This window comes from Blastococcus sp. SYSU D00813, assembly GCF_054050735.1.
Genome location: NZ_JBJGZX010000028.1, coordinates 1 through 56882 on the forward strand (window position 1 = coordinate 1; position 56882 = coordinate 56882).

Sequence of the window (56882 nt, forward strand, 5' to 3'; positions counted from 1 at the left end):
TCCGCGACGGGTGGAAGGCGACCGGCTGGGAACGCGGCGTCCTCGGGTACCCGAGCGCCGACCGCGTGTGCGGCCTGCCCGGCGGCGGCTGCCGTCAGCAGTTCGCCGGCGGAGTGGTCTCCACCTCCCCGGCGACCGGGACCCAGGTCGTCCGCGGCGCGCTGCTGTCGGCCTGGAACGCCACCGGCGGCGAGGCCGGCACGCTGGGCTACGCGACGGCGGCCGAGCGGTGCGGGCTGGTGCGCAGCGGCTGCTTCCAGGTGTTCCAGAACGGCTCGGTGTACTGGTCGCCCACCACCGGCGCGCACCCGGTCAGCGGCCCCATCCGCGACGCCTGGAAGGCCCTGCAGTGGGAGCGCGGCCCGCTGGGCTACCCGACCGGCGACCCGGTCGTCTCCCCGACCGAGATCACCCAGCGCTTCGAGGGTGGCACCCTCGTGCAGAACCGGAGCACCGGGCAGGTCACCCGCCGCTGACGGCCCGTCCGTCACTGCCCTCCCGGGCGTCCCACCCGCCGTCTCCGGTCCCTCACGCCCGCGGTCGGGGCCGGGCGGGCTGGGATGCTCGGGTCCGCGGACCCGCGGGCGGAGCCCGCGACGGGACGGGACGGGCGCCGGCGACGGGGGAGGATGACGGTGGCGATGGCGATGGCGACCAGGTCGGCTGACGACGCGGACCGGCCGGTACCCCGGGCCCCCCGGCCGCCGGCGACGCGATCGGCCGTGCCCGCGCCCCTGCTGCCGGTGCTCGCCCTCGTCGCGATCGCCGTCTGCCTCGCCGTGCAGTGGGCCGTGGCCGCGGTCGACCTGCCGGTCGACAGCAACGTCCCCGAGGCCGTGACCACCTGGTCGCTCGTCGCCGGAGTCGCCGCACTGGGCGCCCTCGTGCTCGCGCCGCGGATGGAGCCGCGGCTGCGCGCCGTCCTGGTCGTGGCGGTCCTGACGGCGGTGGCGACCGCGGTGCTCGCGTGGCCGCTGCACGGGACCCGCTACTACTTCGGCGGGCTGTGGAGCGACCAGCAGTTCCGCACCCAGTACCTGACCCGCCTGGCGTCGGACGCTTCGTTGGCGGACGTCAACTACGCGGACGTCCCGCCGTTCTACCCGGCCGGCTGGTTCTGGCCCGCCGGGCGGCTGGCAGCCCTGACCGGCACGGAGCCGTGGGCGGCGTACAAGCCGGTGGCGCTGGCCACCATGGGCGTGACCCCGGCGCTGGTCTGGGCCGTGTGGAGCCGGCTCGTGGGATGGCGCAGCGCCGTCGGGGTCGCGGTGGTCACGCTGGTGGCCGGCGTGTCCCTCGCCGCGACCGAGCCCTACTCGTGGCCGGTGGTGGCGCTGGTCCCGGCGATGGCCGTGGCGTTCTGGCGCGAGGTCACCGCGGCCCGGCCGCACCGAGGCAGGCTGCTGCTCGTCGGGGCGTTCCTCGGCGTGGCGGCGGCCACCTACTCGCTCTACGCCGCGGCCGGGGCGCTGCTGGTGGTGGTGCTCTCGGCCCTGGCCGTCGTGCTCGCCGGCGAGGAGCGGACGGCAGTGCTGCGGCGGGCGGCCGGCTGCCTCGCGACCGCGGCGGTGCCTGCGGTCCTGCTCGCCCTGGTGGTGTGGACCCCCTACCTCCTCGAGGCGCTGTCCTCGGGCACGGGGGACAACGTCGCTGCGCGTTTCCTGCCCCAGGTGTCCGCGGAACTCCCCGAGGTGCTCACGGGGGACCCCTGGGGCCTGCTGATGGCGGCCGGGCTCCTGGCGGTGCTGGCCCGGCTCGGCGCAGCCTGGGGCCGACGGCCGGACGTCTTCCTCGCCCTGCTGGTCACCGCGGGCCTGGCCTACGCCTGGTACGGGGCCAGCACGCTGGCGCTCGCGGCGGGGACGACGCTGCTGGGCTTCCGCTTCGAGAGCCTCGTCGTCCTGACGTCGGCGACCGCCGGCGTCCTCCTGCTCGCCGACGTGGCGCCGCGGGCCCGGGAGGTCCAAGTGGCGCGCGGCTGGCGACCCGCGGGCGTGGGGGTGGCCGTGGTGGCCCTCACCGTGCTGGCCGCCACGCAGGTGGTCACGACGCGGCTCGACGTCCTGGACGACCGAGTCGTGGAGGCCTACGAGACGCCCTACCCCGACGGTCCCGACGCGCGCGGCGAAGTCGACGAGTCGCGCGAGGAGGGGTGGAGCGCCGCGCTGGCCGGCGCTCTCGAGCGGGTGACCGGGACCCCGGCGGCCGCGGGGACCGTGGTGCTCAGCACCAACTACTCGCTGATGTCCCTGTACCCCTACTCGGGGTTCCAGGCACTGACCCCGCACTACGCCAACCCCCTGTCGGACTACGCGGAGCGCGCCGAGTACATCGGACGGCTGGCCGGCAGCCGGACTCCCGCCGAGCTGACCCGCCTGCTCGACGAGTGCCCGTGGAGCGCCCCGACCGCCTTCGTGCTCCGCCGGGCCGAGGACGGCCTGCACCTGCGGCTGGGCTCGGACACCTTCCCGGCCAGCCCCAACGTCTCCTTCTCCGACGTCGTCTTCGACCCGGCGGTGTTCGCGGGACCCGGCTTCGTCACCGAGGACATCGGGCCCTATTCGGTGGTGGCACGCCGGAGCTGACCGCGGGACCACGGGGGGACCGGGAGAAGGGTCCGCAGCCGCATGTCCGCAGCCGGCCACGACTCCCCGGGGCGCACGCACCCGGGGCAGGGGCGAGACGGTCCACGGTGGCCCATCGGCGTCGCGAGCCGGTCCTCCCGCTGGTCCGGACCCTCCTCCGTGTCAGTCCTCGAGAGCGGAGACCTCACGGGTCCGGACGCTGACCCGGGGCTCGTCCAGCTCCAGCCGCGGCTCCCACCGGAACAGCCGGACGGGGCGCTCCATCGGCCGAGCGTCCAGGTAGACGGGGACCTGCACCTGCGTGACCAGGGACCGCGCCGGTGCGTAGGGCCCGCCCACCGCCTGGCTCACGACGATGTCACCGGCGTTGTCCAGCGAGGCGATCCGCCAGCCGGGCACATCCGTCGTCCCGCCGACCTGAGTGGCCTGTCGCTGGCACGGGAAGACGAAGGCCACCGGCCAGTCGACGATCGACGGGACGTCGGCCGGGAGTACCTGGTCGAACGGCTGCGTGCTGGGCACACGCGGCTGGGCGACGGCCAGGGGCAGCGCGGTGGCCGCCCCCCCGTCGCGGGCGACGAGGCGGACGAGGGCGGCGCCGGCCGGCACGACGACCGGGTCGAGCCGGGCATCACGCGGGCCCACGCCCTCGCCGGGCCCCTCCAGGTCCCGTTCCCCGAGCAGCTCGACGCCGTCGTCCGTGACACGGCCGAACTCTGCCTGCAGCCCGGTCCCCACACCCCGACTGCCACTGGTGGTCACGACCAGCGGCAGGTCGCCCGTCGGGAACCCGTCGGGCAGCTCGTACCAGCCGGTGACGAGTGTGGCGGGGCCCGTTCCGTCGGACGAGGTGTGCCCCTCGGCGGCCCAGCCGGGGAGCGCGACGCCCGCGGCGGTCAGGTCCTGGCCGACGACCGGCGTCCGGTCTCCTTCGACCGGGACGAAGCCGTCGCGTTCGGCGGCGTCACCACCGTCGTCGGGCTCCTCGTCCGGGGTGGCGGGTGGCAGGAGACCCGTCAGGGGATCGGTCTCGACGGAGAGGTCCTCCGCGAGTCCACACGGATGCCCGGAGACGGTCGCGGCGAGATCGCCCGCGAGCGTGTACGTGTCGCGCTGTCCGTAGGAGGCCTTGACGAAGCTGCCCACCTCCAGCAGCACCGTGGCCGCGACGAGCGCTGCCGCCACGACGCCCGGGGTGGGCACCCACCGAGCGGCGGGCAGTCGGACGTCGTCGGCCGCGCGGACCCGGGCCGAGACGACGATCACGGCGCCGACCGTCGCCACGACACCCGCAGCGGCCAGGAGCACGCTGGAGAACTTGACGTCGAAGAGCTCCGGCGAGATGTCCCGCCAGGGGATCCCGCGGTCGGACACGAAGGCCCACTGGTTCCAGCCCGAGTACGCCCAGGCGCCGAGGAGCAACAGCACGGTCAGGGCGACGGTGGTCCGGGTCACCGCACCCACCGGGACCCTGTCGGCCCGCGGAGCGACCTCTGCCGCATGGTCGGCCGCGGGTCCGGCGGCCTCCTCGGCACCGCCTGTCCGCCCTCCGCGACGGTCGAACGCCGTGCAGGCCAGGACGACCAGCGCCGTCCCCAACGGCGCCAGCGCGCCGAAGTGCAGCGTCCACTTGGTCGGCGTGAAGAGCAGCACCACGAGGGACAGCCCGAAGGTGGTGGTCAGCCGGTCGGCCAGGCCTCGCGTGCCGTCGTCGTCCCAGGCGCCGGACAACCGGTGCCACACGATGCCGACGACGGCAGCCAGGGTCAGGAGGACCGGCACGCGACGGGCCAGAGCCCCCTGGGCGTCCCCGGCGGTGAGCAGGGCCGCCCACCGCTGGGCCTCGGAGTCCCACGGCACCGATCCGGGCAGGACGGTCCGGATCTCGTTGGCGCGCAACACCGCGCCCAGGCTCTGGTCGGCGAACATGAGCAGCAGGGCCGACGCGGCCGCCGCGGCGGTGACGAGCCAGATCACGGGCAGACCCACCGTGCGTCGGGCCAGCTTGAGGACGGGCACCGCGGCTGCGAGGAGCGGGAGGAAGGCGACCGCACCGGTGGGGGTGACGGCCAGCGTCGCTCCGGCGATCGCCGCAGCGACGGCGAGCGGGAGCACGCGCTGCCGCCGCAGCGCGCGCTCGACGAGCACGAGCACGGCGGCGAGGCCCGCGGCGACCCACGGCTCGGGTCGCAGGCCGAGGTTCGTCGGCAGCCACCAGACCAGGAACACGAGCGCCGCCACGGCGGTGTACCACGGGCGGCCGGAGCGCTCGCCCAACCGGGGGAGCAGGCCTCGGGAGAGGAGGAGCCAGGTCGCCACGCCGAGCAGCGAGGAGGGCACCCGCATCCACGTGGTCGAGGCGCTGATCCGCGACCAGGCGTTCAGCACCTCGTAGAACCAGCCGAACGGCGCCTCGGGCGCGTTGAACCACCGGTGGACGTTGCCGATGTAGCCGTTGGCGTCCCGGCTGTGGACGATCCCGGCGATGTAGCCGTCGTCCACCGTGAGCGGGCCGATGACGGTCCAGAGCGTGAGGACGCCGAGCACGAACCCGTCGGCCAGCCAGCGAATGCCCCGCCGTCCAGAGGCCCGGTCCCCGGTCACCGGGGCAGTGGCCGGGGACACGGATGGGCCACGGCCGCGGTCACCGCGCGCGACGAGGACGAGGGTCGCGATCAGGGCCAGGACTGCGACCACGCCCAGTCCCCGCTTGAGCGCCGAGGGGCTCGTCTGGAAGACGGTGTCGGCCGTGACGTCGACGGCGAGGTCCCCGACGTCGTCGAGCTCGCTGAAGACACCGGCGACGGACGGCCGCAGGTCGCCGACACGGTCCTCGACGACCTCCCCGTCGATGGTGAGAGTCGTCCCCGACGGCGTGGACCTCAGCTGCCAGGTGCACGAGTCCGGCAGCTCCTGCTCGTCGAACTCGGTGTCCGCCGTCCGGACCACCAGCCCGGCCTCGTCGCCCACCGCGATGCGCAGACCCGGGAGCGGCGCGACACCCGGCAGGTCGTCGATCGGCGTCGAGGACACCAGCACCGTGCCCGGCTCGGCGCCGCGGACGTCGGCGCAGCTGCCGGAGGCCGTCAGCTCGGTCGGGCGCTCGGTCATCAGCGGGATCGCGACGGCCGTGGCGTCCCCGGCCTGCCCCGGCCAGCTGTACACCGCCTCGGGTCGCTCGACGGGGGCCAGGACGAAGCCGAGCGAGGCGGTCAGCGACAGCAGCGCCGTCCCGAGCAGCAGCCGCCGGTGGCGGGCACGCGCGTCCTGGGACGGGTGGAGCGAGGACATGGTCGGGAGGTTAGACGCGCGCCGCGGCGGCCCCTGCCTGCTGCGTGGGGGGACGGGTCCGTCCCGCCCCCGCCGCACCGTGGGTCCCGCGAGCCCCGTGGGCACCCGCGCCGCGCGGGCCGACCACCATCCGTGGGTAGCCTCATGCGACGTGGCTGTGACCGGATCGCCCGCCTCGGCGTGGACCCTCGCCCGACGTGACCTGACCGAGGGGTGGAGGCAGCGGGAGCTGTGGGCGCATCTGGGCTGGCAGGACATCCGGCAGCGCTACAAGCGCTCGGTCCTCGGGCCCATCTGGATCACCATCAGCATGGCGGTCATCGCCGTCGCCCTCGGCATCCTCTACGCCGGCCTGTTCGGCAACCCGCTGGAGCGGCAGCTGCCGTACATCCTCGTCGGGTTCATCGTCTGGGCCTTCATCTCCGGCTGCATACTCGAGGGCGCCGACGTCTTCATCGCCAACGAGGGGCTGATCAAGCACCTGCCGGCGCCGAAGTCCGTGCACGTCTACCGGCTGATCTGGCGGCAGACGCTGCTGTTCGCGCACAACCTGATCGTCTATGTCGTGATGCTGGTCATCTTCCCGCAGGACCTGCACTGGTCGAGCCTGCTGGCGTTCCCGGCCTTCTTGCTGCTCGCCCTGAACGGCGCCTGGGTGGCGCTGTTCGCGGGGATGGCCGCCAGCCGGTTCCGCGACCTCAACCCGATCATCGGGAGCCTGGTGCAGCTGCTCTTCTACCTGACACCGGTCGTCTGGATCTACGACGACCTCCTCAACAGCCCGAACCCGACGGTCGCCGAGCGCGCCCACATCGCCGAGTTCAACCCGTTCCTGCACTTCGTCGAGATCATCCGCCGGCCGATGCTGGGTGACCCCGCGATCTGGCGCCACTGGCTCGTCGTCGCCGTCATCGCCGCCATCGGCTGGGCGATCACCCTGGTGGCACTGCGCCGGTACCGGTCGCGTGTGTCCTACTGGGTCTGATCGCCGCGAGAGGGGAAACAGCACGTGGTCCGCATCGAGACCCATGAGGCGAGCGTCGAGTTCCCGATCTTCGACGCCAAGACCCGCTCGCTGAAGAAGGCGGTGCTCGGCATGGTCGGCGGGAACATCTCGTCCGACCAGCGGAAGGTGCCGGTCATCCAGGCACTGCGGGACATCTCGGTCACCATCAACGAGGGTGACCGCGTCGCCCTCGTCGGGCACAACGGTGCCGGCAAGTCGACGCTGCTGCGCCTGCTGTCGGGCATCTACGAGCCCACCCGCGGCACGGCGCTCATCGAGGGCCGGGTGGCCCCGGTGTTCGACCTCGGCGTCGGCATGGACCCCGAGATCACCGGCTACGAGAACATCCTGATCCGCGGGCTGTTCCTCGGCATGAGCCGCAAGCAGATGGAGTCCCGGGTCGACCAGATCGCCGACTTCACCGAGCTCGGCGACTTCCTGTCGATGCCCCTGCGCACCTACTCCACCGGCATGCGCGTGCGGCTGGCGCTGGGCGTCGTCACCAGCATCGACCCCGAGATCCTGCTGTTCGACGAGGGCATCGGCGCCGTCGACGCCGCGTTCCTGGAGAAGGCCAAGAACCGGCTGGAGGAGCTCGTCTCGCGCGCCGGCCTGCTGGTGTTCGCCTCGCACTCGGACGAGTTCCTGCGCCGGCTGTGCACGTCGGCCATCTGGATGGAGCACGGCCAGGTGAAGCAGCAGGGCGAGCTGCGCGAGGTCCTCACCGCCTACAAGGGCCGGGACCCCTTCCTCGACGAGGCCGGGGACCGCGTGTGACCGCCGGCCTGCCCGCCCGCCCCGCGCCCGGGGCACCCGCGCGGCCCGACACGGTCGTGGCCGTCGTGGTGACCCGGGCGAGGCCGCAGCTGCTGGCCCTCAGCCTCGCCGCGCTGGCGGGGCAGACCCGCCGTCCTGACGCCGTGGTCGTGGTCGACAACGGGCCCGACGAGGAGACGGCCGCCGTGGTGGCCGCCGCCGACATCCCGTCCACCTACCTGCCGTCGCACCACAACCTCGGCGGGGCCGGCGGCTTCGCGCTCGGCATGCTCACCGCCCTGGCGCAGGGCGCGGACTGGGTGTGGTGTGCGGACGACGACGGCCGGCCGGCCGACAGCGACGTGCTGGCCACGCTGCTCGAGTGCGCGACCACCCGCGGTCTGGCCGAGGTGTCACCCGCGGTCACGGACGAGGACGACCCCGGCCGCCTGGCGTTCCCGCTGCGCCGCGGGCTGCGCTGGCGCCGGACGCTCGCGGAGTTCGACGACGTGACCTTCCTGCCCGGGTACGCCTCGCTCTTCAACGGCGCCCTCTTCCGGGCCTCGGCGATCGACGTCGTCGGCGTGCCCGACTACCGCCTCTTCCTCCGCGGCGACGAGACGGAGGTCCACCGCAGGCTCGTGCGGTCCGGGCTGCCGTTCGGCACCTGCCTCACGGCGGCCTACGTGCACCCGCAGGGAACCGACGAGTTCGTGCCGATCGCCGGAGGCCGCCTCTCGGCGCAGTACCCGGCCGACGAGGTCAAGCGCTTCTTCACCTACCGCAACCGCGGCTACCTGATGGCGCAGCCGGGGATGCGGTGGCTGTTCCCGCTGGAGCTGGTCCGCTTCTCCTGGTTCTTCGCCAGCCGCCGTGACCTGCGTGGCCTGCGCACCTGGCTGTCCCTCGTCCGGCAGGGGCGGCGGGAGCGGTTCACCCGCCCCTGACGCCGGAGCCCGACCTCGGACGTACGCGTGCCCGGTGCCCCTCGCGGGGTACCGGGCACGCGTACGTCGTCCGGGCTCAGCCGGCGAAGACCCTCTGCCAGCTCTCGGCGGAGGTCAGCTCCCCGTAGGCCGCCCGGTACTGCTCCACGAGCTGCGGGAAACGGCGCCGGATCTCCAGGTTGAGCCGGACGCTCTCCCGCGCCAGCTCCTTGAACGCCGCTGGGTCCCGCCGGCGGACGGTCACCCCGCGGCCGTCCGCCGTGCCGACGCTGACCGCGTCGAGCTGGGAGAGCAGGAACCACTGGGCGTCGGAGGCGGCCACCTGCAGCTGCGGCGGGGCGTCCGCCGGCCGGGCCGGGCGCAGGTTGTTGCGCAGCGCCTTGAGCGCGGTGCGCGCGATCGCCAGCTTGCGAACCGGCGGCCGGGCCATCCCCTCCGCCACGACCGCTCCCATCTCCGGCTTCGGGATGGCGGACCGGTCGGTGATGACCTGGCTGTCGCTGTAGCTCTTCTGGAGGCCGCGGACGTCCGCCAGCGCCGTCGGCAGCGCCGGGAACACCGCCGAAGGGCCGGCCAGGAAGTCCCGGTAGGCCTTGAGGTGCAGGGCGACCGCCGAGTACTCGAGCTTCAGCAGGTGCTTGAGGTCGGCGCGGATGCTGCTGGCAGGGATCCCGCCACCGTCCGGGTGCGGGCTGTGCAACGCCGCGACGATCAGCCGGTTGCGGGCGAAGAAGTACGCCTGCCAGTCGCTGACGTCGTCCTTGTCGGTCCAGGCCAGGTGCCAGATCGCCGCGCCGGGCAGCGTGACCGTGGGGTAGCCGGCCGCCCCGGCCCGCAGGCCGTACTCGGCGTCGTCCCACTTGATGAACAGCGGGAGGGGGAGGCCCAGGGCCTCGGGGACCTCGCGCGGGATCAGGCACATCCACCACGCGTTGTAGTCCACGTCGACCCGGCGGTGCAGCTCGCGGGTGCTGCGCAGCGAGTTCTCGGCGAAGTCGTGCTGCATGACACCGAAGGCCGCAGGCCGGTAGAGGAAGCTGTGCCGGTCGACGACCTCGCCCATGGTGTGCAGCACCGACCGGTCCTGCAGGGCCAGCATCTGGCCGCCGACGAGGACCGGGTCGTCGGTGAACCGGCTGAAGGTCAGCGCGCGGTGCAGGCTGTCGGCCTCGAGCTGGACGTCGTCGTCGAGGAACAGCAGGTGCGTGGCGTCGGTGGCCTCGAGCGTCTCGTGCATGGCGCGGGCGAAGCCGCCGCTGCCGCCGAGGTTGCCCTGCTCGACCAGGTGCAGGCGGTCGCCGAGCTGCGCGGCGACCTCCGGGAAGCGCGCGTCGTCGCGCACCTTCTTGTTGCCCTGGTCCGCGACGACGACGGCGGAGAGCTCGTCGGAGACCACGGGGTCCGACGCGATCGTCGCGATGGCGTCGACGCAGTCGACCGGCCGGTTGAAGGTGCAGATGCCGACGGCCAGGCGACCCGGCCGCAGCGGCTCGCGGTCGGCGTACCAGCCGGCCTCGACCACCGTGACGGCCTCGTCGGCGGTGAGGTCGAACCAGTACCAGCCGCCGTCGACGAACGGGGTCAGGTCCAGGTCGAGCTCGACGTCGCGCTCGCTGCCGGTGACCTGCGCGCCGGTCACGTGGACGATGCTGCCGTCGGCCTTGGACCGGTAGACGTCGATGCGGCCGCTGCCGGTCAGTCTCAACCGCAGCGTCACGCTGGTCAGCGACGTCCAGTGGCGCCAGTAGGCGGCCGGGAACGCGTTGAAGTAGGTGGCGAAGGAGACCTCGTCGCCGGCGGCCAGGTGGCCGGTCGACCTGCCGACGACGCGGACGCCGCCCGAGCGCTCCTCGTCCAGGTACAGCGTGCGGACCTTGCGCGGGTCGCCCGGCCGCGGCATGAGCACGCGCTGCAGCAGCGTCACGGCGCGCCCCGGCGCGAGGTCCGCGGCGTCCAGGTCCGCGGCGAGCTCGGGGGAGGCAGGTGCGGTCGTCGTCATGGGTGTCAGTCCTCCAGACGGCCGTCGAGCGACGCGCCCTGGTCGAAGAACGGCCGGATGCGGTTGTCGAACATGCTCAGCGCGGACCCGATCGCCATGTGCATGTCGAGGTACTTGTAGGTGCCCAGCCGGCCGCCGAAGAGAACGCGCTTCTCCGCGGCCTCCTTCTTCGCCAGCTCCCGGTAGCGCTCCAGCTTCGCGCGGTCCTCGGGGGTGTTGATCGGGTAGTACGGCTCGTCGCCGGACTCGGCGAACCGCGAGTACTCGCGGACGACGACCGTCTTGTCCTCGGGGTACTTGCGCTCGGGGTGGAAGTGCCGGAACTCGTGGATCCGGGTGTAGGGCACGTCCTCGTCGGCGTAGTTCATGACCGGCGTCCCCTGGAAGTCGCCGATCGGCAGCACCTCGGTCTCGAAGTCCAGGGTGCGCCAGCCGAGCTCGCCGGCCTCGTAGCCGAAGTACTTGTCGATCGGGCCGGTGAAGACGGTGGGGACGTCGGCCGGCAGCTGGTCGCGGACCTCGAAGAAGTCCGTCGACAGCCGCACCTCGATGTTCGGGTGGTCGGCCATCCGCTCCAGCCAGGCGGTGTACCCGTCGACCGGCAGGCCCTCGTAGGTGTCGTTGAAGTACCGGTTCTCGAAGGTGTAGCGGACCGGCAGCCGGGCGATGACCGCGGCCGGCAGCTCGGTGGGCTCGGTCTGCCACTGCTTCTTCGTGTAGCCGCGCACGAACGCCTCGTAGAGGGGGCGGCCGATCAGCGAGATCGCCTTCTCCTCGAGGTTGCTCGCGCTGGCGGTGTCGATCTCGCTGGCCTGCTCGGCGACCAGCGCCCGCGCCTCGTCGGGGGTGAAGCTCTTCCCGAAGTACTGGCACAGGGTCAGCAGGTTCATCGGGAACGAGTAGGTCTGCCCGGCGTAGGTCGTGAAGACCCGGTGCTGGTAACCGGTGAACGAGGTGAACTGGTTGACGTACTGCCAGACCCGCTCGTTGGAGGTGTGGAACAGGTGCGCGCCGTAGACGTGCACCTCGATCCCCGTCTCCGGCTCCGGCGCCGAGTAGGCGTTGCCGCCGATGTGGTCCCGTCGGTCGATGACCAGGACGCGCTTGTCGAGTTGGGTGGCGACCCGCTCGGCGACGGTCAGACCGAAGAACCCGGAGCCGACGACGACGAGGTCGGGCGGAGCTGGAGTCACGCCTGGCGACTGTACCGGCGCGGCCCGTGGTCCGAGGGAGCCCGCGGGCGTGTGCGCGGACTTTGAGACGGGACCGTCCCTCTCGTCCCAGCAGCCTCAGCCCGGGGGCCGTGGGCCGCTCAGGAGGTGGTGCGCAGGGACGCCACGACGTAGTCGCCGACCGTGGTGCTCACGAAGTCGGGGCCCTGCAGGACCTCCTTGGGCAGGCGCAGTGGCCACGGGCTCGACCCGCCGGCCGAGACGTCGTAGTCCGTGGACCGGTACTCCACGCTGGCCGCGTCGTCGGCGGTCGTGCGGAGCACGAAGACGGTGGGGGCCCCGGGTTCCGCTCTCAGGCGGGCGGCGAACTCCGCCGACGACAGGCCCCGCAGGCCCTCCAGGAACTCGCGGCGCCGCGGGTAGTCGCCCAGCGGGTTGGCGTAGAGAGCCCACCACTGCTGGTACACGTGCACCGGGGTCGTGGCGACCAGGCCGAGGTTGTCGGTGAGCACCTGACCGGGCTCGTCCTGCCCCGCGGCCTGCGACGTCTGCTCGATCGCGGCCAGGAGGTCGTCGACCGGCGCGAAGCCCGCCTCGTCGTCGATGACGACCTGCGGTGTGGTCTCCGGGTAGGTGCCGTCCGGGTACGCGGTGTCGAGCGCGATCCGGCGCAGGTCGGTCTCGCGCAGGGTCCACTCCCGTGCGTGCCCGGTCAGTCCGACGAAGAGGAGCACGGTCAGGACGGCGGCGAGCAGCCGCCGCGGGCGCAGCCATGCCGGCGCCGGCCGAGCACGCAGTCGCGGGTACAGGGCGGCCAGGGTGAGCGTCCCGGCCGCCAGCAGGCCGATGCCCAGGACGAGGAGCAGCCGGTGGAACAGCACGCCGCCACCGGCCTGACCGAGCACCAGCTGGGCGACGCCCAGGACGAGCACGGCTCCGACGAGGGCCTGCACGCCGCGCAGCCGCCGGTGCACCGACGTGTCCAGGACCATCAGGCCGACGGCGCCGGCCAGGGCCAGCACCAGCCACGGTGACGACGTCGGGCTGACCAGGCGCACGTAGGAGGCGTCCTCCTCCAGCCAGGTCGTCGCCAGCGCCTCCGGCCGCCCTGCGGCCAGCCACTCGACGAGGAAGGGACCGAGCCACGGCGAGACGGACACGGCGGAGGTGACGCCGGCCAGGGCCACCTCGAGCCACCTGCCCAGGTCCCGGCGGTGCAGCACCGCCACCACCAGGACGGCGAGCACCAGGACGAGGGCGTACAGGTTGTACAGCCAGGCGGCGCCCCCGAGGGCGAGGCCGAGGGCGATGCCGCGGCGCCAGTCGAACCGGCCCCCGACCGCCCCGAACCAGGCGAGCAGGGCGGGGGCCGGGAGTGCGACCAGCCAGGCGTAGGGCTCGTAGGCGCCGGAGAACATCAGCGTCTGGTTCCACAGCCAGCCGTAGTCGGCCGACGGCAGCCCGATGACGGTCGCCGCCAGCAGCGCGGCCGACAGCCGTGTGCCGCAGGTCCGCCGCCAGAGTGCGAAGGCGAGCACCGCCGCGAGGTAGAGAGTCGCGACCGCCGCCCACTTGTACACCTGCCAGGCCGGTGCCCCGCTGACCTTCGACACCAGCCCGACCACCCAGAACCAGCCGGGGGAGTAGAAGGCGGGGACGTCCCGGTAGCTGTAGTCGGCCAGGCTGAGGTCGTCGGCGAACCGGGTGGCGTACTCCATCCGGAACGACTGGTCACCGTACGGGCCGGAGAAGTACCAGTCGGTGCCGTGCAGCGAGACGAGCGTCAGGAGGGGCAGCAGTCCGGCGACGACAGCGGCCGCCGCGTGGTGGGCGCCGCTGCTGCGCCGGGTGAGGAGCCACCCCAGCAGCGGCGCGACGACCAGGGCCACGGCTGCGCCCTGGTACTGCGAGCGCAGGTCTCCAGCCGCCGGCAGCGCGAGCTGGACCAGCGCGAGGACGGCCGGCACCAGCACCCACGGGGCGAGGGTCACGGCCCGTGCCGGTGGCCGGCGGGAGCGGGGGGCCGGGCCGTCGGTACCGCCGTCGGTCCCGCCGTCGGTCGCGGTCTCGGCCGGGGCGCCGTCGACGGGGACCCCCGGCCGGGGTCCCCCGGGCGGTGGTGTGTGGTCCGGCGTCCGTGTCGACATATCCACCCTCGGCCTGGGGGCCACGGCGCCGATCGGGCCCGCGGCTGCGGCTGACGAGGCCCTGTCTAACACGCTCGCCCGGGCCCGACCCGCGGCGGCCCGGGCCCGCCGCCGACCGGCCGCTGACCGCCGCCGGCACCGGGCGCCGGGGGCGGTACCGCTACGTTCGTGTCCGTGCACAAGGCTCCGAGCGGCCCCCCGCTGCGCGTCGTCGCGGTGACCTACTCCCCGGGGGACTCGCTCGAGGGCTTCGTGCGGTCCCTGGCCACGGCCACCTCCCGGCCGACCGAGGTCGTGCTGGCCGACAACGGGTCCACCGACGGCGCGCCCGAGGCCGCCGCGGCCGCCCACCCGCACGTCCGGCTCCTGCGCACCGGCGGCAACGTCGGCTACGGCGCGGCGGTCAACGCCGGCCTGGCCGGGCAGACCGACGGGTACGCGCTGGTCGCCAACCCCGACGTCCGGTTCGAACCCGGCTCGGTCGACGAGCTGCTCGCCGCTGCGGAGCGCTGGCCGCGTGCGGCCACCCTGGGCCCGGCCATCCGCACGCCGGAGGGCCAGCTCTACCCGTCGGCCCGCGACCTGCCCCGGCTGTCGACCGGCATCGGGCACGCCGCGCTCGGCTGGGCCTGGCCGGGCAACCCGTGGACCGCCCGCTACCGGCGCGAGCGCGAGGCGCCGCGGGAGCGGCCGGCCGGCTGGCTGTCGGGCTCCTGCCTGCTGGTCGACCTGGCCGCGTTCTGGTCGGTCGGCGGGTTCGACCCCGGCTACTTCATGTACTTCGAGGACGTCGACCTCGCCGAGCGGCTGGGCCGCCGCGGCTGGCTGCACGTCTACGTGCCCTCGGCCGTCGTCGTCCACGAGGGCGGGCACGCCACCGGCCGCGAGCCGCACCGCATGGCGCGGGTGCACCACACCAGCGCCCTGCGCTACCTCTCCCACCAGCACCCCGGCCGGCGCAACGCCCCGTTGCGGGCGGCGCTGCGGGCCGGGCTCGGTGCCCGGATGCTCGTCTCCTACGTCAGCGGCAGGGTCGCCGCCGGAGCGCCGTTCCAGCGCCGCGCGGAGGGCGTGGGCCGCGCGGCGCGCGTGCCGGGTGCGGCGAAGCTGGCCCGTCCGGGCCGCGGCGCGCGCGGGGGAGCCGCCCGGTGAGGCACGCGGTCGTCATGGCCGGCGGCTCGGGCACCCGGCTGTGGCCGTTGTCGCGCGCCGAGCGGCCCAAGCAGCTGCTCGACGTCGTCGGCGAGCCCGGCGGCGGGGCGCACAGCCTGCTGGCCGAGGCGTTCACCCGGCTCGAGGCGGTGCTGCCCGCCGAGCGGATCTGGGTCTGCACCGCCGCGCGCTACGGCGGGCAGGTGCGCGCCGCGCTGCCGCGGCTGCGGGCCGACCGGCTGGTGCTCGAGCCCGTGGCCCGCGACACCGCCAACGCCGTCGGGCTCACCGCGGCGCTGGTCGCCGACGCCGACCCCGACGCCGAGCTCGCGGTGGTCAGCGCCGACCACGTGATCCGCCCGGTCGAGCGGTTCGCCGAGGTCCTGCGCACCGCGTACGACGCGCTCGCCGCCCGGCCCCGCTCGCTGGTCACCCTCGGCATCCGGCCCACCTCGCCGGCCACCGGCTTCGGGTACGTGCGCCGCGGCGGGCCGACCGAGGTGCCCGGCGTCGCCGAGGCCGCGGAGTTCGTGGAGAAGCCGGACCGGGCCACCGCCGAGGGCTACCTGGCCTCGGGCGAGTACCTGTGGAACTCCGGCATGTTCGTCTGGCGCGCGCGCACGGTGCTCGACGCGCTCGCCGACCACCTGCCCGAGAGCGCCGAGGGGCTGGCGCGGATCGTCGCCGCGCCCCCCGGTCCCGAGCGGGACGCCGTCCTCGGCGAGGTCTTCCCGACCCTCCCGAAGATCAGCGTCGACTACGCCGTCCTGGAGCCCGCGGCCCGGGAGCCGGGGCGGGTGCTCGTCGCGGATCTCGACGTCGACTGGCTGGACGTCGGCTCGTGGCCGGCGCTGGCGCAGACGCTCGAGACGGTGGGGGGCAACGCCGTCCGCGGGCTGGCGGTCACCCTCGACTCCGCGGGCAACATCGTCTTCAGCGACGACCCGGAGCACCTGGTCGCCCTGGTCGGCGTCCGCGACAGCGTGGTGGTGCACACCGCCGACGTCACGATGGTCTGCCCGGTCGGCGAGGCCGAGCGGGTGAAGCAGCTGCTGGCCGAGGTCGAGGCGAGGCACGGCTCCCGCTTCGGCTGACCGCGGTGGCTAGCCTCGGGGCATGAAGAGCTTCGAGGTCGCCGCCGTCGTCTCCGGAGGGGCCTCGGGCCTCGGTGCCGCCACCGTCCGCGCGCTGGCCGGGCGGGGTGCCGCGGTCACGATCCTCGACCTGAACGCCGAGGCCGGGGAGGCGCTGGCCGCCGAGCTGGGCGGGCACACGACGTTCGTGCGCACCGACGTCACCGACGAGGCCAGCGTCGAGGCCGCGATCGCGGAGGCCACCGGCAAGGACCGCCCGCTGCGCGTCGCCGTCAACTGCGCCGGCATCGGCTGGGCCGAGCGCACGGTGAACCGCGACGGCTCCCCGCACGGGCTGCCGCAGTTCACGAAGACGGTGATGGTCAACCTGGTCGGCACGTTCAACGTGCTGCGGCTGGCCGCCGCCGCGATGGCGCGGACCGAGCCCGGGGAGGACGGCGAGCGCGGCGTCGTCGTCAACACCGCCTCGATCGCGGCCTACGACGGGCAGATCGGCCAGATCGCCTACGCGGCGTCCAAGGGTGGCATCGTGGGCCTGACCCTGCCGGCGGCGCGGGACCTGTCCAGCGTCGGCGTCCGGGTCTGCACCATCGCCCCCGGTCTGGTCGACACGCCGCTGCTGGGCAGCCTCCCCGAGGAGGCCCGCACGGCGCTGGCGGCCGGCATCCCGTTCCCGCGGCGGCTGGGCCGGCCCGACGACTTCGCCGAACTGGCCCTGGCGATCGTGCAGCACGGCTACCTGAACGGGGAGGTCATCCGCATGGACGGCGCCCTCCGCATGGCGCCGCGCTGACCCGCTGACGCACCCTGCGGCCGACACACCGGCGAGGCGAGCACCGCTTCCCCTGCACCCCGGAGCACGCCCTGAGCACCACCCTCACCCCGAGCACCCCGACCCCGAGCCCGACCGCGCCGGCCTTCGAGTCGTCGTTCCGGCCGGACTGGCCGCTCGACGTCCGCCGCACGCTCTCGGTGCACCTGCGCGGGAAGGGCGACCCGACCCTGCGCTTCGAGACCGACGGCACCTGGCGGGTGACCACCACCCCCTGCGGCCCGGCGACCGTGCGGATCACGCAGGTGGGCGGCGAGGTGCGTGTCGCCGCCTGGGGGCCGGGCGCGGCCTGGGCCGGCAGCCGGGTGCCGCAGTGGCTGGGCGCCGACGACGACCCGACCGCGCTCGACTGCGCCGGCCACCCGCTGGTCTCCCGGCTGCAGCGCACCACGCCGTGGCTGCGGCTCGGCCGGACCGAGCGCACCTGGGACTGCCTCGTCCCGGCCGTCCTGGAGCAGAAGGTGACCACCACCGAGGCGCACCGGGTCTGGCGGGCGCTGCTGCGGCTGGCCGGCGAGCCCGCACCCGGCCCGGCGCCGGAGGGGATGCGGGTGCCGCCGTCCCCGCGGCGGCTGCTCGAGGTGACCGACTGGGAGTGGCACCGCTGCGGGCTGGACGGCGCCCGCCGCCGCGCGCTGCGCGCGGTCACCTCGGTGGCGGCGCGGATGGAGCCGCCGGAGGCGCTCGACTCCGCCGACCTGCAGCGCCGGCTGAAGACGGTGCCGGGCATCGGCGTGTGGACGGCGGCCGAGGTGGTGCAGCGGGTGTTCGGCTGCCCGGACACCGTCAGCTACGGCGACTACCACCTGAAGAACCAGGTCGGCTTCGCGTTGACCGGCGCCGCCCGCACCGACGACGACGCGATGATGGCGCTGCTGGAGCCCTGGCGGGGTCAGCGGCACCGGGTGGTGCGGCTGCTGCTGGTCAACGGGGTCGCCCGCGCGCCCCGGTTCGGCCCGCGGAACGCCCCGACCGACCACCGCTCGCGGTAGGGAGCACCCTTCCCCCACGCCTCGCATGCTCGGCGCGGGCCCCTGACGGGTGGCCGAGCTAGCGCTGCTCGGCGAGCAGGCCCAGCAGGTAGGCGCCGTAGCCGCTCTTGGCCAGCGGCTCGGCGATCGCCTGCAGCTCGTCGTCGGACAGCCAGCCCTGGCGCCAGGCGACCTCCTCGATGCAGCCGATCTTGAGGCCCTGGCGCTCCTCGACGACGGAGACGAACTCGGTGGCCTGGCGCAGGGAGGCGAAGGTCCCGGTGTCCAGCCACGCGGTCCCGCGGTCCAGGACGGTGACCGTCAGCCGGCCCTGCCGCAGGTAGTGCTCGTTGACGGCGGTGATCTCCAGCTCGCCGCGGGCGCTGGGCGTGATGCCGCGGGCGATCTCGACCACCGACGACTCGTAGAAGTACAGCCCCGGCACGGCGTAGGAGCTCTTCGGGACGGCGGGCTTCTCCTCGATGGAGAGGACCCTGCCCTCGCGGTCGAACTCCACGACGCCGTACTCGGCCGGGTTGGCCACGTGGTAGGCGAACACGTGCCCGCCGTCGGGGTCGGGGAGCCGGCCGAGCGCGGTGCCCAGGCCCGCGCCGTAGAAGATGTTGTCGCCCAGGACCAGCGCCACGGAGGAGTCCCCGACGAAGTCCGCGCCGATGAGGAAGGCCTGGGCCAGCCCCTCGGGGCGCTCCTGGACGGCGTAGTCGATCCGCATGCCCAGCCGGCTGCCGTCGCCCAGCAGCGCGCGGAAGGCGGCCTGGTCGCCGGGGGTGGTGATCACCAGCACCTCGCGCACGCCGGCCATCATCAGCGTCGACAGCGGGTAGTACACCATCGGCTTGTCGTAGACCGGCATGAGCTGCTTGCTCACGGCCTGCGTGATGGGGAAGAGGCGGCTGCCCGTCCCCCCGGCCAGGATGATCCCGCGCATGGGCGGGGACGTTACCGAGTCCGCCCAGCTCAGGCGTGCTCCGAGCCGAGCCACAACCTCCCGACGAGTGAGGTGCCGCCGGCGGTGGCGACCGGCTCCCAGCGGGTGGCCCAGCCCTCGGCGTGCAGCTGCACGAGCACCGCGCCGAGCACCGCGCCGAGGTTGAGCGCGGCGCCCACGGTGGCCCGCTCGGGGAGGTGGACGTCGACCACGCCGTCGTCCTCCCCGCCGTAGCGCAGCACCACCGGGAACTCCGGCAGCGCGGCGACGGCGGCGCGGAAGGCCTCGGCGACCGCGTCGAGGTGGCCCGGGCGCGGCACGATCGAGCCGGCGGGGACGCGGCTGGCCACCAGGTCGCGGGTGCCGTAGCGGAACAGGTCGCCGGCGCCCAGGCGCACGAGCGGGCGGGTGCCGGTGTCGGTCTCCGGCCGGTCGGCCGGCCAGCCGCGGACGACCGCGACCGGCAGCCCGGCGAGCTTGCCCTTGACCAGGTCGGCGGCGGCGGCGAGCTCGTCCACGACCGCCACCTGGGTGGTCTCCAGCCGGTTGCCGTGCGCGTCGACGGCGCCGCGGAGGTCGGTGAGGGCGGCGATGCCGGCGGCGCCCACGGCGACGTCGGTCAGGCCCTCCCGCCAGGTGCGGCCGAAGGTGTCACTGACGATGACGGCCACGTCGACCCCGAGCAGGTCGGCGAGGCGGGCGCGCAGGGCGCGGGCGGAGGCGTCGGCGTCCTCGGGCAGGAGCACCAGGGCATCGCCGGCGACGTTGGAGGCGTCGATGCCGGCGGCGGCCACCACCCAGCCGTGCCGGGTCTCCACGATGCGCAGCGGGCCGCGGCGGGCGACCACGCGCACGGTCTCGCCGTCGATCGCCCGCTGCCGGGCGGCCTCGCGGTCCTCGCCGGGGGCCACCGGGACCAGCCGGCCCTCGACCTTGGCCACGACCTTGGAGGTGACGACGACGACGTCGCCGTCGGCCAGCCACGGCGCGGCGGCGGCGATCGCCGCGCCCAGGTCGTCGCCGGGGGAGAACTCGGGCAGCCCGGGGACGGGCAGGACCGTCAGCGCCCCGTCCAGGAACCCGCCCCGAGCCTGCGAGGGGCGGGGAGGACGGGGTCCGACGTCAGACACCGGCGGCGTCCAGGGCGGCGCGGGCCAGCGCCGCGGTGGCGTCCGGGTCGGACATCAGCAGCGGGACCTGCCGCACGTCGACCCCGGGGACGTCGGCGGCGTCGCCGGGTGCGACCAGCCAGGCGTCGAGCAGGCCGCCGTCGGCGCGCGCCCCGTAGTGCCGGCCGACGCCCTCGGCGCTGACCTCGACACCGACAACCGGCAGGCACCTGTCGGCCATGCCGCGCACCGGACCGCCGCCGACGATGGGAGAGACACCGACCACCTTCCCCGGGGTGGCGAGCAGCGCGTCGCGCAGGCCGGGGACCCCGAGCACGGTGCCGATCGACACCACCGGGTTGGACGGCGCCAGCAGCACCGCGTCGGCCCGGGCGAAGGCCTCGGCCACACCGGGGGCGGGGCGGGCGGCGTCCACCCCCACCTGCACGAAGCCGGTGGCCGGTAGCTCCGCGCGGTGGCGGACCCACCACTCCTGGAAGTGGATCGCCGCCGGGCGCCCGGTCTCGGGGTCGGTGACCAGGACGTGGGTCTCCACCCGCTGGTCGCTCATCGGCAGCAGCTCGATGCCCGGCTGCCAGCGGTCCGCGAGCGCCGCGGTGACCTGCGACAGCGGGTAGCCGGCGTCGAGCATGCGGGTGCGGATGAGGTGCGTGGCCAGGTCGCGGTCGCCCAGGCCGAACCAGGTCGGCTCGGCGCCGTAGGCGGCCAGCTCCTCCCTGACCCGCCACGTCTCGCCGGCCAGCCCCCAGCCGCGCTCGGGGTCGATGCCGCCGCCGAGGGTGTACATGACCGTGTCGAGGTCGGGGCAGATGCGCATCCCGTGCAGCGTCACGTCGTCGCCGGTGTTGACCACGGCGGTGATCCGTGACCCCCGCGTGACGTCCTTGAGTCCGGTGAGGAAGCGGGCGCCCCCGATGCCTCCGGCGAGAACGACGATCTCCACGAAAGTCATCGTGCCTCATGGGCACTTGTCGCCTTTTCGCCCGGCGTGTCGTGGCGCGGGACGAGAACTGACGAAGGATCTGTGACTGGTGGGACTCCTGTGGTCATTTGGTTACACCATGCGAAGTTGACGGTCACCCAACGACACGCGTGTAATTCCCGCGGTGTCATCGAGGTCGGAGCCCGGGAACGTCCCGCCGGTTCCGCCTCGGGACGAGAGCGAGAGGGGACGCATCGTCATGGCAGAGGTGTCGTGGTTGAGCGACTACGTGAGCGCGTCTGAGCGGTCGGCCGACCGGGGCACCGTCGCCTCGACTCCCGCCTTCGGGAGCCTGCTGGGCCTGGGGGAGGAGGACGCCCAGTCGTGGCAGGAGCGCGCGCTGTGCGCCGAGACCGACCCCGAGGCGTTCTTCCCCGAGAAGGGCGGCTCGACGCGCGAGGCGAAGAAGATCTGCACCGGCTGCGAGGTCAAGGCGGAGTGCCTGGAGTACGCGCTGGCCAACGACGAGCGCTTCGGCATCTGGGGCGGGCTGTCCGAGCGGGAGCGCCGCCGCCTGCGCCGCCGCGCCGTCTGAACGAGGTCGAAGGACCCCCTCGCCCCCACCGCTCGCCCGCTCGCGGTGGGCCTCTGCGGGGGGCCGCGCACAGCCGTCGATGCGATCCGCATCGGCGGCTGTGGTCGTATGTGGCCCGTGCAGACGCGGGTGGTGACCGGCCGTGAGCACGTCGTCCGGGAGCTGAGGGCGGCCGCGCCCCTCATGGGTGCGCTGCGCGCGCCGGTCCCGGCGCGGGGTCCCTGGCTGACCGCGGTCCTCAACGTGCGGCCCGGCGCCGGCCGGCCCGTCGCGGTGGTGGTGGAGCGCGTCCCCGGCGCCCGGCCCGACGGGCTCGCGCTGCTCACCCTCCGGCGCCGCGGCGCCGGCTGCGAGATCGCGCTGCTGGGGGACGCCGCCGGTCCGCTGCCGCCGGGCCGGCCGCCCGCCCGGCTGCTGGCCCGGGACGACGACGTGGCCGCCCGGCTCGCCGCCGGCGTCATGTCCCTCACCGCCGGCCGGCGGACCCCGTGGACGCTGGCGCTGACCGGCCTGCCGATGGGCGACCCGACCCTGCGCGCCCTCGGCGGGCTGCGCGCCGACGCCGCCTTCGCCACGACCCGGACGACCCGGCTGGTCGACCGGCTGGACGCGCTGGGCGGACCGGCTCTGCGCAGCCGGGAGCCGCGGGAGGTCGAGCGGTGGCTGCCCGCCCTGCTCGCCGCCCAACCCGACCCCGCCCGGCGCCTCCTGCTGCGCGCCGCCGCCCGGCTGCACGCGGCCATCGGCCAGGTCGAGGTGGCGGTCGTGCCCGGGGACGGCTCCCCGCGGGCGGTCCTGCTGACCCTCGTCGACGGCGCGGACCGGCAGCCGTGGGTCTCCTGCGGCGACCCGGCGGCGGTCGGCCGGGAGATGGGGGCGCCCAGCACCTCCCTGCGGCTGGCCGCCGGGTGGCTCAGCCGCCCCGTCGCACCGCGCTGAGCGCCGGGTCGTCGACCGACTCCGCGCGGGTCAGCCCGAGGAACAGCGTGCCCTCGGCCGGTGCCCACCCGCTCCGGCCGTCGTCCCGCCCCCGTGCGGACACCGTCACGGTGAGCTCGTAGACCCGGCCCGTGTAGACCGGCGCGCCGCCGGCCGGCCGGGTGTAGGTGGGGAAGCGGCCGGTCAGCCGCAGCCGGCCCTCCTCGACGGTGCTCTGCAGGGCGGGGGAGGGCAGGTCGGCGTACTCGACCGGGCCGGGGGCGCAGCCGGCGGCGGCCGGGTCCGGCGGCGCCTCGGCGGCCAGGCAGTTCCAGGTGGGCAGCCGCACGTGCGCCAGTGCCGTGCCGTCGGCCCGGCGGGTCACGCCGACCGCCGGGACGGCGACGGTGGCCCCCACCGCCCGGGGCTCGAGGACCAGCGGCGCGAAGGCGAGCCGGGCCGCCCAGCCGTCGTCGTCCAGCGGGACCGACAGCATCGCCAGCGCGCCGGCCCCGGGGGCGCCGGACAGAGGGGTGGCCGGCACCGCGGGCAGCGGCGGCACGGGCCGTTCGGACGACGCGGGCGCGGCCCCCGCGGTGGGGCCGGCCGGTGGGTCAGCCCCGTCGTCCGTGCCGGACTCGGCGCCGGCCAGCAGCGCGAGGACCGCCACCAGCGCCAGCGCGGCGGCGGCCAGGGCGACGAGCACCCGCGCCGCGGCCCGATCCCCGTCGTCGGCACCGCTGACGGGGGGCGCCATGCGGACCCGGGCCGGCCGGCGCTCCGGTGGGGCGGCGCCGGGGGTCCCCGGCGGCGCCGCCCGGAACGCGGGCAGGTCGTCGTCCGGGAAGGCGGGCGGCCGCGCACCGGAGACGGGCGCGGCCGGCGCCGGGTCCGTCGGCCGGGGGCGCCGCAGCGCGAGCGGGAGGGCGAGCAGCCCGGCGAGGACGAGCAGGACGGCCCCCAGCACTCCTGCCACGGCGGCGTCCATCGCCGCCCAGCATCGCAGGGGCGCCGTCCGGCCCCGCCCGCCGCGGCTCTGCGAGCGGGGCCCCGGGGTGGCTGCGACGATCCGGGGCATGGTCGCGAACGGGTCCGGCGCCGCCGAGGGCGCCCTGCGCGAGCGGCTCGAGGCGCTGCTCGGCGAGCTGGGTGTGGGCTCGTCGCCGACGTCCGTCGCCGACCACAGCGCGGGGCTGGGCACGGTGACCGGGGTGCTGCCCGACCGGGTCCTCGACCTCGCGGTCACCGAGAGCGGACGGCGCCGGCTGCGCGCCGAGCTGCGGGGGCGGCGCTGGGCCGAGGAGCGGGGCATCGGCGTCCCGGAGGTGCTGGCCGCGGCCGACGACGGCCGCTGGCTGCTCTCCCGGCGGCTGCACCCGGCGCCGTCGGGGGGTCCGCGGTGGACGGCGGCGGCGGTCGACGCCGCCGTCCGGATCGCACCGCTGCCGGCGCCACCCGGGGCGCCGTGGCAGCCGCCGGCCGGCCGCGGCCTGGGCCGGGTCCGCGGGACGGTGCAGGACGCGGGGCGGCTGGTGCGGGCCGGGGTGCGGCTGGGGGAGCTCCGCGCCGTCCGGGCCGCCGCCGCCCAGCTGCCGCTGTCGGAGGTCACCCACGGGGACTTCCGCGCGGCCAACGCCGTCCTCGACACCGAGGGTGGGCTGGTCGTGCTGGAGTGGACGGGGGTCCGCGCGGCGCCGCGGCACCGGGACCTGCTGACGCTGTGGGCCTCCACGCCCGACGCGGAGGACCGGGAGCAGATCGCCGACACGGTGCTCGACCGCACCGCCGGCTGGGAGGGGCCGGACGTCGGCCTGCTGTGGCACGCGGTCGCGCTGGAGCAGCTCGTCGGGCGGGTGACCGGCACCGGCCGGGCGGGGGAGCCCGACCTCGCCGCCGCACGTGCGCGGCTGAGCGAGGCGCGGTCCCGGGCGGCCGAGCTGGGCAGCCCGGTCGCCGGCTGACTCAGCCGGTGGGGTCGATCTCCTCCGGGTCGCGGCCCAGGAGCACGGCGACCTGGTCGACCACGACGTCGCGGACCAGGTCGGCGAGGTCGTCGCGGTCGTGTGCCCGGATCTCGAGCGGCCGCCGGTAGACGACGATCCGGGCCGGCACCTCACGGCCGCCGTCGCGGTGGGCGGGCAGCACGCGGGCGAGCGGGACGCTGCCGTCGTCGAGGACGTCGGCGTCGAGGACGACCTCGTCGGGGCTGGTGTGCTCGACCCAGGGCACGTCCTCGACGGCGAACTCGACGCCGGCCAGCTCGCGCTCCCAGCGGCGCTCCAGGTCCTCGACGGCGTCGAGCACGAGGTCGTCGAACTGCTCGGCGCGGCTGCGGGACAGGGGGACCTCGCCGGGGACCAGCCGTCCGCGGAGCCCGCGGCCGTGCCGGTCCCGGCGGGACCGCGACGGTCGGCGGGGAGGTCGGGTCATGGCGACAGGAGGGTACGACTCAGCGGGGCAGCCGGCGCCACAGCACGCGGGGCGTGACCCGCATCAACGCCGACAGCCAGCGCAGCGAGCCCGGCACCCAGACCACCTCGCGGTCGCGGGCCAACGCCGAGACCACCGCGTCGGCGACGGTGTCCGGCGTGCTGGACAGCGGGGCCGGCGACATCCCGGCGGTCATCCGGCCGACCACGAAACCGGGGCGGACCAGCAGCAGCCGCACCCCCGTACCGGCGAGCGCGTCGGTGAGGCCGCTGGCGAAGCCGTCGAGCCCGGCCTTCGCCGAGCCGTAGACGTAGTTGGCCCGGCGCACCCGCACCCCGGCGACGGACGAGAAGACGACGAGCCGGCCCCCGCCCGCCTCCCGGTACCGCCGGGCCAGCAGGGTGAGCAGGTGGACCTGGGCGACGTAGTCGGTGTGCACCACGGCCACGGCGGCGGCCGGGTCCCGCTCAGCGGCGGCCTGGTCGCCCAGGACGCCGAACGCCACCAGCGTGGTGCCGGGCAGACCGTGCCGTTGCTCGACCTCCGCCAGGAGGCGCTCGTGGCCGGCGAGGTCGTCGGCGTCGAACTCGACGCAGTGCACCTCGGTGGCCCCCGCCTCGCGGAGCAGCCGGACCTCCTCGGCGAGGGCGTCGGCGCGCCGGGCGGCCAGCACGACGCGCCGGGAACCGGCCGCCACCAGCCGCTGCGCGACGGCCAGCCCGATCTCGCTCCGGCCGCCCAGGACCAGGACCGGGTCGCTGTCGGTGCCCATGGGGTCCATCGTGCAGGATGTGGCTCCTGCTCCCGTCACCGGAGAAACCCGGTGCGCCTGCTCCCATCCCCGCCGTCGCGCGTCTACTGTCAGGCCCGTGAGGAACCGGTGGTGAGGCAGTCACGTCGCTGCTCGCGCAGCGGTTGCGCGCAACCGGCAGCGGCGACCCTGACCTACGTCTACGCGGAGTCGACCGCCGTCGTCGGTCCGTTGGCGACGTTCTCGGAGCCGCACAGCTACGACCTCTGCGAGTTCCACGCCGAGCGGCTGACCGTGCCGCGCGGCTGGGAGGTCGTCCGGCACGAGATCGACGTCGACGACGTCGGCCCGACCGGGGACGACCTGCTGGCACTGGCCGACGCCGTGCGCGAGGCCGCGCGTCCCGAGCCGCCCCGCGACCCTGCCGACGACGGCCGTGGCACGCGCCGCGGCCACCTCCGGGTGCTGCCCGACCTCAGCTGAGGCCGGCGGGCGAGCGGCTGTGCCGCGCCCTGCCCTGTGCTGCCTGCACCGCGCTCGTCCCCCCCCGGCGCCCGGCCCGACTCGCCGCGCCCCGTCCCGCCCGGGTCCCGCGGAGCCTTCGCCGGGGAGCGCACGTGCCTCGCGCCGTCGCCCGACCTCGCCGGAAGGGCGACTCGGCCACCCCGGCTGACCGCTCCACTCGGGCTCGGCCTGGACACCTGGCGGGTGGAGCGGTCAGAAGGGCGCGGGTCGGTCGCCTGGTCGGGGAGGGCGTCCGCAGATGCGCAGTCGCATCTGCTCGCGGCGCTGGTCGGGGGTGAGCCGGCGCCAGTCGACGTCCTCGGTGTCTGAGCTGCTCGCTGTCCGGTTCCTGCCGGTGGTGGCGGGTTGACGGCCGTCGTCGGCGCCGAAGCGGGGCGGGACGGTGGTGAGCGTCGCGCCGCCGGGCAGGGTCCAGACCAGCCCGCCGTCGCCCGAGCCGCTCAGCTGCCAGCCCGGAGCCTGGTGGGACAACCGGTGGTGGTGTTCGCACAGGCTCTCGAGGTCGTGGTGGGAGGTCGGGCCCAGCGGGTGGGGGGTGCGGTGGTCCAGGTCGCTGCGGCGGGCGCGGGCCCGGCAGCCGGGGAAGCGGCAGCGTCGGTCGCGGAGCCGGACGAAGCGGTCCAGCGGGGCGGAGGGTCGGTAGCCGTCGGTCTCCGGCGGGGGCCCCAGGCCGGTGCCGTCACCGACGGCGGCGCGGATCTGGATGCTGTCGGTGAGCGCGAGCAGGCATCCGGTGAGGGCGTCGACGACGGCGATCCGGGGTCGCTCGGCCAGCCCGGTGTCGGACAGCCGGCGCAGCTCCAACAGCGCCGCCAGCGACCCGACTGTGCGCCGTCGTCATCGAGCGCCTCGCCGCCCTCGCCGGCACCGTCCAGGACCGCGGCGACCTCCGTGCCCTCGACGCCGGCGCACTCAGCGCCGGTGCCCACGACCTCGATGCTGCCGCCCCCGGTGCTCTCGACGGCGACGGCCTCGGCGTCAGTGTCGGCGCCCTCGGTGTCAGTGGCGTCGGTGTCGGCGCCCTCGGCGTCGGTGGCGGTGGCGCCGGTGTCCTCTGCGCCGGTGTCGTCGGCCGGGGTGGCCGGTCGGGGTAGCAGGCCGAGGGTGTGGGCCAGTTCGCGGACCAGCGCCGCAGGCACGGTCTCCCCGTCGAGCTCCCCAGGCTCATCGGCGTCGGGACCGGTTCCGGTCAGCGTGCCGACCGAGGCGATCAAGGTGAGCAGCACCCGCACCGGGGACCGGCCGGCAGCGTCCGGACGCAGGATCAGATCGGCCAGGTAGTCGGCCATCCGCTGGTCCAGGCTGCGCGGATCCGGCCGCCCCTGGGCATCGACCGCGCACGCCTGGGCGTGAGCGCGAAGCCCCTCCGCACAGGCCGCGCCACCGGCGCCGGCAGCCACGCGGTCAGCACCGCCATCCCGTCCTGCCCGGCCTGCCGGGTCACCTTCCGGCCCTGGATCGCCGCGGTGAGCCGGCGCAGCGCCGCCTCGGTATCGATCCGGGCGATCGCCCGCCGGGTGCACTCCCGCAACTGGGCCACCGTCTGCCCCGCCGCCCGCGGCAGCACCCGCGCCTCCGCCGCCGCCTTCTCGCCCACCGCCACCGGCCGCAGCAACTCCACCAACGCCCGCGCCTGGGCCCAGGACATGTCCTTGGTCTCCAGCGCCGCCAACGTGCCCGGCAACTGCTCGACCAGCTCCACCGACTCCGCCAACAGCCCCGAGGCGGTGGATCCCGCCATCCGCAGCCGCACGGCCACCTCGTCGGCGGCCCACTCACTCACCGGCGTCAGCGCCGCAGGGCGCGCCGCCCGCGACGCCGCCGACGCCGCACCCCGTTCCCCGGGCTGCCGGTCCCACGACACCGGCCGGCACCGCGCGAACGCCGCCAACGCCCGCGCCCGGGCCCCGGCCAACTGCGCCAGCCCCCGCTCGAACTCCGCCGCCGCGTCCAGCCACCCCGCACCCTCGTCCAGCAGCCGGGCCCGCGCATCCGCCGGCGTCGACGGCCCGTCGGCTGGGGCCTCGTGCATCTCGGGAGCCGCCTCGACCGGCGACTCTGCGCCCGGCCGGGTCCGCTCCCTCGCGCGCTTGGCTCGGCGCGCTTCCGCGAGCAGGCCACCACCGCCATGGCCGTGCAGCGCCTCGGCGATCCACCGACCCCGCGGCCGGCGGACGTCGAAGCGGGCGGTCGACCCCTCCACGAGGTCCCGCAGGGCGGCCTCGGCCGGCGACGACGTGCCGCCGTCCCCGCTGCCAGCCATATCGCACATGCGTTCGATTTTATCCACCGCGCAACGGACTGACCAGCGGAAACGCATCTGTGGACGAGGTCGGCGCCTGTGGACGACGCATCGGCCGGTGTCATCCGCGTCCGGCACGGTGTCAGCCATGCAGCCGATCCCGCGCCCCGCCCGAGGACGTACCGCCGGCCTCGCCACGCACGCGCCGGCCGTCTCGCGTGCCGGCAGTTCGGACCGCTCCGTGCCCGAGCGGGTCGTCGCCGCAGGCAGTGGGGGAGCGGTCCTCCTTCTAGGATCGACCGGCGCCCGCCGAGGAGTGGGCGCGACTTCCGGCGAGGGGCTGCTGACACGTGGGTGACCTGGGCTCGATCATCAAGGCCTACGACGTCCGCGGTGTGGTCCCCGACGAGTGGGACGAGGACGTCGCGCGACGCATCGGTGCCGCCTTCGCCGAGTTCGTGCGCACCGAGAGCGGCGCGAGCGCCGTGGTCACCGCCCACGACATGCGCGACTCGTCGGTGCCGCTGTCGCGGGCGTTCGCCGAGGGGGTCCTCTCCCGCGGGGTGGACGTCGTGGAGGCCGGGCTGGGCTCGACCGACCTGCTGTACTTCGCGGCCGGCTCGCTCGGCGTCCCGGGCGCGATGTTCACCGCCAGCCACAACCCGGCGCAGTACAACGGCATCAAGATGTGCCGTGCCGGGGCCGCCCCGATCGGGCAGGAGTCCGGGCTGGCCACGATCCGCGAGTGGGCCGAGCGGGACGGCTACGACCGGACGCCGGACCGGCAGGCCTCGATCGGCCAGCGCGACCTGCTTGCGGAGTACGCCGCCCACCTGCGCTCGCTGGTCGACCTCTCCGGCATCCGGCCGCTCAAGGTCGTCGTCGACGCCGGCAACGGCATGGGCGGGCACACCGTCCCCGTGGTGCTCGAGGGGCTGCCGCTGGACGTCGTCCCGCTCTACTTCGAGCTCGACGGCAGCTTCCCCAACCACGAGGCGAACCCGCTGGACCCCGCCAACCTCGTCGACCTGCAGGCGGCCGTGGTGCGTGAGGGCGCCGACATCGGCCTGGCGTTCGACGGGGACGCCGACCGGGTGTTCGTGGTGGACGAACGCGGCGAGCCGGTCAGCCCCTCGGCCATCACGGCGCTGGTCGCCGTCCGCGAGCTGGCCAAGGGCCGCGGGACGACGATCATCCACAACCTGATCACCTCGCGGGCCGTGCCCGAGATCGTGCGGGAGCACGGCGGCGAGCCGGTGCGCACCCGCGTCGGGCACTCCTTCATCAAGGCCGAGATGGCCCGCACCGACGCGGTCTTCGGCGGGGAGCACTCGGCGCACTACTACTTCCGCGACTTCTGGCGCGCCGACACCGGCATGCTGGCCGCGATGCACGTGCTGGCGGCGCTCGGTGAGCAGAGCCGGCCGCTGTCGGAGCTCACCGCTGCCTACAGCCGCTACGCCGCCTCCGGGGAGATCAACTCCACGGTGGCCGACGCCGCGGCGCGCACCGCCGAGGTGCGTGCCGCCTACGAGGAGGTCGAGGGCGTCTCGATCGACGACCTCGACGGGCTGACCGTCGAGCTGCCCGACGGGTCCTGGTTCAACCTGCGGGCGAGCAACACCGAGCCGCTGCTGCGCCTCAACGTGGAGGCACCCGACACCGCGGCCATGGAACGGCTTCGGGACCGAGTACTGGAGATGGTGCGCGCATGACCGAGACGACCGGCCCCCTGGGCCTGGACCCCGCGCTGCTGGAGATCCTGGCCTGCCCCGACACCCACCACAGCCCGCTCGAGGTCGACGAGGCCGCGAGCGAGCTGCTGTGCACCACGTGCGACCGGGCGTTCCCCGTCCGTGACGGCATCCCGGTGCTGCTGCTCGACGAGGCCCGCACCCGCGGCCCCGAGGAGCTGGCGCGGCAGCGGGGGACCGCCGGCGCATGACCTCGCCGGAGCTGGCCGAGGAGGTCCTCGACGACCTGGACGTGCTGCGTGCCCGGGACCCCCGCGGGTTGCTGCCCGCCGTCGCGGGCGCCGGGGCGCAGGTGCGGGAGACGGCCCGGCTCACCGAGGAGGCCGGGCTGGACCGGGTCACCGAGGGCGGCCGCCCCCGCGGCCTGGTCATCGTGGCCCGCCGCGAGGGCGCCGTGGCGGCGTCGGTGCTGCGCGCTCTTCTGGGCCCGGCCAGCCCGGTGACCGTCGACGTCGTCCCGGGGCCGGACCTGCCGGTGTGGACGGGGCCGACCGACATCGCGGTGGTCGCCACCCGCACCGGAGCCGGCCGGTACGCCGTCGCCCCGGCCTACGAGGCCGCCCGGCGCGGGGTCACGCTGGTCGGGATCGGGGCCGACGACGCGCCGCTGCGCGCCGCCTGCTCGACCGCCCGCGCGCCCTACGTCCCGCTGCCGCGGTCCCGCGTCCAGCACACGACGCTGTGGTCGCTGCTCACGCCGCTGCTCCAGCTGGCGACCGGCCTAGGCCTCGTCTCCCCGGAGACGGCCGCGCTCGACCTCGTCGCCGACGCGCTGGAAGAGGTGGCCCGCGAGTGCGGCCCGGCGCAGGAGTCCTTCGTCAACCCGGCCAAGACGCTGGCCCTCGAGCTGCTCGACGCGCTCCCGGTGATCGCCGCCGAGGGCCCGCTCGCGGGCGCGGCCGCCGCACGGGTGGCCGACCAGCTCGAGACGCTCGCCGGCCTGCCGGTGACCACCTTCCGCCTGCCCGACCAGCGGGTGGCCGCCCGCTCGGTCCTCGCCGGTCCACTGGCCCCCCGGGACGGCGAGGACGACTTCTTCCGCGACCGCGCCGAGGACACCGGGCGCCGGCTGCGGCTGCTGACCATCCGCGACACCGACGCGGGGGACGCCGACGGCGGCGGCGAGCGCGAGCCGCGGTCGGCGGCCGAGGCGATGAACGAGGTGCTGCGCACCGCGACCACCGCCAACGTCCCGGTGAGCGGTCTGGCCGAACACGGTGAGCCCGAGCGGTACGGCCGGACGTGCCGGCTGGCGCGGCAGCTCGCGGTGGCCGACTTCAGCGCGGTGTACCTCGCGCTCGCCCTGGACCAGGAACGCGCCCTGCGCTCCTGAGACCCGGTCGCGTGACGCGGCCGGACGCACCACCATCAGACGAGAACGACGACCGCGCAGCGATCGGAAGGACCTCCCGTGGCCGGTGGACTGGCAGCTCTGTTCGACGACATCGCCACGCTGACCCGCGCCGCCGCGGCGTCCGTCGACGACATCGGCGCCGCGGCCGCGAAGGCGAGCGCGAAGGCCGCGGGCGTCGTCGTCGACGACACCGCGGTCACCCCGCAGTACGTGCGCGGCCTGGCCGCCGAGCGCGAGATCCCGATCGTCCTGCGGATCGCCAAGGGCTCACTGATCAACAAGCTGGTCTTCATCCTCCCGGCGATCATGCTGCTCAGCCAGTTCCTCGAGGGGCTGCTGACCCCGCTCCTCATGCTCGGCGGCGCCTACCTGTGCTACGAGGGCGCGGAGAAGATCTGGGAGAAGGTCAGCGGGCACTCGCACGGGCACGGCGCGGACGGGGACGAACCCAAGGACGAGAACACGATCGTCTCGGGCGCCGTGCGCACCGACTTCATCCTCTCGGCCGAGATCATGGTGATCTCGCTCAACGAGGTGACCGACGAACCGTTCGTCGCCCGGCTGTTCACCCTCATCGTGGTCGCCATCGCGATCACCGTGCTGGTCTACGGCGTGGTCGCGGGCATCGTGAAGATGGACGACGCCGGTCTGCGGCTCGCCGAGAAGGGGAGCGGCGGGACGGCGCGCTTCGGCCGCGGCCTGGTCAAGGCGATGCCCCGGCTGCTCACCGCGCTGGCGGTCATCGGCACCGCCGCGATGCTGTGGGTCGGTGGTCACATCCTGCTGGTCGGCACGCACGACCTGGGCTGGCACCCGCTCTACGACTTCGTGCACCACCTGGAGGAGGGGGCGCACGACGCCACCGGCGGGCTGGGCGGGGTCGTCGGCTGGCTGGTCAACACGCTGGCGAGCGCGGTCGTGGGGCTGGCCGTCGGCGCCGTCGTGGTGGCCGTCGTGATGCTGGTGCAGCGGCTGCGGCACAAGGGACAGCCGGCGCACCACTGAGACGGCCGAGGACCGCTCGCGCGGGCACGGCCCGCGCTCGGCGGGGGACAGTGGGGGACATGGAACGGGGAGCCAGCGACCGCACGCTGCTGTCGCCGGAGCGGCGCCGCGCCGACCGCGCGCGCCTGGCCGACGGCGTGGTCGACGTCCTGGTCATCGGCGGTGGCGTCACCGGCGCCGGCGCGGCGCTCGACGCGGCCAGCCGCGGCCTGTCGGTGGGGCTGGTGGAGGCCCGCGACTGGGCCGCCGGCACCTCCAGCCGGTCGAGCAAGCTGATCCACGGCGGCCTGCGCTACCTCGAGCAACTCGCCTTCCCGCTGGTCCACGAGGCGCTGCAGGAGCGGTCCCGGCTGGTCGCGACGATCGCGCCGCACCTGGTCCGCCCGCTGCCGTTCCTGCTGCCGCTCACCGCCCCGGTCTGGCAGCGCGCCTACTACGGCGCCGGCGTCGCCCTCTACGACGTCCTCGGCGCGGCGCTGACCTCCGAGCGCGGCGTCCCGGCCCACCGCCACCTGTCCCGCCGCGCCGCGCTCGCCGAGTTCCCCGGCCTGCGCCGCGACGCCATCCGGGGCGCCATCCGCTACTGGGACGCCCAGGTCGACGACGCCCGGCACACCCTGGCCGTCGTCCGGACCGCCGCCGCCTACGGCGCCGCCGTCCTCTCCAGCGCGCGCGTCACCACCGTCCTGCGCGACGGCGGGGCGGGCGGGGATGCCACAGCACCGGTCGTCGGCGTGCGGGTGGCCGACCTGACCGATGGTTCCTCGTTCGTCGTCCGCGCCCGCAGCGTCATCGCGGCCACGGGCGTGTGGAGCGACGACGTGGGGGAGATGCTCGGCGGCTCCGCCCCCAGCCTCAAGGTGCGGGCCAGCAAGGGCGTCCACCTGGTCGTGCCCCGCGACGCGATCGACGGCGGCAGCCTCCCCGGGGGTGTCGCCACCGGCGGCGAGCCGGACGGGACCCGGCCCGGCCTCATCCTGCGGACGCCGACCAGCGTCCTGTTCGTCATCCCGTGGGGCGAGCAGTGGATCGTCGGCACCACCGACACCCCGTGGCGGCTCGACCGCGACCACCCGGCGGCCAGCAGCGCGGACATCGCCTACTTGCTCGGCCAGGTCAACCGGGTGCTGGCCCGGCCGCTGACCCCCGACCGGATCATCGGCGTCTACGCCGGGCTGCGCCCGCTGCTGGCCGGCGAGGCCGACCAGACCAGCCGCCTGTCGCGGGAGCACGCGGTGGTCACCCCGGTACCCGGCCTGGTGCTCGTCGCCGGCGGCAAGTACACGACCTACCGGGTCATGGCGGCCGACGCCGTCGACGCGGCCACGGCCGGCCTCCCCGGCGTCCCCGAGTCGCGGACGGCGCACCTGCCGCTGGTCGGCGCGCACCGCTGGGCCGCCGTGAAGGACGCCGCCCCCGACCTCGCCGCCGCCGCGGGCCTGCCCGAGGACACCGTCGCGCGGCTGCTGCAGCGGCACGGCGACCAGGTCGGCGCCGTGCTCGCCCTCGCCGCGGCCGACCCCGAGCTGGCGCGGCCGCTGCCCGGCGCGCCCGCGCACCTGACCGCGGAGGTCGTGCACGCGGTCACCGCCGAGGGCGCCCTGCACCTCGACGACGTCCTCACCCGGCGCACCCGCGTGTCGATCACCACCCCCCACCGGGGGACGGAGTCCGCCCCGGCCGTGGCGCGGCTCATGGCCGGGGTCCTGGGCTGGGACGCCGAGCGGACCGAGCGTGAGGTCACCCACTACGAGGCCCGGGTGGCCGCCGAGCGGGAGTCGCAGCGGATGCCCGACGACCACACCGCCGACGCCGCGCGGCTGGGCGCCCCGGACGTCCGCGCCGCCGCCGTCTGACCGTCCCGGGGCCCAGGCGCCCGGGCGGGCCTTCGTCCTCCCGGGGGATGCCGGACGCAGTCGGCGGGGGCTAGACACCTCAGGTGCCCAACTCGCCGGTAACCTCCTCGTCGATGTGGCACCTCACCAGCAACGTGCGTCACTACCCGTGGGGCAGTCACACCGTCATCCCCGAGCTCCTCGGCCGGCCGTCCCCGGCCGACCAGCCGCACGCCGAGCTGTGGATGGGCGCCCACCCCGATCTGCCGAGCCTGCTGGCCGACGGCCGGCCGCTGGACAAGGCGATCGACGAGGACCCGCAGCGGCTGCTCGGCCCGCGGGTCGTCGAGCGCTTCGGTGCCCGGCTGCCGTTCCTCATGAAGGTGCTGGCCGCCGACTCCCCGCTGTCGCTGCAGGCCCACCCCACCATCGAGCAGGCGATGGCCGGCTACGCCGCCGAGGAGGCGACGGGGATCCCGCACGACGACCCGACCCGGACCTTCAAGGACCCCTGGCACAAGCCCGAGCTGCTGCTCGCGCTGACCACCTTCGAGGCGCTGTGCGGGTTCCGGCCCGTCGAGGAGTCGCTGCACTGCCTGGCCAAGCTGCAGCTGCCCGAGCTCAAGCCGACCATCGCCGCCCTGGCCCGCGGCGGCCTGCGCGCCGCCATCCCGCAGCTCATCGCGCTGTCGGGCAAGCGGCGCACGCACCTGGTCGAGGCGGTCGCGCGCAGGGCCGGGCAGTTCGTCGCCGCCGCCGACCCGGAGTTCATCAACACCTACCGCTGGGCCGCCCGGCTCGCCGAGGCCTACCCGGGTGACCCCGGCGTCGTCATCTCGCTGATGTGCAACCACCTGAAGCTGGCCCCGGGCGAGGCGGTCTTCCTGCCGGCCGGCAACCTGCACGCCTACCTGTGCGGCGCGGGCGTGGAGGTCATGGCCAGCTCCGACAACGTGCTCCGGGGCGGGCTGACCCGCAAGCACGTCGACCTGGCCGCGCTCATCGAGGTCCTCGACTTCACCGACGGCCGGGTGCCGGTGCTGCACCCCGTGCTCGGTCCCGGTGGACTGCGCTACCCGGTGCCGGTCGAGGACTTCGACCTCACCCGCTGCCAGCTCGACTCCTACGCGGGCAGCCTCACCACCGCCGGCCCCCAGGTGCTGCTGTGTACCGAGGGCGAGGCGGTGCTGGCCGCCGGCGACGGGGAGCTGGTGCTGCGCCGCGGCGAGTCGGCGTTCGTGCCCGCCGGCGAGCCGGTGAGCGCCCGCGGGCCCGCCGTCCTCTACCGGACGACGACCAACCTCCGCTAGCCCCCGCGTGTCTCCCCGGGACCGGGGCGGCACGGACGTAGCGTCCACCGGTCCGGCACCGCCGCACCGGAGGAGGTCCGCGCCGTGCGCACCCGGGGGCCGCTGGGCCCCGCGCTCGCCCTGCTGGCGGCCGCCGTCCTCGGCGGCTGCGAGGTCACCTACGGCAGCGACACCGACCACACGGTCGACTCCGCCGTCGAGGGCGCGCGGCCGGACACGGCGCTCGCCGCGCTGGGGGAGCTGGAGGTCCGCGGCCGGGCCCCCACCACCGGCTACGACCGCGACGAGTTCGGCTCCGGCTGGGTCGACACCGACCGCAACGGGTGCGACACCCGCAACGACGTCCTCGCCCGGGACCTGACCGGCGAGGCGTTCGAGCCGGGCACCCGCGACTGCGTCGTCGTCTCCGGCACCCTCGCCGACCCCTACTCCGGGACGACGATCGAGTTCCGCCGCGGCCAGGACACCAGCGACGACGTCCAGATCGACCACGTCGTCGCGCTGTCGGACGCCTGGCAGAAGGGCGCGCAGCGCTGGGACGCCGACACCCGCGTCGCCTTCGCCAACGACCCGCTCAACCTGCTCGCCGTCGACGGGCCGCTCAACCAGCAGAAGGGGGACGGCGACGCGGCGACCTGGCTGCCGCCCAACCGCGGCTACCGCTGCGCCTACGTCGCCCGGCAGGTCGCGGTGAAGCACGAGTACGGGCTGTGGATGACCGCCGCCGAGCGGGACGCCGCCGCCGGCGTCCTGGCCGGCTGCCCGGACGAGCCGCTGCCCGGCCGCTCGCCGGGCACGCCGCCGGCCCCGGACGCGCCCGTCACCTACGCCGACTGCGCGGCCGTCCGGGCGGCCGGCGCCGCGCCGATCCGGCGCGGCGAGCCCGGCTTCGACCCGGCCTTCGACGGCGACGGCGACGGCGTCGGCTGCGAGGCCTGACGCCGGGACCCGACGACACCGGAGACGCCGCCGTCGCCTCGGGTTACCCTGGACGACGGCACGAGCCCCGCCGAGGCCTCGGCATGCTCGCTTCTCCCTGCACCTGGACCCGCCGCGCACGCCGCCGCGGGCCTCATCCCTGGAGCGACATGACTGCCCCTTCCGGCACCGTTGTCCTGTCCGACGGTGACTTCAAGGTCGCCGACCTCTCCCTCGCCGGCTTCGGCCGCAAGGAGATCTCCCTCGCCGAGCACGAGATGCCCGGCCTGATGGCGCTGCGCGCCGAGTACGGCGACGAGCAGCCGCTCGCCGGCGCCCGCATCGCCGGGTCGCTGCACATGACCGTGCAGACCGCCGTCCTCATCGAGACGCTGGTCGCCCTCGGCGCCGACGTCCGCTGGGTCAGCTGCAACATCTTCTCCACCCAGGACCACGCCGCCGCCGCGATCGTCGTCGGCGACGGGACCCCCGAGGCGCCGGCCGGCGTGCCCGTCTTCGCCTGGAAGGGCGAGACGCTCGAGGACTACTGGTGGTGCACCCAGCGCCTGTTCGAGTTCCGCGACGAGACCGGCGCGGTCGTCGGCCCGAACATGCTGCTCGACGACGGCGGCGACGCCACCCTCCTGGTGCACCTGGGCACCCGGTTCGAGGCCGACGGCGCCGTCCCCGACACCACCGAGGCCGACTCCGAGGAGTACGGCGTCATCCTCGACGTCCTGCGCGGCACCCTCGCGGAGGACGGCGGCTACTGGACCCGCATCGGCCAGGGCATCAAGGGCGTCACCGAGGAGACCACCACCGGCGTCATGCGGCTCTACGAGCTCGCCCGCGACGGCCGGCTGCTCTTCCCGGCGATCAACGTCAACGACTCGGTCACCAAGAGCAAGTTCGACAACCTCTACGGCTGCCGGCACTCGCTCATCGACGGCATCAACCGCGCCACCGACGTGATGATCGGCGGCAAGGTCGCCGTCGTCTGCGGCTACGGCGACGTGGGCAAGGGCTGCGCCGAGTCGCTGCGCGGCCAGGGCGCCCGCGTGATCGTCACCGAGATCGACCCGATCAACGCCCTGCAGGCGGCGATGCACGGCTACGAGGTGACCACGCTCGACGAGGTCATCGGCAAGGCCGACATCATCATCACGGCCACCGGCAACAAGGACATCATCACGGCCGAGCAGCTGGCCTCGACCAAGCACCAGGCGATCATCGGCAACATCGGCCACTTCGACAACGAGATCGACATGGCCGGCCTCGCCCGCACCCCGGGCGTCGAGCGGACGACGATCAAGCCGCAGGTCGACGAGTGGCGGTTCGCCGACGGCCACACGATCATCGTGCTCTCCGAGGGCCGGCTGCTGAACCTCGGCAACGCCACCGGGCACCCCAGCTTCGTCATGAGCGCCTCGTTCTCCAACCAGGTGCTCGCCCAGATCGAGCTGTGGGGCAATCGCGCGGCCTACGAGGGCAAGACCCCCACGGTCACCGTCCTGCCGAAGAAGCTCGACGAGCACGTGGCCCGGCTGCACCTCGACGCCCTCGGCGTGAAGCTCACCGAGCTGACCAAGGTGCAGGCCGACTACATCGGCGTGCCGGTCGAGGGCCCGTACAAGAGCGACCACTACCGCTACTGAGCGGCTGCCGCAGGGCCCCCCGGGCGGGGGACCTGCGGCGCCGTCCCGACACCCGTCCGGTCATCCGACCGGGCGGGTGTCGCCGTTCCGGGGTCCGGGCAGCGCAGAATGGGCGCGTGGCATCCACCGCAGCCTCGAACGGCCCCAGCCGCGGCCGCGTCCTCGTCGTCGACGACGACGCAGCCCTCGCCGAGATGCTCGGCATCGTCCTGCGCCGGGAGGGCTACGAACCGGCCTTCGTCTCCGACGGCAACCGGGCGGTGGGCGTCTTCCAGCAGACCCGCCCGGACATCGTCCTGCTGGACCTCATGCTGCCCGGCCGCAACGGGCTGCAGATCTGCCAGGACATCCGGACCCAGTCCAGCGTCCCCATCGTGATGCTGACCGCCAAGGGCGACACCATCGACGTCGTCCAGGGCCTCGAGGCCGGCGCCGACGACTACGTCACCAAGCCCTTCAAGCCGGTGGAGCTCGTGGCCCGCGTGCGGGCGCAGCTGCGCCGCGGCGAGTCCGGGCAGGCGGAGAACCTGACCATCGGCGACATCGCCATCGACGTGCCGGCCCACCAGGTCACCCGGGACGGCGTCCCGATCGCGCTCACCCCGCTCGAGTTCGACCTCCTCGTGGCGCTGGCCCGCAAGCCGCGCCAGGTGTTCACCCGCGAGCTGCTGCTCGAGCAGGTGTGGGGCTACCGGCACGCGGCCGACACGCGGCTGGTCAACGTCCACGTGCAGCGGCTGCGCGCCAAGATCGAGCGCGACCCGGAGCGGCCGGAGATCGTGCTGACCGTGCGCGGGGTGGGCTACAAGGCCGGCCCGCCGTGATCGGGGCTCCATGACGGCTCGGCCCGTGCCGGCGGAGGCGCCGGCCGTCGCACCGCCGGCCGCCTCGCCGGCCGCCGAGCCGGCGCCCGCGGCACCGCGTGGCCCCGACCGGGTGGCCCGGCTGCGGCGGCGGGTGCAGGTGCGGGCGGCGCGCGCCCGCCGCACCGTGCGCCGGCTCGCGCAGGGTGCCGCGCAGGCCTGGCGCTCGTCGCTGCACGTGCGGATCGGCGCCATCACCATGGTCGTCGCCGGCACCGTCGTGGTGATCGTCAGCATGGTGCTGTTCAGCCAGATCCGCGACCAGCTGCTGTCGGTCAAGCGGGACGCCGCGGTCGACCAGGCGCAGGCCGGTGTGGTCTACGCCCGCGACGAGGTGGCCGGCATCGCGACCGGTGACGCCGCGAGCCTGCGCGCCACCCTCGACCGCACCGTGCAGGGCCTCAAGAGCAGGGCGGGCTCGGCCGGTGACTTCGACGTCGTGATGGTCCACCGCACCGGCGACCGCGAGCTGCCCGCGGGCCGGCGTGCCGTCTTCACCGCGCTGCCGGACCAGCTGCGCGCCGGCGTGGACTCCGGCGGGCAGTTCTCCCAGTACGCCCTCGTCCCCGACACCGACGGCGAGCCGCAGCCGACCCTGCTCATCGGGGCGCCGGTCACCGTCGACACGGTCGCCGACGAGCGGTTCGACCTGTACTACGCCTTCCCCCTCGACCAGGAGGAGGAGAGCCTGTCGCGGATCCGCAGCACGGTCGTGATCAGCGGCATCGCGCTCACCCTGTTCGTCGTCGGCATCGGGGTGCTGGTCACCCGGCTGGTGGTCGACCCCGTACGGCGGGCCGCGGGCACCGCCCAGCGGCTGGCCGAGGGCCAGCTCGAGGAGCGCATGACGGTCCGGGGCGAGGACGACCTGGCGCGGCTGGCCACCAGCTTCAACGCGATGGCCGACAGCCTCCAGCGGCAGATCACCCAGCTGGAGGGGCTCTCCCAGCTGCAGCAGCGGTTCACCTCCGACGTCAGCCACGAGCTGCGCACCCCGCTGACCACCGTGCAGATGGCCGCCGAGGTGCTGCACGAGTCCCGCGGCGACTTCCCGCCGCACGTGGCCCGCTCCGCCGAGCTGCTGCACGCCGAGCTCGACCGGTTCGAGTCGCTGCTCACCGACCTGCTGGAGATCAGCCGCTACGACGCCGGCGCCGCGGTGCTCGACTGGGAGCCCACCGACGTGGGCGCGCTGGTGCAGCGGGTGACCGGGGACATGTCGGCGCTGGCGACGATGCACGGCTGCGAGCTGCGGGTCAGCGGCCCCTCGCAGCCGGTCATCGCCGAGGTCGACGCCCGGCGGGTGCAGCGCATCCTGCGCAACCTGGTCGGCAACGCGATCGAGCACGGCGCCGGGCGGCCGGTCGAGATCACCTGGGCGGCGAACCGGGCCGCGGTGGCCCTCACCGTCCGCGACTTCGGCGTGGGCCTGGGCCCGGCCGAGGCCCAGCACGTGTTCGACCGGTTCTGGCGCGCCGACCCCTCGCGGGTGCGCACGGTCGGGGGCAGCGGCCTCGGGCTCTCGATCAGCCTCGAGGACGCGCGGCTGCACGGCGGCTGGCTGCAGGTGTGGGGCTCGCCGGGCCTGGGCGCCCAGTTCCGGCTGACGCTGCCGCTGACCGCCGGCGCGGAGCTCACGAGCTCGCCGCTGCCGCTGCGCCCGGCGATCGTCCGCCGTCCCGGGGGGACGACGTGAGCCGCCGCCTCCCGGGCGTGCTGCTCGGCGCCCTGCTGCTGGCGGGCTGCTCGACGGTCCCGTCCAGCTCGCCCACCGTGCAGATCACCCAGGAGCCGGCCCGCGACGCCGAGGCCGTGGGCATCGAGCCCCTCGAGCCGGAGGAGGGGGCGACGCCCGAGGAGATCGTCCGGGACTTCATCAGCGCCGCCGCCAGCACCGCCCGCGGGCACCCCGTGGCACGGATGTACCTGACCGACGACGTCGCGGACTCCTGGTCCGACGAGGCGGGCATCACGGTGGTCGCGGCCGACTACGCCACCGTCACCACCGAGCCCGGCCGCGTGGTCGTGACCGGGGACTCCATCGGCACCGTCGACCCCCGCGGGGTGTTCGCCGTCGGTGCGGGGGAGTTCGCCGGGCAGTTCGCGCTCGAGCAGGTCGACGGGGAGTGGCGGATCAGCAGCCTCCCCCTGAACGGCCTGCTGATGGCGCAGCCCGACTTCGAGCGGATCTACGACCAGCGGGCCGTGTACTTCGTCGACCCGACCCTGCAGCGGGTGGTGCCGGACCCGCGCTACCTGATCGAGGGCGACTCCCAGCCGACGGCGCTGGTGGAGCGGCTGCTGGCCGGGCCGTCGCCGGCCCTGGGCCCGGGGGTGGAGAACCTGCTCCAGGGGGCGACGCTGGTCCGCTCGGTGTCCGCGGAGGGGCAGTCGGTCACCGTCGACCTCTCCGGGGTGGCCGACCTCGCACCTCCGGAGCTGTCCGTGCTGTCGGCCCAGGTGGTGTGGACGCTGCACCAGTTGCCGGGTGCGCCGTCGGTGGAGCTGCTGGTCGACGGCGAGCCGCTGGGCCTGGAGGGCGTGCCCGTCCTGCAGTCGGTCGAGGACTGGTCGGGCTTCGACCCGGAGGCCGCCCCGCTCGACGCGGTCGGGCACTTCGTGGAGGCCGGAGCGCTGCGGCTGGCCGACGGGTCGCCGGCGCCGGGCCCGGCCGGTGGTGGTGCGTACGGCCTGTTCTCCGCGGCGGTCTCGGCCGATGCGCGCACGGGGGAGCTGACGTCGATGGTCGGGGTCACCGCCGACCGCACGGTCCTGCTGCGCGGTCCCTACGGCGGCGAGCTCGCCCCAGCGCTCCCGCCGGGCGGGCCGCTGACCACGCCCACCGTCGCGGCCACCCGGAGCGAGTTCTGGACCGTCCGCGACGGCACCGAGATCGCCCTCGTGCCGGCCGACGGGACGCCGGAGACGGTCAGCGCGCCGTCCCTGCAGGCACTGGGCCGGGCATCGGCGCTGCAGCTCTCCCCGGACGGGGTGCGCGCGGCCGTGGTGGTCACCGGCCGGCTGTACGTCGGCACGGTCGCCCGGGAGGAGGACGCCCCGGTGACCCTGCGCGACCTCCGGCCGGTGGCCCCCACGCTGGGCGGGGTGACCGACGTGGCGTGGAGCGCCGCCGACCGGTTGCTGGTCCTCGCCGCCGAGGGGCCCGAGGGAGGGGGGATCCCGTACTCGCTCGGCGTCGACGGGTCCGACCTCAGTGCGGTGTCGACCGCAGGGCTGCCCGGCCAGCCGACCTCGATCGCGGCCGCCCCGAGCCAGCAGCCGCTGGTCAGCGCGGGTGGCTCGATGTGGCAGCTGTCGGGCGGGACGTGGCTGACGCTGCGCCGCGGGCAGCCGGCGGTCCTCGGCACGGAGCCGTTCTTCCCGGTCTAGCGCCGTCCACAGGGGGACGGGCGGCCTGGGCAGGGGCGGCCGCACCGTGCAGGGTGGGTCGTGCGCGCCGTCCGGGACCTGGTCGCCGCGCTGGCCGATCCCCTCGTCGACCTGGTGCTCCCGCGGATCTGCGCCGGCTGTGGCGTGCCCGGGGTGCTGCTGTGCCCGCGCTGCGCGGCGGCCTTCGCCGTTCCGCACCTGGCCCAACCGCGGCGCTTCCCGGCCGGCTTCCCGCCGACGGTGGCGGCCGCCGTGTACGACGGGCCCGTCCGTCCGGCGGTCAACGCCTTCAAGGAGCACGGCCGCGCCGAGCTGGCGCGGCCGCTGGGCGCGGCGCTCGCCCTGGCGGTCGCCGCCGTCCGCGCCGGGGTGCCCGCCGCCGGCCCCCGCACGCCGGTGCTGCTCGTGCCGCTGCCGGCCACCCGCGCGGCGCTGCGCACCCGGGGCCGCGACCACGTCGCCGAGCTCACCGGCTGCGCGGTCGCGGAGCTGCGGGCGGCCGGGGTGCCGGCCACCGCAGAGCGCCTGCTGCGCCGGTCGGGCCGGGTGGCCGACTCCGCCGGGCTGACGGCGGCCCAGCGGCGGGCCAACCTGGCCGGCACGTTCGCGCTGCGGCCCGGCGTCGCCGTCGCACCCGGCTCCGTGGTGGTGCTCGTCGACGACGTGGTGACCAGCGGGGCGACGCTCACCGAGGCCGCGGCCGTGCTCGGGACGGCGCGCCGGGCCGACACGCCGGTGCTGGCCGCGGTGGTCGCGGCGACCCCGCGGCGGACGGCCGGGCGGGAGTCCCGGACCCCACCTGGGCGGACCGCGCCGTACCGGTGACGGGGGGCCGGCGGGTGCGGCTGATCGACTGTCGGGACACCTGGGGGACGACTAGCGTTCAACCGGACACATCCCCGTACACCCGGGAGGTCTCATGGAGATCGTTGTCCGCGGCCGGAACGTCGAAGTGCCGGAACACTATCGCCAGCACGTCGAGGACAAGGTCGGCTCGCTCGACCGGTTCGACGGGAAGCTGAAGATGCTCCGGATGGACGTCGAGCTGTTCCACGAGAAGAACCCTCGACAGTCGGCGAGCTGCCAGCGCGTCGAGATCACGCTGCGGGGCAAGGGCCCCGTCGTCCGGGCCGAGGCCGCGGGGCCGGACTTCTACGCGGCGCTGGACCTCGCGTGCAGCAAGCTCGAGAACCGGCTGCGCCGGGCGGCCGACCGCCGCCGGGTGCACCACGGCCGGCGCACCCCGGCCAGCGTGCGGATCGCCGGCAACTCCGCCGAGCCGCTGCCCGCCCTCGCTCCGTCGGCTCCGTCGGCCGCCGGTGACGCCCTCGACGGCGCCGTCGACGGCGAACCCCTCGTCACAGACCTCGACGAGCACCTGCCCGGGCAGATCGTCCGGGAGAAGCACCACCCGGCGACGCCGATGCACGTCGACCAGGCCCTCCACGAGATGGAACTGGTCGGCCACGACTTCTTCCTCTTCCAGTGCGCGGACACGGGGCAGCCGACGGTGGTCTACCGCCGGCACGCCTACGACTACGGCCTCATCCGGCTGGTCGACGTGCCCCTCGACGGCGACGCGTCCCGCGCCACCTCTCCCGCCGAGCCCGTGACGGCCTCGGTCTGAGTCCCGACGGGGGGGGGGGGGGGGGGGGGGGGGGGGGGGGGGGGGGGCCGCGGCGGGGCGCGCGCGCGGCCCCCCCCCCCCCCCCCCCCCCCCCCCCCGCTGTCAGTCCCCGGGCAGCCGGCCGAACAGCACCGCGTCGGAGCGCCCGCCCGACCGGTCGTCCAGGCAGCCCCGCACCACGCCCTCCCGCCGGAACCCGGCGCGCTCGGCGGTGACCTGCGAGGCCGTGTTGCCGACGTCGGCGACCAGGTGCACCCGCGGCGCGCCCAGCCCCAGCGCCCACTCCGCCAGCGCGTGCGCCGTCTCCGCGGCGTAGCCCCGGCCCCGCGCGGGCGCGGCGATCCAGTACCCGACCTCGGGCCCGAGCCGGCCGCCGCGGAAGTGGACCCCCGCCGAGCCGACCAGGACGCCGTCGGCCTCGACGACGACCGGCATCCCACGGCCCTCGGCCCGCTCGGCCGGCGCCACCTCCGACACCCAGACCCGCGCCTGCTCGTGGTCGTAGGGCAGCGAGAGGGCGGTGATCCAGCGCTGGATGTCGGCGTCCTGGCAGGCGGCGAAGACGGCGTCGGCGTCGTCCGGCCGGTGCGGGCGCAGCACCAGGCGCTCGGTGCGCACCACCTCGGTGGTCAGGTCGACGCCGCTCAGGTCCATGCCGTCGGGGGCTGTCACCCGGCCATGGTCATGCGTTGCCCAGGACCCGGTCGACCGATATCTCGATGACCACCCGTGCCGGGTTCTCCCGCGGCTGCTTGTAGCGGCGGGCGTAGCGCTCGACGGCGTCGGCCACCGATGCGGCGTCGTCGCGCACCACCGCCGTCCCCTCGAGGGTCAGCCACCGGCGGCCGTCGACCTGGCAGACCGCCACCCGGGACTGCCCGGCGCGCACGTGCCGGGCCTTGGCCGAGGTCCCGGAGGTGATCACCCGGGCGGTCGCCGTCCCCGGGTCGAACGTGACACCCACCGGGACCACGTGCGGGCTGCCGTCGGGGCGCAGGGTGGTCAGCGTCGCGAGGTGCCGCTCGGTGAGGAAGCTGAGCGTGCCGGGGCCCAGGGTGCGGGGGTCGGAAGCCACCGGCGGAGGGTATGCGTGCAGATGACCGTGCACCCGGCCGGGCCGCCTACCCTGGGGTCGTGGTGTTCTCGAGGATCCTCCGTGCCGGTGAGGGCAAGATCGTCCGCCGGCTGCACAAGATCGCCGACGCGGTCGAGTCGCTGGCCGACGACTACGTCGACCTGACCGACGCCGAGCTGCGGGCGAAGACGGACGAGTTCAAGGAGCGCCACGCCGACGGCGAGACCCTCGACGAGCTGCTGCCCGAGGCGTTCGCCGTCGTCCGGGAGGCCGCGACCCGCACGCTGGGCCAGCGGCACTTCCGCGTGCAGATCATGGGCGGCGCCGCGCTGCACCTGGGGAACATCGCCGAGATGCGCACCGGTGAGGGCAAGACGCTCACCGGCGTCCTCCCCGCCTACCTCAACGCCCTCACCGGCGACGGCGTGCACGTGATCACCGTGAACGACTACCTCGCCAAGCGCGACGCCGAGTGGATGGGGCGGGTGCACCGGTTCCTCGGCCTGTCGGTGGGCACGATCCTCTCCGGCGAGCGGCCGGCGCACCGGCGCGAGCAGTACGCCTGCGACATCACCTACGGCACGAACAACGAGTTCGGCTTCGACTACCTGCGCGACAACATGGCCTGGAGCAAGGCCGACCTGGTCCAGCGCGGCCACAACTACGCGATCGTCGACGAGGTCGACTCCATCCTCATCGACGAGGCGCGCACGCCGCTGATCATCAGCGGGCCCGCCGAGTCGGCCGGCAAGTGGTACCAGGAGTTCGCGCGGATCGTCCCGATGATGAAGCGCGACGTGCACTACGAGGTCGAGGAGGCCAAGCGCACGGTCGCCGTCACCGAGGAGGGCGTCGAGTTCGTCGAGGACCAGCTCGGCATCGACAACCTGTACGAGGCGGTCAACTCCCCGCTGATCAGCTACCTGAACAACGCGCTGAAGGCCAAGGAGCTCTACCACCGCGACCAGCAGTACATCGTCAGCAACGGCGAGGTGCTCATCGTCGACGAGTTCACCGGCCGCGTGCTGTCGGGCCGGCGCTACAACGAGGGCATGCACCAGGCCATCGAGGCCAAGGAGAAGGTGCAGATCAAGGACGAGAACCAGACCCTCGCCACGATCACGCTGCAGAACTACTTCCGGCTCTACGAGAAGCTGTCGGGGATGACCGGCACCGCCCAGACCGAGGCGGCCGAGCTCTCCCAGACCTACAAGCTGGGCGTCGTCCCGATCCCGACCAACCGGCCGATGGTCCGCATCGACCGGTCCGACGTCATCTACAAGACCGAGAAGGCCAAGCTCGAGGCGGTCGTCGACGACATCGCCGAGCGGCACGAGGCCGGCCAGCCGGTGCTGGTCGGCACCGCCAGCGTCGAGAAGTCCGAGCTGCTCTCGAAGTACCTGCTGCGGCGCGGCATCAAGCACGAGGTCCTCAACGCGAAGAACCACGCGCGGGAGGCGCACATCGTCGCCCAGGCCGGGCGGCTGGGCGCGGTCACCGTGGCCACCAACATGGCCGGCCGCGGCACCGACATCCAGCTCGGCGGCAGCCCCGACTTCATCGCCGACGAGGATCTGCGCGCCCGGGGCCTGACCCCGACGGAGACCCCGGAGGAGTACGAGGCCGCCTGGGACGACGCGCTGGCCGCGGCGAAGAAGCAGGTCGAGGACGAGCACGAGCAGGTCGTCGAGGCCGGCGGTCTCTACGTGCTCGGCACCGAGCGGCACGAGAGCCGCCGCATCGACAACCAGCTGCGCGGCCGCTCCGGCCGGCAGGGCGACCCGGGGGAGTCGCGGTTCTACCTCTCCCTCGGTGACGACCTGATGCGCCGGTTCAACGGCCCGATGCTCGAGTCGATGATGAACACCCTGCGGGTGCCCGACGACCAGCCGATCGAGTCGAAGATGGTCAGCCGCGCGATCCTGTCGGCGCAGACCCAGGTCGAGCAGCAGAACTTCGAGATCCGCAAGAACGTCCTCAAGTACGACGAGGTGCTCAACCGCCAGCGCACCGTCATCTACGACGAGCGGCGCAAGATCCTCGACGGCGAGGACCTGGCCGACCAGGTCCAGCACATGCTCGACGACGTCATCGGCGCCTACGTCGACGGCGCGACGGAGACCGGCTACGCCGAGGACTGGGACCTCGAGCAGCTGTGGACCGGTCTCAAGGCCCTCTACCCGGTCGGGCTGGACCGCGACGAGCTGCTGGACCGGGTCGCCGACGGCGAGCAGGCGGCGCTGTCGGCCGAGACGCTCAGGTCGGAGCTGCTCGACGACGTGCACCGCGCCTACGAGGAGCGCGAGGCCACGCTCGGCGGCGAGGTCATGCGGGAGCTGGAGCGGCGGGTGCTGCTCAGCGTGCTCGACCGCAAGTGGCGCGAGCACCTCTACGAGATGGACTACCTGCGGGCCGGCATCCACCTGCGCGCGATGGCCAACCGCGACCCCGTCGTGGAGTACCAGCGCGAGGGCTTCGACATGTTCAACGCGATGCTCGACGGCATCAAGGAGGAGTCCGTCGGCTTCCTGTTCAACCTCGAGGTCAAGACCAAGGAGCAGCAGGAGGAGGAGGCCCGCGCCAAGCAGGCCGAGGCCGAGGCCAAGGCGCTGGCCGCCGCCCAGGAGGGGACGGCGCGCGTGCTCGCCCGCCAGCAGGCCGCCGCGGCCGCCGCTGCCGGCAACGGCGCCGGCACCGCGCCGCCCGGCGCCCCCGGGGCGACGGCGCCGGGCCGGACGACGTCGACGACCCCGGCCGGCGCCGCGCCGGCCGCGCGCCGCAGCGCCGGGTCGGGCCCGGGCAAGAAGACGGCGCCGGCGGCGCGCGCCGCGGCCGCCCCCGCTCCCGCCGCGGAGGACGAGGCCCCGTCGGGCACCGGCCCGCAGCTGGCGGTCAAGGGCCTCGAGGAGCCGCGCCGGCAGGAGAACCTGACCTACTCGGCGCCCAGCCTCGACGCCTCGCCCAAGGAGAGCGGGGCGGCCAAGGCCGCGAAGACGGCGACGGTGACCGGGTCCAAGGAGCCGGCCCGCAACGCGCCGTGCCCCTGCGGCTCGGGCAAGAAGTACAAGTTCTGCCACGGCGCGGCCAAGTAACGGCGCCTCCGCGCAACCGATCCCGCCCCCGCCGGCCTCGTGCCGGCGGGGGCGTCGTCGTTGCCGGGCCCGCTCGTCAGCAGGCGCTGAGGACGGTCCCGGTGCCGCGGAGCACGTGGACGACGGCGAGCAGCACGAGCACGGCCGCGGCCGCGAGGTGCAGCGAGGCCCGCCGCCGGTAGGGCAGCTCGCGGGAGGCGGTGACCGCCCGCCACGCGCAGCCCACGCAGACCACGGCCGCCACGAAGGCGAAGACGTCCGTGTAGCTGCAGCTCGTCTCCAGCCCGTTGACGACCGTGCGGTCGGTCAGCCCGATCCGGACGAGGAAGGCCGCGAGGCCCACCACGATGCCGACCTTGACCGCCGTTGCCACCATGTCGAGCTCACGTCGCACGTCCACGGCGCGGCAGGCTAGTCACGGCGCCCGCGTTCCGGAACGTCATCCGATCTGCAGCGCGGTGCACCGCCAGCGGCCGTCGATCCCCTCGAGCCGGGCCGCCACGGCGTGCGCCCGCCCCGACCGCCGGGCCACCGCGCTGACCTCCGCCACGCCGTCCACCGGCTCGCACACGTGCACCGGGCCGAGCAGGACCGGCGCCGTGCCGCCGGAGCACCAGGCCGGCCGGCGGGCGCTCAGCGCCGCGTAGAGACCCGGCGCGGTCGTGTTCTGCACCTGCGCGAGCGGGCGCAGGCCGGCCATGCCCTCGAGGACGAGCGTGAGGACCCGCCGTCCGGCCAGCCGCGGGTCGGGCAGGTCGCCGCGGGAGGACCACCGCGGCCCGAAGTCGGCCATCCGCTGGTGGCGCTCGCGGGGCCGGGGACCCGGCCGGTGCGGCGCGCGCGGTGGCGCGACGCCCTGCCGGACCAGCGGGAGCGCGGGGTACTCGGCCACCGGTGGTTGCGGGGTGCGGACGACGGTCAGCCGGAAGGTCCGCAGCGGTGGGACGGGAGGCGGTGCAGGTGCCTCGACGGTCGCGGCGGTGGCCTCGGCGGCCGGGGACGGCGGGGCGGTCATCCGGGGGTCTCGCTCTCGACGGGGGTGGACGGGTCGGCCGGGGCGCGCAGCACCTGGCCGGGGCGGATCAGGTCGGGGTCGGGTCCGATGACGTCGGCGTTGGCCGACCACCAGGCCGCCACCGCGCGGGCGACCTCGGCCGGTGCCGGCTCGCTGCCGGTCCGGGCGCGCAGGTCGGCGACGGCGATGTCCCACAGCGAGTCGCCGCGGACGACGACGTGCTCGGCGGCCGGCCACTCGGGCACCGGGCCCGCGCCGCCCGCCGGCGGGGGAGGCGCAACGGCCGGGGGAGCGGGCTGTCCCGGGAACACCGGCCAGTCGGGTACCGGTGCGCCCTGCGGCAGCGCCGCCGCCGCGGCCGGGACGGGGGCCGGGGCCGAGCAGGCCGACAGGACGGGTGAGCCGACGGCGAGGCCGAGGCCCAGGGCGAGGGCCGCGGCCCGCCGTGCGTCGGCGGGCAGGAGCAGCCGGGCGGCTCCCCGGGCGACCGCTCCCACGGCCCCGGGGACGGCGGACAGCCCGGTCAGGAGCAGGCCCAGCGCGCCCCAGCCCCACGCCAGCCAGGCCAGCAGCGCCGCCGCGGCCAGGACGAGCGTCTCGGGTCCGGCCGTGTCGGCGACGGTCTGCGGGTCCCTGGCCAGGAGCGCCGCATCGGGCAGCGGCGGGGTCAGCGCGACGAGCAGCACCGCCACGGCCGCCATGACGGCGGTCGTGGCGGTCAGGCGACGCATCGACATCGGGCCTCCTCGCGAGTCGTCGTCTACTAGAGCAAGCAAACGTCAGCAAACGCAAGGGATGTGCACAGAGGTACGCTCGCCGCCGTGCGGTGGCAGCGGTTGTTCGCCGATCTGCAGGCGGAGCTGGAGGCGGGCGAGGTCGCGGCCGAGCGGGCCGAGGACGCGTCGCGCATCCGGCTGGAGACCGGCGCCGTGCGGCTGGCCGACCGGCTCGGTGGGGCGGTGGGCCGGGAGGTCGTGCTGCGCTGCCGGGGCGCCGGCGACCTGCGCGGCGTCCTCACCGAGGCGGGGGCCGGGTGGGTGCTGCTGACCGAGCCGGGCGAGCGGGAGCTGCTGGTCGCCGTCGCGGCGGTGCGCACGGTCGGCGGTCTGGACCGGGGGACGGCCGTCCCCGAGGACGGCGAGGTGGCGCGGCGGCTGGACCTGCGATGGGCCGTGCGCGGGCTCGCCCGGGACCGCAGCCCCGTGCAGGTGCTGCTCGACGACGGCGGGGCCCTGACCGGCACGGTGGACCGGGTCGGCGCCGACTTCCTGGAGCTGGCCGAGCACCCGGCCGACCGGCCGCGTCGGCCCACGGCGGTGCACGGGGTGCGCGCGATCGCGCTGGACGCCGTCGTCGCGGTGCGGCGGCTGGCGCCCGGAGCGGGCTAGGAGCCCTCCGCCCCCGCTCGCGCGTCGCCCGGTTCGGGCTCCAGCTCCGGCACGTCGCCGGCCCGGGCCTCGGCGTAGCGCTGCTGGATGAAGCGCTCGAGCTCGTCGACCTCGACCCGCCACTGGCCGCGGCCGCCGATCTGGATCGCGATCAGCTCCTTGCGACGGACGAGCGCGTACACCTGCCGCCAGGAGACGTTCAGGATCTCCGCCACGTCGGCGAGGGTCAGGAAGCGCGGTGTGGGCATCGGCGGTCTCTCATCCGGGGTCGGGGCCAGTCTGTCAGCCCTCCGGAGGGAGCGGCCCGCTCGTCCACACACGAACGTGTGGACAACCGGTGCACGGGAACGTGACCGTCCCGCATCATCTGCATCCGACCGTCGGATCCCGGCGGCGAGGAGGGGCGGCCGCAGCCGCCCACGGCGGACGGAGGCGGGCGCGGTGACCGATGTGCGGACGGCTCCTCCGCCGGTCCCACCCGCTCCCGCCCCGACCGTGCGGCTGCGCGGCCCGGTGCCCCGCCGGGTGCGTGCGCCGCGGTGGCTGGACCTGCGCCTGGTGCTCGGCGTCCTGCTCGTCCTGGTGTCGGTGCTGCTCGGCGCGCGGGTGGTCGGTGCGGCCGACGCGACCGTCCCGGTGTGGGCGGCCTCGGGCGACCTCGCCGCGGGCACGGTGCTCGCGGCCGGCGACCTGGTGGCGGTCGACGTCCGGCTCGACGACGCGGCCGACCGCTACCTGGCCACCAGCACCCGGCCCGAGGGGCGCACCCTGGCCCGCGCCGTCCGCGGCGGGGAGCTGCTGCCGCGTTCGGCGCTCGAGGACGTGCCCGAGCTGGTCCAGCTGGCGCTGCCGGTGCAGGCCGGCTACGTGCCGCCGGGCCTGGGCCGTGGGCAGGTGGTCGACGTCTACGCCGTCGCCGACCCCGCGGCGGGGGCCACCGGCCGGGCCGACGGCGGGGTCGCCCTGGTCGTCGGCGCCGCTCCGGTACAGGCGGTGTCCGGCCGGACCGACGGTGTCCTGTCCAGCGCGGCGACCACCGTGCAGGTGGTGGTCTCGGTGGCGGCCGGGGACGCCGCCGACGTGCTGGCGGCCATCGGCGGGAGGCCGCTGGTGGTGGTCGTGCACGGGTCCGTCGACGCCGCGCTGCCGTCTGCGGGGACGGTGCCGAACGGGTCGGTGCCGACGTCGCCGACGCCGACGTCGTCCGCCCCGGTCGCGCCCTCGTCACCCTCGGCGTCCTCGTCGGCGCCCGTGCCCTCGACGGCCCCCGTGCCCTCGGTGACGGCTCCCCCGACCGGCGTCGCGGGGCCTCCGAGCTGATGGCGCTGCAGGTCTTCACCGCGGTCACCGGTGCCGCCTGGGAGTCCGCGCTGGTCGGGGCGCTCGACCGTGCCGACCACGGGGTGACGGTCGTCCGCCGCTGCGTGGACGTCGCCGAGCTGCTCGCCGCCGCGGCCACCGGGACGGGGCACGCGGCTCTCCTCTCGGCCGACCTGCGCCGCCTCGACGGCGACGCCGTGGCCCGGCTGGCGGCGGCGGGCGTGGCCGTCGTCGGTCTCGTCGAGCCGGGTGACGAGCGGGCCGCGAGCCGGCTGCACGCCTGGGGTGTGGCCCGGGTGCTGCCCGCCGACGCCGATCCCGAGGTGATCGCCGGCGCGCTGCGCGAGGCGGTGGCCGGAGGCCCGGCGCCGGTGCGGGACGTCGCCGACCCGCGTGCCGCGCTGCCCGGGAGCCCTCCGCCCGGGGCCGAGGCGGACCGGGCCGGCGGCGAGGGCACCGTGGTCGCCGTGTGGGGACCGACCGGCGCACCCGGACGGACCACCGTCGCCGTCGGGCTCGCGGACGAGGCGGCCCGCCTGGGCGTCGAGACGCTGCTGGTCGACGCCGACGTGTACGGCGGTGTCATAGCCCAGGTGCTCGGCCTGCTGGACGAGTCACCGGGCCTGGCCGCGGCGGCGCGGCGGGCCGCGGCCGGCGACCTCGACGAGGCGGCGCTGCGCCGGCTGGCCTGGGAGGTCCGGCCGGGACTGGGTGTGCTGACCGGTCTCGCGCGGGCCGACCGCTGGCCGGAGCTGCGGCCCTCCGCCGTCGCCCGGGTGCTCGAGGAGGCCCGGCGGCAGGCTGCGCTCACCGTGGTCGACTGCGGCTTCAGCCTGGAGGAGGACGAGGAGCTCTCGTTCGACACGGCGGCGCCGCGCCGCAACGGGGCCACCCTCGCCGTGCTGGAGAGCGCGGACGTCGTGGTCTGCGTCGGCGGGGCCGACCCGGTCGCGCTGCAGCGCTGCGTCCGTGCCCTGGGTGACCTGCGGGACGCACTGCCCGACGTCGAGCCGCTGCTGGTCGTGAACCAGGTGCGGCGGGGTCCCGTCCCCGGCGATCCACGACGGGAGATCGCCGAGGCGCTGGAACGGTTCTCGGGCCGCTCGGTCGACTCCTTCCTGCCCGCCGACCGCCGGGCGACCGACGCCGCCCTCGCCTCGGGACGGACGCTCGCCGACGTGGCCCCCGGGTCCCCGCTGCGGGCGGAGCTGCGGGAGCTCGCGGCCCGGCTGACCGGGGTGCCGGCCGAGGCGCTCCGGCGTGGTCGCGGCGGCCGGACCCGGCGCCGCAGCCGTCGGGCCGCCGGGTGACCCCGTCCACACCCGGGGCGGGGAGGGCCCGTGCGACGGACCAGGACGCCGGCCGTAGCGTGGGCCGCCGGACGGGGAGGCAGCCGATGCTGGAGCGCCTGACGACGATCGACGCGTCGTTCCTCTACCTCGAGGAACCGGGTGCGCCGATGCACGTCGCCGGCATCCTGCTGCTCGAGCCCCCGGCGGGCGGCCTGGACGCGCTCGCCGCCCTCGTGGAGGCGCGGCTGCCGCTGGTGCCCCGGTACCGGCAGCGGGTGCTGGAGGTGCCCGGCCGGCTCGCGGACCCGGTGTGGGCCGACGACCCCGACTTCGACGTGGCCTACCACGTCCGGCAGTCGGCGCTGCCGCGGCCGGGGACCGAGGCGCAGCTCGTCGACCTCGTCTCGCGGCTGACCTCCCGGCCGCTGGACCGCGGCCGGCCGCTGTGGGAGCTCTACCTCGTCGAGGGGCTCGCCGACGGCCGGGTCGCGGTGATCACCAAGACCCATCCCGCCCTGGTCGACGGCCTGGGCGCGGTCGACATCGCGCAGGTCCTGCTCGAGACGTCCCCGGACGCCCCGGTGCCGGCAGCCGAGCCGTGGCGCCCGCGCCGGCTCCCCACCGGGGCCGAGCTGCTCCGGGCCGCGCTGGAGGAGTACGTCCAGCGGCCCTCGGCGGTCGTGGAGGGCCTCGGGGCGGCGGTCACCGACGTCCGCGCGACGGTGGCGCGGCTCGGCGGCGCCGCGTCGGGTTTCGCGCGGGCCGCCCGGTCGGCCGTCTTCCCCGCCCCCAGCAGCCCGCTCAACGCCACCCACGGCCCACAGCGACGGGTGGCCTTCGCCCGGGCGGACCTGGACGACCTCCGGGCCGTGCGCCGCGCGCACGGGGGGACGATCAACGACGTCCTGCTGACGGTCGTCACCGGAGCCCTGCGGGACTGGCTGCTCTCGCGCGGCGTGGCGGTGGTCGCCTCGACCTCCGTGCGGGCGCTGGTGCCGGTGTCGGTGCAGGGCGACGAGCAGGAGGCGCCGGGGAACCGGGTCGCCAGCTACCTGGTCGACCTGCCGGTGGGGGAGCCGAACCCCCGCGTGCGCCTGGCCCGGCTCAGCTACGCGATGCGCGGCGTCGCCCGGGCGGGCCGCTCGGTCGGCGCCGACGCGCTGATCGCCCTCACCGGGTTCGCGCCCCCGACCCTGCACGCGCTGGGGGCACGTGCGGCGCGCGGGCTCTCCCGGCGGGTGTTCAACCTGGTCATCACCAACGTGCCGGGTCCGCAGATGCCGTTGTACGCGGCCGGGGCCCGGATGCTGGAGGTGTTCCCGGTGGTCCCCCTCGTCCGCGGGCAGGGCCTGTCGATCGGGATGACCAGCTACGACGGGCGCGTCTACGTCTGCCTGAACGCCGACCGCGAGACGGTCGGTGACGTGGACCTCCTCGCCGACCTGGTCGAGCAGGAGCTGGCCGAGCTCCTGGAGGCCTCCCGCTGAGAGCGGGAGCCCCTCTGCTCCGCCGCAGGCGGGGCGGGCGGCCGGGATACGGTCGTCGCTCCACCGATGGAGGGAGCGACCCGGGTGCGCGTGTACCTGCCGGCGACGACGACGGTCCTGCGGACGCTCGTGGACGAGGGCCGACTGCCGGGGCCGCACACCGCGTTCGCCGTCACCGAGGTGCTGCGTCAGCACTACGCGGTCAGTGACGCCGAGGCCGACACCGAGGAGCTCGAGTACGCCGCGCTGCTGGCGGCGGCCCGCGCGAGCCTGCGCCTGCTCGACCTGGACCCCCTGGCGGCGCGCCGTCGTGCGGTCGTCGCGGCCGACGTCGCCGACGACGCGGTCACCGCACTCGACGAGCCGCACATCGAGGCCGGCGCCGTGCGGGTCGCCGCCGACGTCGCGCTGCGCGAGGTCGCCAGCGTCCACGTCGACGGGGCCGACGCCGAGGACGACGTGCGGGCCGCGGTGGCCGTGGTGCTCGAGGCGGACCTCGGCAGCGACGACGCCCAGTTCGTCGTCGACCAGGCGGAGGGCCACGAGCTGGCCTGGTACGCGACGCAGGAGATCGGGCCGCTGCTCGACCTGCTCTGAGCTCCGGGGCCGCACGCGTCTGCTCACGACGACTCGCGGGCGGTCCGTCGCAGGGCGACCTGCACCCGCTGCGGTGTCCCCGCCTCGACCAGCCAGCCCGACCCGGGCCGCACCGGGAGAGGTGTGCGCGGCAGCCGCACGCCCAGCAGGTCGGCGTCCGCGGGGCCGGGGGTGAGGAGCAACCCGCTGCGTCCGCGGCGCAGCGCGGCCACGGGTCCGCGGTAGACGCTCGACAGGTCCGCGGCGGTGCCCGCCACCACGACCGCGACCGACCGCGGCGGCGCCGCGCCGAGGGCGGTGAGCACGGCTGACTCCGCGACGGCCGCGTGGTCGTCGACCGCCACGACGCCGGGTCGCCCGGCCAGCCGGTCGGTCCAGGCCGTCCATCCGGCCGGGTCGTCCGCGCCGACCACCGCCGTCCCGAGGTCGCCTGTCCCGGTGTGCCGCGCGCCGGGGGCCGTCACGCGCAGCACCGGGACGCCGGCGGCGGTCAGGTGGGCGGCGACGGCGGCGAGCACCGCGGAGCGACCGCTGCGGGGCGGTCCGGCCACCAGCAGGCCACCGGAGCGGGCGAGGTCCACGGTCAGGACGCGGCCCTCGTCCCCGCCCGGGCCCAGCGGCACGCGCAACCGGGACGTGGCCGGCCCGTCCGGTCCGGGGAGCGGGAGACGGGGGGCGGCCGGGAGCTCGGGGATGCACAGCGCTGCCGACCGCGGACCCGCAGCCGGTGCGGCGGGCGCGGGAAGCGGACGGGGGAGGCCGAGCTGGCACTCCGCGGCCGCCTCGCCGAGGAGTGCCCGCCCGGGCGGCCGGTGCCCGGGGACGGCCCGGGCAGGGACACCGGCGACGCCGTAGTCGGCGCGGTCGGGCAGCGGGAGCACGAGCCGCGTGCCGACCGCGGCGGCCAGCCGCCCCCCGGGGACGGCGCGGTCGGCGGTGAGCAGGCAGGTCAGCCCGGCCGCCCCGCCCTCACGGACCAGACGGACCAGCGCCGCCGAGCCGCGACCGGGATCCGCCTCGTCGAGCTGGGCCGACAGGGACTCGACCCCGTCGACCAGCAGCAGCAGGTGGGGCGTCGTCCGTCCGGACGCCCGCCGGGCCGCCACCTCGGCACCCAGCCGGTCGACGAGGCGGACGGTGCGCAGCGCGTCGTCGCCGCCCACCGCGGTGCCCGTGTGCGGCAGCCCGGCGGCGGCAGCAGCGAGCGCGCCGCCGTCGTGGTCGAGGACGTGCACGTGCAGCCGGTCGGGAGTCGTCGCGGCCACAGCCTCCGCCAGCACGGTGCGCAGGAAGGTGGTCCGGCCGCTCGCGGGTCCGCCCACCGCCAGCCACCCGCCACCCCGGGCCAGGTCGACGGCGAGGACCTCCCGCGCCTGGCTGTCCGGGCGGTCGACCAGTCCCACGGCGAGCAGCGGGCCCTGGACGGTCCCGGCGGTCCGGTCGCGGCCGGTCGGGTCCCCGGCCATCTCCGTGGCCAGCTCCGTGGCCAGC

Annotated in this window: 51 protein-coding genes (1 of these 51 running past the window's edge); 32 read left to right on the top strand and 19 right to left on the bottom strand. The window is 75.5% G+C overall.

The window, feature by feature from the left end:
• Both ACI8AX_RS17255 and ACI8AX_RS17260 read left to right on the top strand, forming a co-directional pair.
• Positions 1–476: LGFP repeat-containing protein (locus ACI8AX_RS17255; protein ID WP_456551070.1), on the top strand; the 476-nt coding region annotated here is incomplete at its 5' end.
• Positions 477–722: 246 nt separating this feature from the next.
• On the top strand, positions 723–2585 hold the full coding sequence (locus ACI8AX_RS17260) for an arabinofuranosyltransferase (protein WP_456551071.1): 1863 nt from the start codon (positions 723–725) through the stop codon (positions 2583–2585).
• Positions 2586–2747: 162 nt separating this feature from the next.
• Here the strand turns inward: ACI8AX_RS17260 and ACI8AX_RS17265 are convergent, their stop codons facing one another.
• Positions 2748–5876 (bottom strand): arabinosyltransferase domain-containing protein, encoded by a 3129-nt coding sequence (locus tag ACI8AX_RS17265; RefSeq protein ID WP_456551072.1) that lies wholly within the window; start codon positions 5874–5876, stop codon positions 2748–2750.
• Between the two features lie 151 nt (positions 5877–6027).
• Between ACI8AX_RS17265 and wzm the strand changes: the two genes are divergently transcribed.
• From wzm to glfT1, 3 genes are read left to right on the top strand one after another with little or no spacing between them, the layout of a single operon-like run.
• Complete coding sequence (gene wzm / locus ACI8AX_RS17270; RefSeq protein WP_456551073.1) at positions 6028–6861, top strand: galactan export ABC transporter permease subunit Wzm/RfbD; 834 nt, start codon at positions 6028–6030, stop codon at positions 6859–6861.
• Positions 6862–6885: 24 nt separating this feature from the next.
• On the top strand, positions 6886–7659 hold the full coding sequence (gene wzt, locus ACI8AX_RS17275) for a galactan export ABC transporter ATP-binding subunit Wzt/RfbE (protein ID WP_456551074.1): 774 nt from the start codon (positions 6886–6888) through the stop codon (positions 7657–7659).
• Positions 7656–8585 (top strand): galactofuranosyltransferase GlfT1, encoded by a 930-nt coding sequence (glfT1, locus tag ACI8AX_RS17280; RefSeq protein ID WP_456551075.1) that lies wholly within the window; start codon positions 7656–7658, stop codon positions 8583–8585. The genes wzt and glfT1 overlap by 4 nt, the downstream gene beginning before the upstream one ends.
• Positions 8586–8661: 76 nt before the next feature.
• On the opposite strand, the gene ACI8AX_RS17285 is transcribed toward glfT1, so the two are convergent.
• The 3 genes from ACI8AX_RS17285 to ACI8AX_RS17295 all read right to left on the bottom strand — a co-directional run bounded on the left by ACI8AX_RS17285 (position 8662) and on the right by ACI8AX_RS17295 (position 13747).
• A complete protein-coding gene (locus tag ACI8AX_RS17285) occupies positions 8662–10584 on the bottom strand; it encodes a glycosyltransferase (RefSeq protein WP_456551076.1) in 1923 nt (640 codons plus the stop codon).
• 5 nt (positions 10585–10589) lie between these two features.
• The gene (glf, locus tag ACI8AX_RS17290) at positions 10590–11777 is read right to left on the bottom strand and encodes a UDP-galactopyranose mutase (RefSeq protein ID WP_456551077.1); all 1188 of its coding nucleotides are present in this window, start codon (positions 11775–11777) and stop codon (positions 10590–10592) included.
• Positions 11778–11896: 119 nt separating this feature from the next.
• Positions 11897–13747 (bottom strand): arabinofuranosyltransferase, encoded by a 1851-nt coding sequence (locus tag ACI8AX_RS17295; protein WP_456551078.1) that lies wholly within the window; start codon positions 13745–13747, stop codon positions 11897–11899.
• A 330-nt stretch (positions 13748–14077) separates the two neighbouring features.
• Here ACI8AX_RS17295 and ACI8AX_RS17300 point away from each other — a divergent pair, with 330 nt between their 5' ends.
• From ACI8AX_RS17300 to ACI8AX_RS17315, 4 genes are all read left to right on the top strand, one after another.
• The gene (locus ACI8AX_RS17300) at positions 14078–15055 is read left to right on the top strand and encodes a glycosyltransferase family 2 protein (protein ID WP_456551079.1); all 978 of its coding nucleotides are present in this window, start codon (positions 14078–14080) and stop codon (positions 15053–15055) included.
• Entirely contained in the window at positions 15052–16149 is a 1098-nt protein-coding gene (locus ACI8AX_RS17305; RefSeq protein ID WP_456551080.1) for a mannose-1-phosphate guanylyltransferase, read from the top strand. Before ACI8AX_RS17300 ends, ACI8AX_RS17305 begins: the two co-directional genes overlap by 4 nt.
• Positions 16150–16171: 22 nt before the next feature.
• A complete protein-coding gene (locus ACI8AX_RS17310; RefSeq protein WP_456551081.1) occupies positions 16172–16942 on the top strand; it encodes an SDR family NAD(P)-dependent oxidoreductase in 771 nt (256 codons plus the stop codon).
• Between the two features lie 179 nt (positions 16943–17121).
• On the top strand, positions 17122–17973 hold the full coding sequence (locus ACI8AX_RS17315) for a DNA-3-methyladenine glycosylase family protein (RefSeq protein ID WP_456551082.1): 852 nt from the start codon (positions 17122–17124) through the stop codon (positions 17971–17973).
• A gap of 58 nt (positions 17974–18031) precedes the next feature.
• On the opposite strand, the gene rfbA is transcribed toward ACI8AX_RS17315, so the two are convergent.
• The 3 genes from rfbA to cofD are packed head-to-tail and all read right to left on the bottom strand — an operon-like array spanning position 18032 to position 20974.
• Complete coding sequence (rfbA, locus tag ACI8AX_RS17320) at positions 18032–18901, bottom strand: glucose-1-phosphate thymidylyltransferase RfbA (protein WP_456551083.1); 870 nt, start codon at positions 18899–18901, stop codon at positions 18032–18034.
• Positions 18902–18930: 29 nt separating this feature from the next.
• Complete coding sequence (locus ACI8AX_RS17325; RefSeq protein WP_456551084.1) at positions 18931–20031, bottom strand: coenzyme F420-0:L-glutamate ligase; 1101 nt, start codon at positions 20029–20031, stop codon at positions 18931–18933.
• Entirely contained in the window at positions 20024–20974 is a 951-nt protein-coding gene (gene cofD / locus ACI8AX_RS17330; RefSeq protein WP_456551085.1) for a 2-phospho-L-lactate transferase, read from the bottom strand. The genes ACI8AX_RS17325 and cofD overlap by 8 nt, the downstream gene beginning before the upstream one ends.
• A gap of 238 nt (positions 20975–21212) precedes the next feature.
• Between cofD and ACI8AX_RS17335 the strand changes: the two genes are divergently transcribed.
• Together ACI8AX_RS17335 and ACI8AX_RS17340 are read left to right on the top strand one after the other, a co-directional pair.
• Positions 21213–21548 carry a WhiB family transcriptional regulator gene (locus tag ACI8AX_RS17335; RefSeq protein ID WP_456551086.1) on the top strand — a complete coding sequence of 112 codons (336 nt, stop codon included), beginning with the start codon at positions 21213–21215 and terminating at the stop codon, positions 21546–21548.
• Positions 21549–21665: 117 nt separating this feature from the next.
• Positions 21666–22487 carry a hypothetical protein gene (locus ACI8AX_RS17340; RefSeq protein WP_456551087.1) on the top strand — a complete coding sequence of 274 codons (822 nt, stop codon included), beginning with the start codon at positions 21666–21668 and terminating at the stop codon, positions 22485–22487.
• Here ACI8AX_RS17340 and ACI8AX_RS17345 read toward each other — a convergent pair.
• A complete protein-coding gene (locus ACI8AX_RS17345) occupies positions 22462–23454 on the bottom strand; it encodes a hypothetical protein (RefSeq protein WP_456551088.1) in 993 nt (330 codons plus the stop codon). The genes ACI8AX_RS17340 and ACI8AX_RS17345 overlap by 26 nt on opposite strands.
• An 88-nt stretch (positions 23455–23542) precedes the next feature.
• On the opposite strand from ACI8AX_RS17345, the gene ACI8AX_RS17350 reads away from it, so the two are divergent.
• Complete coding sequence (locus tag ACI8AX_RS17350) at positions 23543–24427, top strand: phosphotransferase (protein WP_456551089.1); 885 nt, start codon at positions 23543–23545, stop codon at positions 24425–24427.
• Position 24428: 1 nt separating this feature from the next.
• On the opposite strand, the gene ACI8AX_RS17355 is transcribed toward ACI8AX_RS17350, so the two are convergent.
• On the bottom strand, positions 24429–24896 hold the full coding sequence (locus ACI8AX_RS17355; protein WP_456551090.1) for a metallopeptidase family protein: 468 nt from the start codon (positions 24894–24896) through the stop codon (positions 24429–24431).
• A gap of 19 nt (positions 24897–24915) precedes the next feature.
• Entirely contained in the window at positions 24916–25668 is a 753-nt protein-coding gene (locus tag ACI8AX_RS17360) for an SDR family NAD(P)-dependent oxidoreductase (RefSeq protein WP_456551091.1), read from the bottom strand.
• A 111-nt stretch (positions 25669–25779) separates the two neighbouring features.
• Here ACI8AX_RS17360 and ACI8AX_RS17365 point away from each other — a divergent pair, with 111 nt between their 5' ends.
• Positions 25780–26130 carry a DUF3499 domain-containing protein gene (locus ACI8AX_RS17365; RefSeq protein ID WP_223223002.1) on the top strand — a complete coding sequence of 117 codons (351 nt, stop codon included), beginning with the start codon at positions 25780–25782 and terminating at the stop codon, positions 26128–26130.
• A 234-nt stretch (positions 26131–26364) separates the two neighbouring features.
• Here ACI8AX_RS17365 and ACI8AX_RS17370 read toward each other — a convergent pair whose 3' ends face one another.
• On the bottom strand, positions 26365–26976 hold the full coding sequence (locus tag ACI8AX_RS17370; RefSeq protein WP_456551092.1) for an HNH endonuclease signature motif containing protein: 612 nt from the start codon (positions 26974–26976) through the stop codon (positions 26365–26367).
• 460 nt (positions 26977–27436) lie between these two features.
• Positions 27437–28564, bottom strand: coding sequence for a DUF222 domain-containing protein (locus ACI8AX_RS17375; protein ID WP_456551093.1), 1128 nt, complete (start codon positions 28562–28564; stop codon positions 27437–27439).
• A 200-nt stretch (positions 28565–28764) separates the two neighbouring features.
• Between ACI8AX_RS17375 and ACI8AX_RS17380 the strand changes: the two genes are divergently transcribed.
• From ACI8AX_RS17380 to hpf, 13 genes are all read left to right on the top strand, one after another.
• A complete protein-coding gene (locus ACI8AX_RS17380) occupies positions 28765–30129 on the top strand; it encodes a phosphomannomutase/phosphoglucomutase (RefSeq protein ID WP_456551094.1) in 1365 nt (454 codons plus the stop codon).
• Positions 30126–30359: a Trm112 family protein gene (locus ACI8AX_RS17385; protein ID WP_456551095.1), complete on the top strand. Its 234-nt coding sequence runs from the start codon at positions 30126–30128 to the stop codon at positions 30357–30359. Before ACI8AX_RS17380 ends, ACI8AX_RS17385 begins: the two co-directional genes overlap by 4 nt.
• A complete protein-coding gene (locus ACI8AX_RS17390; RefSeq protein WP_456551096.1) occupies positions 30356–31501 on the top strand; it encodes an SIS domain-containing protein in 1146 nt (381 codons plus the stop codon). Before ACI8AX_RS17385 ends, ACI8AX_RS17390 begins: the two co-directional genes overlap by 4 nt.
• A gap of 78 nt (positions 31502–31579) precedes the next feature.
• Complete coding sequence (locus ACI8AX_RS17395; protein ID WP_456551097.1) at positions 31580–32527, top strand: DUF808 domain-containing protein; 948 nt, start codon at positions 31580–31582, stop codon at positions 32525–32527.
• A gap of 59 nt (positions 32528–32586) precedes the next feature.
• The gene (locus tag ACI8AX_RS17400) at positions 32587–34383 is read left to right on the top strand and encodes a glycerol-3-phosphate dehydrogenase/oxidase (RefSeq protein ID WP_456551098.1); all 1797 of its coding nucleotides are present in this window, start codon (positions 32587–32589) and stop codon (positions 34381–34383) included.
• 113 nt (positions 34384–34496) lie between these two features.
• Positions 34497–35672 carry a mannose-6-phosphate isomerase, class I gene (manA, locus tag ACI8AX_RS17405; protein ID WP_456551099.1) on the top strand — a complete coding sequence of 392 codons (1176 nt, stop codon included), beginning with the start codon at positions 34497–34499 and terminating at the stop codon, positions 35670–35672.
• An 84-nt stretch (positions 35673–35756) separates the two neighbouring features.
• Positions 35757–36611 (top strand): GmrSD restriction endonuclease domain-containing protein, encoded by an 855-nt coding sequence (locus ACI8AX_RS17410; RefSeq protein ID WP_456551100.1) that lies wholly within the window; start codon positions 35757–35759, stop codon positions 36609–36611.
• 149 nt (positions 36612–36760) lie between these two features.
• Positions 36761–38245, top strand: coding sequence for an adenosylhomocysteinase (ahcY, locus tag ACI8AX_RS17415; protein WP_456551101.1), 1485 nt, complete (start codon positions 36761–36763; stop codon positions 38243–38245).
• A 116-nt stretch (positions 38246–38361) separates the two neighbouring features.
• Positions 38362–39069 carry an MtrAB system response regulator MtrA gene (mtrA, locus tag ACI8AX_RS17420; RefSeq protein ID WP_456551102.1) on the top strand — a complete coding sequence of 236 codons (708 nt, stop codon included), beginning with the start codon at positions 38362–38364 and terminating at the stop codon, positions 39067–39069.
• A 10-nt stretch (positions 39070–39079) separates the two neighbouring features.
• A complete protein-coding gene (mtrB, locus tag ACI8AX_RS17425; protein ID WP_456551103.1) occupies positions 39080–40804 on the top strand; it encodes an MtrAB system histidine kinase MtrB in 1725 nt (574 codons plus the stop codon).
• Positions 40801–42498, top strand: coding sequence for an LpqB family beta-propeller domain-containing protein (locus tag ACI8AX_RS17430; protein WP_456551104.1), 1698 nt, complete (start codon positions 40801–40803; stop codon positions 42496–42498). The genes mtrB and ACI8AX_RS17430 overlap by 4 nt, the downstream gene beginning before the upstream one ends.
• Positions 42499–42558: 60 nt before the next feature.
• The gene (locus tag ACI8AX_RS17435) at positions 42559–43323 is read left to right on the top strand and encodes a ComF family protein (RefSeq protein ID WP_456551105.1); all 765 of its coding nucleotides are present in this window, start codon (positions 42559–42561) and stop codon (positions 43321–43323) included.
• Positions 43324–43450: 127 nt separating this feature from the next.
• Entirely contained in the window at positions 43451–44125 is a 675-nt protein-coding gene (hpf, locus tag ACI8AX_RS17440; RefSeq protein ID WP_456551106.1) for a ribosome hibernation-promoting factor, HPF/YfiA family, read from the top strand.
• A gap of 102 nt (positions 44126–44227) precedes the next feature.
• Here the strand turns inward: hpf and ACI8AX_RS17445 are convergent, their stop codons facing one another.
• Together ACI8AX_RS17445 and ACI8AX_RS17450 are read right to left on the bottom strand one after the other, a co-directional pair.
• Positions 44228–44797, bottom strand: coding sequence for a GNAT family N-acetyltransferase (locus ACI8AX_RS17445; RefSeq protein WP_456551107.1), 570 nt, complete (start codon positions 44795–44797; stop codon positions 44228–44230).
• A 10-nt stretch (positions 44798–44807) separates the two neighbouring features.
• Positions 44808–45200 carry a pyridoxamine 5'-phosphate oxidase family protein gene (locus ACI8AX_RS17450; RefSeq protein WP_456551108.1) on the bottom strand — a complete coding sequence of 131 codons (393 nt, stop codon included), beginning with the start codon at positions 45198–45200 and terminating at the stop codon, positions 44808–44810.
• Positions 45201–45259: 59 nt separating this feature from the next.
• Between ACI8AX_RS17450 and secA the strand changes: the two genes are divergently transcribed.
• Entirely contained in the window at positions 45260–48292 is a 3033-nt protein-coding gene (secA, locus tag ACI8AX_RS17455; protein ID WP_456551109.1) for a preprotein translocase subunit SecA, read from the top strand.
• A 76-nt stretch (positions 48293–48368) separates the two neighbouring features.
• On the opposite strand, the gene ACI8AX_RS17460 is transcribed toward secA, so the two are convergent.
• From ACI8AX_RS17460 to ACI8AX_RS17470, 3 genes are read right to left on the bottom strand one after another with little or no spacing between them, the layout of a single operon-like run.
• Positions 48369–48692 carry a hypothetical protein gene (locus ACI8AX_RS17460; RefSeq protein ID WP_456551110.1) on the bottom strand — a complete coding sequence of 108 codons (324 nt, stop codon included), beginning with the start codon at positions 48690–48692 and terminating at the stop codon, positions 48369–48371.
• A gap of 39 nt (positions 48693–48731) precedes the next feature.
• On the bottom strand, positions 48732–49307 hold the full coding sequence (locus ACI8AX_RS17465; protein WP_456551111.1) for an Rv3235 family protein: 576 nt from the start codon (positions 49305–49307) through the stop codon (positions 48732–48734).
• Positions 49304–50044, bottom strand: coding sequence for a LysM peptidoglycan-binding domain-containing protein (locus ACI8AX_RS17470; RefSeq protein WP_456551112.1), 741 nt, complete (start codon positions 50042–50044; stop codon positions 49304–49306). The genes ACI8AX_RS17465 and ACI8AX_RS17470 overlap by 4 nt, the downstream gene beginning before the upstream one ends.
• 84 nt (positions 50045–50128) lie before the next feature.
• Between ACI8AX_RS17470 and ACI8AX_RS17475 the strand changes: the two genes are divergently transcribed.
• Positions 50129–50695 carry a hypothetical protein gene (locus ACI8AX_RS17475; protein ID WP_456551113.1) on the top strand — a complete coding sequence of 189 codons (567 nt, stop codon included), beginning with the start codon at positions 50129–50131 and terminating at the stop codon, positions 50693–50695.
• On the opposite strand, the gene ACI8AX_RS17480 is transcribed toward ACI8AX_RS17475, so the two are convergent.
• Positions 50692–50943: a helix-turn-helix domain-containing protein gene (locus tag ACI8AX_RS17480; RefSeq protein ID WP_456551114.1), complete on the bottom strand. Its 252-nt coding sequence runs from the start codon at positions 50941–50943 to the stop codon at positions 50692–50694. The two genes, ACI8AX_RS17475 and ACI8AX_RS17480, sit on opposite strands and share 4 nt — an antisense overlap.
• Before the next feature lie 193 nt (positions 50944–51136).
• On the opposite strand from ACI8AX_RS17480, the gene ACI8AX_RS17485 reads away from it, so the two are divergent.
• From ACI8AX_RS17485 to ACI8AX_RS17500, 4 genes are all read left to right on the top strand, one after another.
• Entirely contained in the window at positions 51137–52015 is an 879-nt protein-coding gene (locus tag ACI8AX_RS17485; RefSeq protein ID WP_456551115.1) for an SAF domain-containing protein, read from the top strand.
• On the top strand, positions 52015–53325 hold the full coding sequence (locus tag ACI8AX_RS17490; protein WP_456551116.1) for an AAA family ATPase: 1311 nt from the start codon (positions 52015–52017) through the stop codon (positions 53323–53325). The genes ACI8AX_RS17485 and ACI8AX_RS17490 overlap by 1 nt, the downstream gene beginning before the upstream one ends.
• An 86-nt stretch (positions 53326–53411) precedes the next feature.
• Positions 53412–54794 carry a WS/DGAT/MGAT family O-acyltransferase gene (locus ACI8AX_RS17495; RefSeq protein ID WP_456551117.1) on the top strand — a complete coding sequence of 461 codons (1383 nt, stop codon included), beginning with the start codon at positions 53412–53414 and terminating at the stop codon, positions 54792–54794.
• Positions 54795–54860: 66 nt separating this feature from the next.
• The gene (locus ACI8AX_RS17500) at positions 54861–55391 is read left to right on the top strand and encodes a DUF6912 family protein (RefSeq protein WP_456551118.1); all 531 of its coding nucleotides are present in this window, start codon (positions 54861–54863) and stop codon (positions 55389–55391) included.
• A 23-nt stretch (positions 55392–55414) separates the two neighbouring features.
• Here the strand turns inward: ACI8AX_RS17500 and ACI8AX_RS17505 are convergent, their stop codons facing one another.
• Positions 55415–56882, bottom strand: partial view of an FtsK/SpoIIIE domain-containing protein gene (locus tag ACI8AX_RS17505; protein ID WP_456551119.1) — the final stretch only. It continues 2480 nt past the right edge of the window; only the last 1468 of its 3948 coding nucleotides appear in the window; its start codon lies beyond the right edge, outside the window; it ends in the stop codon at positions 55415–55417.

What these genes read in the sequence shown, in the direction of transcription:
- ACI8AX_RS17265 (WP_456551072.1), bottom strand. Translation starts at nt 5,876, where the DNA reads ATGTCCTCGCTCCACCCGTCCCAGGACGCGCGTGCCCGCCACCGGCGG.
- ACI8AX_RS17285 (WP_456551076.1), bottom strand. Translation starts at nt 10,584, where the DNA reads ATGACGACGACCGCACCTGCCTCCCCCGAGCTCGCCGCGGACCTGGAC.
- ACI8AX_RS17310 (WP_456551081.1), top strand. Translation starts at nt 16,172, where the DNA reads ATGAAGAGCTTCGAGGTCGCCGCCGTCGTCTCCGGAGGGGCCTCGGGC.
- rfbA (WP_456551083.1), bottom strand. Translation starts at nt 18,901, where the DNA reads ATGCGCGGGATCATCCTGGCCGGGGGGACGGGCAGCCGCCTCTTCCCC.
- ACI8AX_RS17335 (WP_456551086.1), top strand. Translation starts at nt 21,213, where the DNA reads ATGGCAGAGGTGTCGTGGTTGAGCGACTACGTGAGCGCGTCTGAGCGG.
- ACI8AX_RS17345 (WP_456551088.1), bottom strand. Translation starts at nt 23,454, where the DNA reads ATGGACGCCGCCGTGGCAGGAGTGCTGGGGGCCGTCCTGCTCGTCCTC.
- ACI8AX_RS17350 (WP_456551089.1), top strand. Translation starts at nt 23,543, where the DNA reads ATGGTCGCGAACGGGTCCGGCGCCGCCGAGGGCGCCCTGCGCGAGCGG.
- ACI8AX_RS17355 (WP_456551090.1), bottom strand. Translation starts at nt 24,896, where the DNA reads ATGACCCGACCTCCCCGCCGACCGTCGCGGTCCCGCCGGGACCGGCAC.
- ACI8AX_RS17360 (WP_456551091.1), bottom strand. Translation starts at nt 25,668, where the DNA reads ATGGGCACCGACAGCGACCCGGTCCTGGTCCTGGGCGGCCGGAGCGAG.
- ACI8AX_RS17375 (WP_456551093.1), bottom strand. Translation starts at nt 28,564, where the DNA reads ATGGCTGACACCGTGCCGGACGCGGATGACACCGGCCGATGCGTCGTC.
- ACI8AX_RS17385 (WP_456551095.1), top strand. Translation starts at nt 30,126, where the DNA reads ATGACCGAGACGACCGGCCCCCTGGGCCTGGACCCCGCGCTGCTGGAG.
- ACI8AX_RS17390 (WP_456551096.1), top strand. Translation starts at nt 30,356, where the DNA reads ATGACCTCGCCGGAGCTGGCCGAGGAGGTCCTCGACGACCTGGACGTG.
- ACI8AX_RS17400 (WP_456551098.1), top strand. Translation starts at nt 32,587, where the DNA reads ATGGAACGGGGAGCCAGCGACCGCACGCTGCTGTCGCCGGAGCGGCGC.
- manA (WP_456551099.1), top strand. Translation starts at nt 34,497, where the DNA reads ATGTGGCACCTCACCAGCAACGTGCGTCACTACCCGTGGGGCAGTCAC.
- ahcY (WP_456551101.1), top strand. Translation starts at nt 36,761, where the DNA reads ATGACTGCCCCTTCCGGCACCGTTGTCCTGTCCGACGGTGACTTCAAG.
- mtrB (WP_456551103.1), top strand. Translation starts at nt 39,080, where the DNA reads ATGACGGCTCGGCCCGTGCCGGCGGAGGCGCCGGCCGTCGCACCGCCG.
- ACI8AX_RS17465 (WP_456551111.1), bottom strand. Translation starts at nt 49,307, where the DNA reads ATGACCGCCCCGCCGTCCCCGGCCGCCGAGGCCACCGCCGCGACCGTC.
- ACI8AX_RS17470 (WP_456551112.1), bottom strand. Translation starts at nt 50,044, where the DNA reads ATGTCGATGCGTCGCCTGACCGCCACGACCGCCGTCATGGCGGCCGTG.
- ACI8AX_RS17480 (WP_456551114.1), bottom strand. Translation starts at nt 50,943, where the DNA reads ATGCCCACACCGCGCTTCCTGACCCTCGCCGACGTGGCGGAGATCCTG.
- ACI8AX_RS17490 (WP_456551116.1), top strand. Translation starts at nt 52,015, where the DNA reads ATGGCGCTGCAGGTCTTCACCGCGGTCACCGGTGCCGCCTGGGAGTCC.
- ACI8AX_RS17495 (WP_456551117.1), top strand. Translation starts at nt 53,412, where the DNA reads ATGCTGGAGCGCCTGACGACGATCGACGCGTCGTTCCTCTACCTCGAG.
- ACI8AX_RS17500 (WP_456551118.1), top strand. Translation starts at nt 54,861, where the DNA reads ATGGAGGGAGCGACCCGGGTGCGCGTGTACCTGCCGGCGACGACGACG.